The sequence below is a fragment of the Heliomicrobium gestii genome (assembly GCF_009877435.1).
GTDB classification, from domain to species: domain Bacteria; phylum Bacillota; class Desulfitobacteriia; order Heliobacteriales; family Heliobacteriaceae; genus Heliomicrobium; species Heliomicrobium gestii.
Genome location: NZ_WXEX01000012.1, coordinates 57,672 through 115,342, shown reverse-complemented (window position 1 = coordinate 115,342; position 57,671 = coordinate 57,672). Strand labels below are relative to the sequence as shown.

Here is a 57,671-nt window from a genome sequence, read left to right as displayed (position 1 = left end):
AGGGAGCCGAAGCGGCCCGCTGTGTCATCGACCAGGTCGACCGATCCTTTGGCGAGCATTTTGGGCGCCCCTATGGCGGGCTGATGGAGGCCTACCGCTGTGACGACGCCGAGTTGATCTTGATCACCCTGGGCTCTGTCAGCGGCACCGCTCGCCGAGTTGTCGACGCGCTGCGGGAACAAGGAGAAAAGGTGGGGTTGGTAAAGATCCGCTTCATGCGGCCCTTTCCACGGGAAGAGATCGCGGCTGTGGCCCGCAACGCTCGCGCCGTGGGCATCCTGGATCGGGACATCTCCTTCGGCTATGAAGGCGCTGTCTACACCAATGTCAACTCCGCCCTCGCCGGCAATGGCCAAGTGCCGCCCACCTTGAACTTCATCGCCGGCTTAGGCGGGCGGGACATTCGCAAAGAAGACATTGAGACTATGTTCCTCCGCTTGGCTTCGGCTGCCGATGGTCGACCCTTTCAGCGGGTTGAGTTTATCCATCTGGGGGTGATGACCGATGACTGAACCAGTGAGCAAAGCAGCGGCGAAACCTGTCAATGCGCGCACATTGACGGAACAGGAGTTTTTCTTCGGCCACAAGGCCTGCGCCGGTTGCGGCGGCGCGCTGGCCGTCCGGCTCGCCCTTAAGGTGCTGGGGGAACGAACCTATGCCGTGCTGCCGGCGGGATGCATGTCTGCCGTCGGCTTTATCTACCCGCAAATGGCCTTCGGCATCAACGCCATGATCTCCACCTTTGCGGGAACTGCCTCGATGCTCTCCGGGATGGCTGCCGCCGCCCGCGCGCAGGGGCTGAACGATGTTCACCTGATCGGATTCGCCGGCGATGGGGGAACGGCCGATATCGGCATTCAGGCCCTATCGGGCGCCATTGACCGCAACGAAAAGATCATCTATGTCTGTTACGACAATGAAGCCTACATGAACACGGGAACCCAGAAGAGCGGCTTGACGCCCTTTGGCGCCCATACGACAACCACGCCCGCTGGCGCAATGTCCCGCGGCGCCGGCAATCGCAAGAAAAACATGTTCGATATCGTGACCGCCCATGGCATCACCTACGCGGCAACGACCAGCATCGGACACATCCAGGACTTTCTGAACAAGATCCAGCGCGCTGCTGCCGTAGAGGGAACCGCCTACATTCATGTCTTGGCCCCCTGCCCGACAGGATGGGGAATCGCCACGGATCAGACGCTGGCCATCGCTCGGGAAGCTGTCGACTGTGGTTTATGGGTCCTGGCAGAGTATGAAAAGGGGAGGTATGCCCTGACCAAAACGCCGCAACAGTTCACGCCTATCTCGGACTACCTCAAGAAACAGGGGCGATTTAGACATCTGCTGGAAAAGGAAGTCGAGGAAGTGGAGCGAGAGCGGGATGAACGGTGGTCCTACATACGACGGCACTGGAACTGTCTCTAACAGCAGGATCACGAAGAAAAAAGCGTCTCCCCCGCATGCCGCATTTGCGGTCTATCCCCAATGAATCTCAATGAATCATCTAAGGAGGTAATCGGGATGAAAAAATGGTTGCGTTTGGTTTCCGCATTGCTTATCTTTGCGCTGGCAGGCACGCTGGCTGGTTGCTCTTCCTCGGCGCCCTCGTCCTCTTCGTCCGGAAACACTGCCGCCGACCCTCAGAAGAAGCTCGTCTTCGGCGTCGCGCCGGGCCCCTATGGCGATATGATCAAAAAGGCCATCCAGCCCAGCCTGGAGAAGAAAGGGTACACCGTCGAAGTCAAAGAGTTCAGCGACTATGTGCAGCCCAACCTCGCCCTCGCCAATAAAGAGTTGGACGCGAACCTCTATCAGCACCGGCCATACCTGGAGAAATTCTCGGCCGACAAGGGCCTGAAGCTGTCGCCCCTTGTCTCCGTCCCCACGGCCGGACTAGGCATCTATTCCCATAAAATCAAAGCCGCCAATGACCAGGAACTGAAAGCGGCGCTGAAACCGGGCGATGAAGTCACCTTGGCCAACGATCCGACCAACCTGGCGCGGGCCTTGCGGCTGCTCGACAAACACGGGCTGCTCACCATCAAAAAGGACATCGACCCGGCCAAAGCCTCTGAAAAAGACATCGATCAAAACCCCTACGGGCTGAAGATTTCTCCCGTCGAAGCGGCGCAGCTTCCCCGCACGCTCGACAGCGTCGCATTGTCTGTTGTCAATGGCAACTACGCCATCGCCGCAGGGCTCTCCCTTTCTTCAGCCGTCATCAAAGAGGAACTGGCTGATGATCTGAAAAATCTGGTGGCGGTTCGAACAGAGGATCTCGATAAACCCTTTGTCAAAGACATCAAAGAGGCCGTAGAGTCGGATGCTTTCAGAAAGGTGATTGAAGACCCTGCGGGCATCTTCAATGCCTTCCAAAAACCGGACTGGTATCGAACGAAGTGGAATGTTACGTGACCATGATTGATATTCAACAGGTGAGCGTCACCTTTGCCGGGGCTGGATCGGAGGTGCATGCCGTCAAGGATGTATCCCTTCAGATTCGCAAGGGAGAGATTTTTGGCATCGTCGGCGCCAGCGGAGCAGGGAAAAGCACCCTGCTCCGCACCATCAATCTGCTGCAGCGCCCGACACAAGGTCAGATCCGCATCGACGGTGTCGATATCACCGGTTTTGCCGGCGAGGAACTGCGCCGGATCCGCCTGCAGATGGGAATGATATTTCAGCAATTCAACCTGATCCAGACCAAGACGATCTATGACAACATCGCTTTCGCCATGCGGGTTGCCGGAGCGCCGAAAGCGGAGATCCAAAAACGAGTCTCCGAATTGCTCGAACTGGTAGGGCTTAGGGGCAAGGCGGACGCCTATCCGGCCCAACTGAGCGGTGGTCAAAAACAACGGGTGGGGATCGCCCGGGCGCTGGCCAACCATCCCAAAGTCCTCTTGTGCGATGAACCGACATCAGCGCTCGACTTGGAAACGACGAACGCCATCCTCGAACTGTTGAAGGAGATCAACCGCCGGTTGGGCATCACCATCGTCTTGATCACCCATGAGATGGCTGTCGTGAAAAAAATCTGTGACCGCGTGGCAGTGATGAGCGGCGGCGTGGTTGTAGAAATGGAGAGTGTTCTCGAGATCTTCGCCAATCCCCGGCATCCGTTTACGCGGCAATTGGTCCATCACTCCTACGATTTCGGACTCCCTGAACGGTTGTTGCAGCAGGCGCCAGGCCCGATTTGGAAGATCGTCTACTGCGGCGATCATGCGGAGCATCCCGTCATATCCGATACAGCCCAGAACTTTCAAGTGGATATCAATATCCTGCATGGAAAGATCGAATATATCGGAGACCAGCCGTTAGGCGTTCTCCTCGTGACGGTTCGAGGCGCGGCAGCAGATATTTCGAGGGCGATCGCCCATATTCGCACCAAAGCGCACCGGGTGGAGGTGGCCTATGGGAAACCTTAATTGGCAAGGGATTTCGGCCGATCTGATCAAAGCGCTGGCCGAAACGTCGTACATGGTGGGGATTTCCATGGCCCTATCCGTCGTTGTCGGCATACCGCTGGGACTGTTGCTGTATATCACCGAAAAGGGATTGTTTGCTGAAAACCGGCTCGTGAATCTCCTGGGCGGTTTTGCTGTCAATGTCATCCGTTCGACACCCTTTGTGATCTTGCTGGTCTTGCTGCTCCCGATCACACAGCGTTTGATTGGAACCACCATCGGTCCCATCGCCGCCTCGGTGCCCCTTTCGGTGGCGGCCATCGCCTTCTACGCCCGGTTGGTGCAATCGTCGCTGTGGGAAGTGGATCGCGGCGTGCTGGAAGCGGCAGACGCCATGGGAGCGCCGCCCTGGATGATCATCAAAGACGTCCTGCTCTCGGAGAGCTTTCCCGGACTGGTGCGTGGGCTCACCGTGACAGCCGTCAGTCTGATCGGCTATTCGGCCATGGCCGGCATTGTTGGCGGCGGTGGCGTCGGTGATTTGGCCATCCGGTTCGGTTATTACCGCTATGAAACAGATATCATGCTGATCACCGTCGTCGCGTTGATCGTGCTGGTGCAGCTGGTGCAAAGCGCCGGCGACTATTTTGCCAAAAGGGGAACCAAATGATCAGAGTGGGAGACCGACGAGAGCCGTGGCAATGCCATGGCTTTTTTCGTTTAAAATATTGGGAGTCTCTGCTTGACAATGAGCGAAAAATCGATATGCTAATACATAGTAATGCGATGTATAGCAATAAGATGCATCGGACAAAAACATATTGAACACAGCATCATCGCGCGACGCAAGGTGATCTGAAAGGAGCGTGAAACCCATGCAAGTCAACAAAGAACTGCTCAAGGGAAGCACCGTCACCCTGGTCCTGTCGTTGCTCGATCGACAGCCCATGTACGGCTATGAGATGATCAAGGAGATGGAGAAGCTCTCTGACGGTATCTTCGCCTTCAAAGAAGGCACACTCTACCCGATCCTGCACGCCCTTGAATCGGAAGGATTGGTCGAGGCCTTCTGGATGGGGGAAGAGGGGGCGCGGCGGAGGAAGTACTACCGGATCACCGGAGCGGGCAAGAGGCGGCTGAGAGAAAAGCGCGCCGAGTGGAACCTGTTCAGTTCCTCTGTCAACCGGATCATTGGGGAGGGGATCCTATGAACTTGGAGAAACAAGCCGAAGTGACTGCCTATCTGGACGCGGTCTGCGCCCATGTCCGCTACCGGGAAGTCCATGAACAGATCCAGTTGGAATTACTCAGCCATATTGAATCTCTTGTGGAGGAACAAGTCGCCGAGGGAGAAAGCGAGCAAGCGGCCATTCAGAAGGCGCTCCGACAGATGGGCGACGCCGTCGTCGTGGGCAAGCAGCTACATAAGACCCATCAACCGAGAACAGAGTGGGGACTCTTTGGGCTCGTCGCCTTGATTGTGAGCATCGGTATGCTCACGATTTATTCAATCCAAGCCCAGGGGTTGTTAGGCCATTTTGCCGCCCTCTTTCAAAAATCCCTGCTCTGGCTCTTTATCGGAACGGCATTGGCGACCTGCTTGTACTACTACGATTATCGAAAGCTCAAGAAGCATGCAGGTCGGATTTACGGCATCGTTATCCTGGTGTTGGTGCTGTCGCATTTCACTGGCGTCCAAGTGAACGGGAAGACCTTCGTCAGCCTGGGGATGGTCCAGATCGACTTCATCGGAATCAGCCCCTATTTGCTGACCGTCGCCTTGGCCGGGTTGTTTTGCAAGTGGACCTGGGACACTGTCGGCGTTGCCAAGGCTTTTGGTCTGCTGATGCTTCCTTTAGTGATCTACTACATGAATTTCGATAAGGGCGCTTTCCTACTTTATCTGGTTGCCTTTTTCCTATTGATGACACTGTCAGGGGCAAAACGATACCAGTGGCTGGGTATGGCATCAGCCTTTGGCGGCTTCTTTGCTCTATTCCTCTTGTCAGAACCCTACCGGATGAAGCGAATGTTCACCTTCCTAAATCCATATGCCGATCCGAAAGGCGCAGGGTGGTTGCATGTGCAGATCCATGAAACCATCGCTTCCGCCGGATGGTGGGGGCAAGGATTTACCTTTCCGGCTCACTGGCTTCCTGAAGTTCATACTGACATGATCTTTCCCTATATGGTCTACACCTTTGGCTGGGTCTTTGGCGCAATATTCCTGGTTACGGTTTTGATGCTGCTCTATCGGATGGCGGCCACTGCTCGAGTCATCAAGGAACCCTTCGGGCGCAATCTCATCCATGGCTTCACAGGCATCATCGGTTTTGGCCTGCTCTGGAATATGCTCAACGGAAGCGGCCTTGCGCCAGGCTATTATGTTGCGCTGCCCTTCATCAGTTACGGCGGTTCTCAACTGCTGATCAACCTGGTCGCCACCGGTCTGGTGCTCGGCGTCTTTCGCCGGAAAGATCTGATTCCCTCAGATGGCCGACCGTCGCTCAGCCCGGAAAAAACGTGATCAAGGTGATCGTGGAACAGAGACGAGAGGAACCCGCAGGGGAATAGAGGCCCTGCGGGTTCCTCTCGTCTCTGGGAAATATAAGATATGGGAATATTCAGAATAGTATTGACATTAATGCGCCTTTTCCCTGATAATTTAGCCAACCCAGACCCAGCGAGGGCTGGAGAACAGAGCGAAAGGCGGTATCCAAGTGATTTACGCTTTCCCGGGACAGCCGGACAGCAAGGTGACCTTCAAGGCGCAGTATGAGAACTATATCGGCGGGCAGTGGGTGCCGCCTGTCAATGGGGAGTATTTTAACAACATCTCGCCCGTCACCGGAGAAGTCTACTGCCGTGTTCCTCGCTCCAATGCCGAGGATATAGAATTGGCCCTTGACGCCGCCCACAATGCGGCAGAAAAATGGGGGCGCGCCTCGGTGACGGAACGGGCCAACCTGCTGTTGAGGATCGCCGACCGGATGGAACAAAACCTGGAAAAGCTCGCCATCGTCGAGACCTGGGAGAACGGCAAGCCCGTTAGGGAAACGCTTGCCGCCGATATCCCCCTGGCCATCGATCATTTCCGTTATTTCGCCGGTTGCATTCGCGCCCAGGAAGGCACGATCTCCGAGATTGACGATCACACGATCGCCTATCATTTTCATGAGCCCCTGGGGGTGGTCGGACAGATCATCCCCTGGAACTTTCCTATCCTGATGGCAGCATGGAAACTGGCCCCTGCCCTAGCCGCCGGCAATTGTGTCGTCTTGAAACCGGCTGAACACACGCCGACATCGATCCTGTGCCTGGTGGAACTCATTCAGGACCTGCTGCCGCCCGGCGTTCTGAACGTCGTCAACGGTTTTGGACTGGAAGCCGGAAAACCCCTGGCGTCGAGCCCTCGCATCGCCAAGATCGCCTTTACGGGAGAGACGACGACAGGCCGCTTGATCATGCAGTATGCCGCCGAAAACATCGTCCCGGTCACCCTGGAACTGGGCGGCAAGTCGCCCAACATCTTCTTCGAGGATGTCTGCGCCGACGATGACACCTTTTTGGATAAAGCGGTGGAAGGGCTCGTCATGTTTGCCCTGAATCAGGGCGAGGTGTGCACCTGCCCCTCACGGGCGTTGATCCAGGAGTCCATCTATGAACGGTTTATGGAGCGGGCGATGGCGCGACTTCAGGCGATCAAACAGGGCAACCCTCTTGACACGGATACGATGATCGGCGCGCAAGCGTCGGCTGAACAGTTGGAAAAAATCTTATCTTACATTCATCTGGGCAAAGCAGAAGGCGCTGCCTTGCTCTGTGGCGGTGACCGCAACCACCTCACTGGCGATCTGGCGCGAGGCTATTACATCCAGCCGACGGTTTTTCAGGGTCATAACAAAATGCGCATCTTCCAGGAAGAGATCTTCGGGCCGGTTCTCTCGGTCACGACTTTCAAAGACAAGGCGGAGGCGTTGGAAATCGCCAATGACACCCCCTATGGTCTCGGCGCCGGCATCTGGACGAGAGACGCCAGCACCGCCTACCGGATCGGGCGCGGCATCAAGGCCGGCCGAGTCTGGGTGAACTGCTATCACATTTATCCCGCCCATGCGGCCTTTGGCGGTTATAAACAGTCCGGCATCGGCCGGGAGACCCACAAGATGATGCTGAACCACTATCAACAGACGAAAAACCTGCTCGTCAGCTACAGCGAAAACCCGCTCGGTTTCTTCTAGAAGATCTCCGGAAGTTGATCCGCTGTGGACGCCGTTTGAACAAATCAACGGGAGTGGTTGAACAAAATCGAATTTCCGTTCCGGCCGCAGTGGCAAGAGCCAACTGCGGCTTTTTCCTTTGACAACGAGAATGTGTCATCGGCGCAACTCACGAAATTTCCATCAAGAAAATAAAAGTATGACTTCGATCACATAAATAACTTACTAAGTAACTTATAATTAAATCAAAGAACAGGCTTGGATTTTGGGAAGGAGGGGATCCATGTGATCCCAACAGGCGCTAATCTGCAGAAAATCCGCAACGGGAAGCGGACCTATGCCATAACCCCTCACCTGCCGGGGGGATTCGTCAAACCGGAGATCCTGCGCAAATATGCCGACGTGGCCGAAAAGTACGGCGGCGTGCTGAAGCTGACCTCGGCCCAACGGATCATGATCACCGGGCTGAAGGCGGAAGAGGTGGAACATGTCTGGGCAGACTTAGGGATGCAACCAGCCATGGGATTTGCCAACTGTGTGCGCAGCATCAAGATCTGCCCGGGCATCGCTTTTTGCAAGCGGGGGAAACAAGACAGCATCAAGTTAGGTCTCGAACTGGATCGTCTGTACCACAAAAAAGAGATGCCCTCGCGCATGAAGATCGGCGTGGCCGGCTGCCAAAACTCCTGTGCCGAAGTCCATATCAAAGACATCGGCCTTCTCGGCACGGACAGCGGTTGGGACGTCTACGTGGGCGGCAGCTGCGGCGCCCATCCCCGGTTGGCGCAGAAGTTGCGCGCCGACCTGACCTACGAAGAGGTGCTGTCCCTGGTCGCCGTTATCGTCCGCTACTACCAGCAGCACGGGGAGATCGAGCGGCTTGGCGCCTTCATCGACCGCATCGGCTGGGAGCGTTTTTCGACAGAAGTGCTGGCGCTTTATGAAGCAGAGAGTCAACAAAAAACAGCGAATGAATGCGAAGCAGAGAGTGGCTTCAATAGAGAGACTGTCCGCGAAGCGGGGCATGGTTCCCAAGGGGTAAGTGAAAGCGAAAGCGCTATCCCGCAAGGGTCGCTGGCGCCAGGCCAACCGATCGAAAGGGAGAGCGTTGTCAACGACATCATCCAACTGTATCCGGAAACCATTCCCTTGCTCCGCTCCTTCGGCATGGGCTGTCTCGGATGCCCCTCGGCCAAGGGAGAGCCGATCGCGAAAGCAGCGGAGATTCACGGCATCGATCTTGAAACACTGCTGCAAGCCCTCAACAATTGCATTACAAATCAAGGAAAATAAGGGAGAAACAAAAAAGAGGAGGCGCAACGATGAGCGCATTTTTGGGACCGATTCATTACTGGCTGTACAACAAGATCCGCCGAGTGGTGGAGCGTGAACAATGGGTCTATGAGAAAGCGGCGGCTCTGTGCAGTGATACGGCGGAAGAGCTGCGCGCCCAGGCCTGGCAGACCTACGGGGAACCCCTGCCCGATGTGGCCTTGGAAACGCTGATCGACCAAGGAAACATTCATGGCTGGCTCCAGCGGCAGATCACCATCGCCGAGACGCGGGAAGCGGCGCTGATCAAGGCGCTCATCGAGACCTGCGGCGAAGGTGGACGGGAAGCCGTGGAGAGCGCCTTTCGCGAACATGGCGCAGCCTGCGGTCAAAAGGCGGCAGAAGAAAGCGTCACCCCTGTCAACGGCGCCGATCAGGTCTACAAGCTGCTGAACAACTACCTGCTCAACGGCATGCCCTGCGACCAGGCTGACATGGTCACTGAAAACGGCAGCGACAAGGTCTGTTGGGAGACGACGATCTGCCTGCAAGAGGGGAACTGGCGGAAAGCAGGCGTGGATGAGGCGTTTATGAAGCGATTGTATCAGTTTTGGATCGGCGCCTTCGTCGAAGCGGTGAATCCGGATTTTACGTACCGGCAGACAGCAGACACCGTGCGCGGCGATCGGCAGAATCGTCATGAGATTGCAGGCGGAGGAAGTCAGTGAAGACGTATTTGGATGTCCTAATCCCTCAGTAGACAGTTTATTCTAACCTTGGTCGAGGATCTTCAAAAATGAATAGAAAAACGTCATTCCGGGTTGTGATCAGAACCCCGGAATGACGTTTTTCTATCTATGTTATTATTTCGGTCGTTTAATGCCGCCTCTTCGTTTTAACTGAAATCCATAGAGATAGATCTCGGGAACGTTGCCCCTGCCATCAGAACGATTTTAAACTATGCCAAGCTGGCATAGCTGAGCACTAAACGATCCAATTGATCATAGGAGATGAACAACCACCGAGCCATTTCGATGAGTTGATCATCCAGTTGATCCAACAGTCGATATGACGATTCCAAATGCTTCTTAACTGGTTGCGTCCCAGTAGTTGGTCCGATCATAGCGGCGCTGTGGATGATCTAGTTTCAGAACCGTAACGATTGTCCGAATGCGTGGTACCAAACATAAAGAAAACACCGCTTTCAGGTCTAATGAAGCCCGAAAGCGGTGTACTTGTATATCACCTATTTTACAGCCAAGACAGCGATGTTAAATCTGTGGGGGCCTTGCTTTTCGCCGTCACGGCGTTTTCTTCAGTGCAGGTTCCATCGCGGCTTCGGCGCTGCTGCAACCGCAATTTCCGCTGCAGCCTCCACAACCCCCGGTGCCTCCACAACCTCCTGAGGCGCAGTCGCAGGTGCCTTTTTTCAGGTTTTGCGCTTCCCGGTAAAAACCACGGACTGTCAGCCATCCGATGGCGAGGGCAAGGATCGCTGTTGTCAGAAAAGCGGTGATGATCTCCATGCTACTCCCTCCTTACCGAACCCCAAGATCACACTAACCCACGAACCTCTAGCCAACTAACCTCCAATCCACTAAACATAAAACATTAACCTCCAAATCCGAGCAACAGACCGACCTGATAGACGACAAGCGACACCAGCCAGGCCAGGACCAGGGGATAAACGGCGCCCAGCAGGGTCCATTTCCAGGAACCGAGCTCTTTTTTCAGTGTGGCCATGGCGGCCATGCAGGGCGTATAGATGAGGGTAAAGACCATGAAGGCATAGGCGGACAGGGCGGTGAAGTGGACCTGGGCCACCGGCATCAATTGAGTTGCCGCATCGACGGCGTCTCCCGACAGTTCGCCGATACCGTAGACAATGCCGAGGGTGGAAACGACTGCTTCCTTGGCCAGGATCCCCGTGAGTACGGCCACGCCGGCTTCCCAGGAGCCGAAACCGTGGAAGGTGAAGAGCGGTGCGATGAAGCCGCCGATGGCGGCGAGGAAGCTGTCCTGCATTTCTGCCGGTCCGTCAAAATTGTAGTTGCTCAAGAACCAGAGCACGACGGACATGCTGAAGATGATCGTGCCGGCTTTGATCAGGAAGCCCTTGCCCTTTTCCCAGGTCTGGATCAAAACCGTGTGCAAGGCAGGGAGGCGATAGGGGGGGAGTTCCATGACAAAGGGTTCCGATTCCCCTTTTAAGATGGTTTTCTTGAAGAGTATACCCATCAAAATCGCCAGTGCGATGCCCAGCACATAGAGGGAGAAGATGATCAGTGTCTCGTTTTCCGTAAAAAACAGAGCTGTGAACAAGGCGTAGATGGGCAACCGGGCGCTGCAAGACATGAGCGGCGCGATCAGGGCGGCAACGCGGCGGTCACGCTCTGAATCGAGGACGCGGGCGCCCATGATGGCGGGGACGGAGCAACCGAAACCGATCAGCATGGGCATGAAGGCCTTGCCGGAGAGACCGATTTTGCGCATGGCCTGATCCATGATGAAGGCGACGCGAGCCATATAGCCGGAACCGTCGAGGATAGAGATAAACAAAAAGAGCGTGAAGATCAGGGGGACGAAGGCAAGGACGCTGCCCACACCGGCGATGATCCCGTCGACGACGAGGGACTGCAGCCAGTCGGCGACGCCGAGAGAGACGAGGGATTCAGAGACAAAATCGCTGACGGGACCGCTGATCCAATCATCAAGTAAGTCTTGCAACGGTTTGCCGATCCAGGAAAAGGCGATTTCAAACATGAGATACATAATGCCCAAAAAGATGGGGATGCCGAGCACGCGATGGGTCAAGATGTTGTCGAGGGTGTTGCTGAAGGACTCCTCCTGGGGGCCATCGATGCGCACCGATTGCTCCAATACCTGAGAGATGAAGTGGTACCGCCCTTCAATCAGGCTGTCTTCATCGTTGGCTGTCCGCAGGGATTCGGCAAGGGCCAGGTAATCGGACAGGGCAGGAGCCTGCTGTGCTTTGGCGGTGGCGATGGCCGGGCTGAAGCGTTCCACCAGGTCTTTTAACCCTTCTTTGCGCGACGCCACGGTGGGCACGATGGGGACGCCAAGGCATCGACTGAGGGATTCGATATCGATCTGCATGCCTTTTTGTTTGGCGTCATCGACCATGTTCAAGGCGATCATCAGAGGTGCGCCTGCTTCGATCAACTGCATCGTCAGATAGAGGTTTCGCTCCAGGTTGGAGGCGTCGACCACATTGACGACCACATCCGGTTTTTCTTTTTGCAGATAATCGGCGACAATTTTTTCTTCCAGGGAATAAGCGCTGATGCTGTATGTACCAGGCAAGTCGACAATGGTAAAGGTTTTATCCTCTTTTTTCAGCTGGCCGATGGCTTTTTCCACGGTGACGCCGGGCCAGTTGCCGATATGCTGGTGGGCGCCGGTGAGGGCGTTAAACAAGGTGGTTTTTCCGGTGTTCGGGTTGCCGGCGAGGGCAATGGTGATGGCAGACATAACGTTGCATCCCTCCTATATGACCATGATTTGCTCGGCTTCCGCTTTGCGGAAGGAGAGGTTGTATCCCCGGATTTGCACTTCGATGGGATCACCCAGCGGGGCGACTTTCACCACTCGGATCGTGGCGCCTTTCAAGACGCCCATGGCCATCAGACGACCCTTGGCGGTTCCTGTGACCATCACTTTGTCGACGACTGCCGATTGACCCGGCTTGATATCTTTGAGGGTTTTCACCGGTCGACCTCCCTTTCCGCGCAATGTATCACATTGATGTTATCTGCCAGGCCTTTTCCCAGCATGATCTTGCTGCCCCGCACTTCCACCACCACCGGGCCGTTGCTGGTCTGGCAGACGGAGATCGCCGTCCCGGGAATGAGGCCCATCTCTTCGAGATGGCGTTTGGTTTTGGGACACCCCTCAATCTGACAAACGATCACCCGCCGACCCTGGTTGACGCTGCTAAGCGGAGAGCGCATTTTGTTCATCCCCTTTGGTATGAATCGGACAATGCTGGCAGCGCGATTGGACATCAAGCAGCATTTGCAGGAGTTGTTCCATCACCTGACCCTGAAGTTGGGAGACGTTTATCGAATCTCCCAGCGTGTGGGCGCAGCGAGCGATCACCTCGGCCACCTCCTGGGCGATCTGCTGCACAGCGCCGATGCCCAAATCGAGAGACTGCACGTTTTCGTGGGAACGCTCCAATCGGCCGACGGAACTGGCGACTTGTTCGACGACAGAATGCAGCGTCGCTTGCACCTGGTTGACAGATGTGAGCCCCTGGTGAATACCTTGGGAGCCCTCGAACATGACCTGAGCGGCATGGAAGGAGTTCTGCTGGATCTGTCGCAACGCCGCCGACACCTGTTGCGCCGTCTCGCGGCTCTTGGACGCCAGTTTGCCCACCTCTTCGGCGACAACAGAGAAGCCCCGTCCGGCTTCGCCGGCGCGGGCTGCCTCGATGGTGGCGTTTAATGCGAGCAGTTTCGTCTGACCGGCGATGATGTCGATGGCCGAGATCATGCCGTTCAGTTGAAGGGCATGATCTTGAAGATCGGTTGTAATCGCCGCCGCTTCTTGAACACGGCTATGAATAGTTGTAAGTTCTTGCCCGGCTTTATGCAGCCTATCCGCACCGTCGACAGCGAGATGCCTCGATTGATTGAGGGAATTGCGCGCCTCGCTCACCTCGGAAAGGGCAGTTTGGACATGGCGATTTAATTCGTCCACCATTCCTTGGCTGCATAAGGCCGTTTCGTTCGCCTCAGCAACCTGCTGTTGCGCTTCCTCGCCTGCGGTAATCAAATCGCCGCTGCTGCGCAACGCTTCCTGAACCTGAGCCGTCAATCGTTCCATCTCTTCATTCAGCCATGCCGGGGGGCGATCCCGGTAAATGGTCACTGGTTCAACTGGCTCCGAATCAGGCCCTGTTTTTGGAGTAAACCAGCCCTGGAATAAGCCCAAACGTGTCATCTCCCTTCGTCCGAAGCCCCGAAGCGGATCGCTGTGCCGCTTCACTACGTTGAAATTTAACAGAGAATGAAAATCATTGTCAATTGAAATGACAGCCATTCTCCGGCGTTTATTTCCAAATAGCTCGCTCAGACGGAAGCATAGGCGAGCTTAAATAAATGAGAAACATTTTCATTTGCGTCGGGATGCACTTTAATGGGAAACGGAAAAGCCCTCCTGTCGCGCAAGGCGAAAGGAGGGCGAATAGGGACGTATGAGAGGCCGGTCAGACCTGTTCCTTGAGGATTTCCACCATCTTGGCCAACTCGCTGATGGCGCCGGTGAGCGCTTCCAGTCTCCCTTCCATGCGAACCAGTAAGTAGGCGGCAAGGGCTACAGGAAAACCCACGTTGGCGACGGATTGGAGAAGGGCCTCCACGTGCACACCTCCGTTATGTCAGGCGTGGACGGCGAGTGTAACGGGGTCATTTTGAAACAGCGTCGAAAGGAGGGGGCTACTGCTTAGGGGTTCCACAGGTCTTGCACATTGGATGAGACGAGTCGGACGTCTTTTTTGTTGATCAGGTCGCCGCCCGTGGTAGTGAAGATGTTCGTGGCGATGATTCGGTCCATCGCTGCCGTCACCTGGGCCGAGGTAAGATCCGATTTTGGATCCTTGACCCGCAGGACTACTTCCCGGCCCAGTTGGTTGGTGAAGACCAGTTCCAGCGTCTCTTTGGAAGCCATCTTTCATCACCTCCTTTCTTCTCGAACAGGGCTTATCGAACCATCGAGCGCTGCGGGAGATTAGGCCTCCACCAATTGGTTCATGTCGACGCGGGCGATCCGGCTGACGGGGAGACTCATCAGACCAGACAGGGCTTCGGCGGCGGCGAAGACGTTTTCGTCTGTCGCCGACGGTTTCAAGCCTTTGAAGTCCCGGTTTTGAAACTTAGGTTCGCCTTTGGCAGTGGTACCCGTCTGTGTCACCAAACGCAGGCTGGCGTTGACAGGGTTTTTGCTGACGGCCATTCTTGACCACCTCCTTTCGAACATGTGTTCGCAGCTGCTACGGTTACAGCTTACCAAGAAGGTGGGAATTGGACAAACCTGGATAGCGGTCAGGAGAGGAAAACAATGCGAACATACGTTCGAATGCGCCGTCTAGCTTTTCCGTTCGAAGGATTCCATGGGAACCCAATGTCCGAAAAACAAAAAAGCTGCCGACCATTGTCAGCAGCGAGAAATCCGCGAGGGGCCTATGTAGGGCTGTTTTGGATCCGACTTAGGCGAAAGTCACCCATGTGTCGGCTGGTTTGCGGTGGCGAGGCGCCGCGTCCTTGGCTTTGGTTTCGGGATCGAGCAAATCTTCCGTCCCGGGAAAACCGAGAAAGACGACACAGACGACCCGCTCCTCTTCGCCGATGCCAAAGGCTGCGCGGATCGCCGGTTCACTCCAACCGGCTGTGGGATGGCTGCGCAGGCCCAGTTCTGTCGCCTGGAGCAGGAGGTTCTGCACCGCCAAGCCGCAGTCGAAGAGGTAATAGGGTTTTTCATCGATGGTGGCGTCGTCTTTCGGGTTCGCATAGACGATCATGGCGAGGGGCGCGGCAGCGGCCCACTCGTTCCCCTTGGCCAGACAAGGCGCCAGCTTGTCTACGCCTTCGCGGGACTGGACGGCAATCAACCGCCAGGGTTGGTAGTTGCGGCAAGACGGCGCCCAGCGAAAAGCGTTGATCAGTTCAGCCACCATTTCGGCAGGCACGGGCGTCGGCAGATAGGCGCGTTTGCTTTCCCGTTGGACGATGGCAGGCAGTATGGACAAGAGAACCCCTCCTATAGTCGTTTTTTCGGCGTGATTCATTGATGGGTTGGTGCTTTTCCATACATGATTCGGTGTTCATCGGGCCAGTCCTGCCTACCTTGTTTCTCGGGAAATGTTCTTTTCCACCGCGCTCCCGTCGCCATCGATAATTCGTCGCAAAAAGTGTATCTGCGCCTTCCGGATATGCTATCATAAAGTGATATGACTGAAACGGAACCGGCACGCGGGGAAAGGGGGGATGTGGGATGGGTCCATCGTCTCCGTCTCTGTCGGCGACGTCCCGGGCGCGACGGCCTGTGGGACGGCTGAAACCGACGGGACCGATCGAAGACTGGCAGGCTTTTTTTCAACAGGAATTTGACCGGGCCTTTCGGAGAGGCGGCCATCACGCACTCGCCTTTGGGTCGACAGAGGCCTGGTCGCGTTACGACCGGTTTATCGAGGCCGTGGTGGCCCGCAGCGCCCATTGGCCCCCGGCGTCTGTCGCCTGGCTCCGCCTGCATGGGCACCTGTATCTCCTCAGTCGGATGGAAGAATCCAACCGCCTGGAAGGGCGCTTTTATTCCACAGACTTTATTCAGGGGATTGCGGAAGAACTGGCGGCTTCTCTCGTGGAGATCGGCAACAAGGGATGGGTGGCGCCGGACGTTCCGATCATCGACGCCGCTGCCGAGACGCTTCGCTGGCAGTACCTATCCTCGTCATCGACATGGGGCGTCGATTGGCTGTATATCTTCCGTCTGCTCTGGATGCGCCTCTTTGACACAGAACGGGCGGAGGCAGAGGCGGAGCGGCTGGACGTGATCCTGGAAAAGGCGTCTACGCCGGCCGCTGTGCGGGATCGAGCGATTTTGGCGCGCGCCCATTTCGCCATTGCCGCTGATGACGATGAAGGGGCGCGGATGCGGCTCAATCGGCTGAGCGAAAAGGCGCGCTTCACCATTGTTCGGGATTTGCGCTTTTACCTGGAAGGGCTGAGTCGCTTTCGACTCTGGGAACGGCTGATTGCCTGGCTGCGCTGGCTCGTGCCCTATGCGGCCACAGCGGACACGGCCAGCTATGAGTCCCTTTGCCTCTATTGGAATGAAGTGGCCCACACCTGTGGCGTTCAGGAGGAGTTTATCGAGGTTCTCCGGCGGTGGCTTCCCCGGAGCCGCCGTCTTTACAGCCACTACCTGGTGGAGCGCAAGCTCTACCGCGATTGGGCGCAGTTATGGATCCAGCACGGGACCGACTTTCACGAGATCGACGGCAACGTGTTGCGCCTCGTCGAAGCCCATGATCCGGCGCTGCTCCTGCCGCTCTATCACCAGCAGGCCATGCGCTGCATCGGCCGGAAAAACCGCGTCGCCTACCGGGAAGCGGTGGAACTGCTGAAAGGGCTGAACCGGATTTACCTGCGCCTGAGCCGCGGCGGCGAGTGGGAACGCTTTATGGCAGAACTGACGGGCCGCTTCGGCCGTCTCCGAGCCTTGATGGAAGAGTTGCGGAAAGGAACGCTGATCTCGCGATGATCCGGTGCAAGCGATGAACCTATCTATCCGATGGATCCCTGGCAAGGGATTTTTTCTATGGGGAGACCGCCCTTTTGACTATGGCAACGATCCCTTTGACCGGGCGCAGGAGTGGAAATTCCGCCTCTTTGCAGACCATAGACCTTCATTTTACGGCTCTTTCGTCGATGTGGAGGAATGGGAGGGGGTCATAGGGCTGGTCTTGCCGCCGCAGAGGGCCTTGGATTTTTTGCTGAATCCGCCGGCCAGCGACTTTTTTCACTGGGACTGGTCTCCCGAGATTCGGGCGCTCCAGCGTCTGGCCCCCGCAGTCGATCAAGCGTTGACGGAAAAGCGGTGGCAACCAGACTACCGGTCATGGCGACAGGGAAAAAAAGGCCTCTGCCTTGATCTGGCTGCCGGTGATTCCGGTGGCGGGACGGGAATCGCCCTCGCCGATCTGAGTGAATGGACGAGTCTGCTCGTGGAAGCGCAGATTTCCGACGACTTGACCGCCCGCCTGCGGTGGGAGCAACTGGTGAGCGATTGTCCGATGCTGCATCCCGATTATCCACGGGAGGGCCCTTTTCTCGATGAAGCCGACTGGTTGGAAGCGATCGGCTGGAGGGCGGACCGGACGCCTTTTGTCGTCAGTCTGCGTCTTCGTGAGCCGGAGATGGATGAGGCCTGGCGCCTCCAGGTCGTCCTCTTTGACCGTGACGATCCGACCGGGGTGATCGAGATCCCCGTAGCGCTGGCAGAGGCCAACGCTGCCCCTGTCCTGCCGGCGCCGTGGCAGCCCTACGCCGAACGGATCGGGCGATCGGTGCGCAAATGGCTGTCTGTCGCGCCCCGGTTGGGCCGTGATGACGAATCTTCGCGCGAGGGAGACGGACAGGCGCCGAAAGCGCCGAGGCTGAAGGCGGAACTGACCGAAGGGGAAGCCTGGAACTTTCTCGCCGAGGACAGCCTCCGCCTGGCTCAGGCCGGTGAGCGGATCCTTCTGCCCCGCTGGTGGGAGGATCTGAAGAAAAAAGGGTTGCGCCTGAAAGCGGTTTCGCGATCGATGCCGGGCGAGACGGAAGCCTCTTTTGTGGGCATGGACAGCCTCGTTCATTTCGATTGGAAACTGGCCGTAGGGGAGACGGAACTGACCGAGGCCGAGTTTCGCGAGGCGGCCCGCCAAAACCGGCGTCTGCTGCGCATCCGTGGTCGTTGGGTGCAACTGGATCCGGCTCTGGTTCGCCAGGCGCTCAAAGTGATGAACCGCAAAGGCGGGGAAATGGATCTCGCTGAAGTCTTGCGGCTGCATTATTCTCATCCTGCTGCCGGGGATGGGCTTTCGGACGATGATTCATTCGACAAAACCGCTGTTGCTGACGGCAGCGCTGCGTTCAGCCCCTTCGATCCGGCCAAAGCGGAAACAGACTCGGTTCAGCGGCTGTCTCTTGAAGTGGAACTGAACGAACAGCTGGCCCAAATGGCGCGACAACTCACCCAACAGGCGGCGGGGCCGCTGTTGGGAGAACCGCCCGGTTTTTGCGGTCACCTGCGGTCGTACCAACGCGCCGGCCTGTCCTGGCTGTGGTTTTTGCGCCCCTTTGGCTTTGGCGGCTGCCTGGCCGATGATATGGGCCTCGGCAAGACGATCCAGTGGATCGCCTATCTGCTGCAGATCAAGGCGGCGGAATCGCAGCAAGCGTCACAATCCCGAAGGCCGACCCCGTCGTTGCTGATCTGCCCCACCTCGGTGCTGGGCAACTGGCAGAAGGAACTGGCCGCCTTTGCGCCGTCCCTGCGCGTCTACCTGCACTATGGCCCTCAGCGGGCCAAGGGAGAAGCGCTCACCCATGCCGTGGCGGCGGCGGATCTGACGCTCACCACGTATGGATTGGCGCACCTCGATGAATCGGATCTGGGCGCCCTGCGATGGGACTGTCTCTGCCTCGATGAAGCCCAGAATATCAAGAACGTGTATACGAAACAATCGATGGCTGTCCGGCAGTTCACCGCCCGTCACCGTGTCGCCCTGACGGGAACACCGATGGAGAACCGGTTGTCCGAACTCTGGTCGATTATGGATTTTCTCAACCCCGGCTATCTCGGCGGCGCCAGTGAGTTTTTGCGCCAATTCGCCCATACGGCCGGGCTGGACGGGGAGGCGGCGGCGGCCGAACAGGTGCGCCGGCTGGTCCGCCCCTTTCTCCTGCGCCGGGTGAAGAGCGATCCTGCCATTGAACCGGATCTGCCCGATAAACAGGAGTCGAAGGAATTCTTGCCCCTCACGCTGGAGCAGGCGGCCCTCTATGAAAATGTGATCGGCGAGTTGTTTGAGCGAATCGACGAAGAGACGGGGATAACCCGGCGGGGGTTGATCCTGAAGACGTTGACTCGCCTGAAACAGGTCTGCGACCATCCCGCCCTGCTGCTCAAGGAGAAAACGCCCGGCGATTTTCGCCGGCGTTCAGCCAAAGTGGATCGCCTGCTGGAGATGATCGAGGAACTGCGGCAGGAAGGCGATGGATGCCTCATCTTCACCCAGTACGTTGAGATGGGCCGGCTGCTTCAGGTGTGCATGAGGCAGGAACTGGGCGAGCGGGCGGAGTTTCTTCATGGCGGCGTCCCGAAAGCCCGCCGCGATGATATGATCGAGCGGTTCCAGTCCCGCGATGACTTTGCCATCCTCATCCTCTCCCTGCGGGCCGGCGGCTTCGGCTTGAACCTGACGGCGGCCAACCATGTCTTCCATTTCGATCGCTGGTGGAATCCGGCCGTCGAAAACCAGGCGACCGATCGCGCGTACCGGATCGGTCAGCTCCGTCATGTGCAGGTTCACAAGTTCATCACCTTGGGCACCCTGGAGGAACGCATCGACGAACTGCTCGAACGCAAACAGGGCCTCAACGACAGCATCGTCGGCAACGGCGAGGCCTGGGTGACCGAACTGTCGACGCGGGAGCTTCGCGAGATCTTCGCCCTGCGCCGTGAGTGGGTAGGGCGGGAGTAACGGAAAAGTGATCGCCGAGCTAATCGCAAAGTAAAAAGCTGCCCTCCCCCTCGTCCGATGATCATCAACAGGGCGTTGCGGGAGGGCATTTTTGTGGGCTTTTTGGGTAAATGCCGATCGGATCCACCGGTTGATGAGAAGCTAAGGAGAGTTTAATGAAAAATTAAGGAAGAATTAAGTTAAGGTGGGGCAATCGTTAAGTCAAGTTTGATGAAATAAAGGATGGAGGAGGCGCTTTTTTGTAACTTTATTGCTCGCTCAAGCGTCTAAAGATTAGGGCGCTTTTGGCTGGAGCGTTCTGGTGGTGAATAGCTGAGAAAGGGAGGCGCATCGGTTGAACCAAATCCTGATCAAAAACGCGCGGATTTTGACGATGGCGACAGAGACGCCGCAGATCCTGGAGGGGGATATCTGCATTGAAGGCTCCTTGATCCAGGCGATCCGCCCGAGCGATAGCATGGTTGCCGAGAATCAAGCCCTTGACTGCTCTGACGCCGTCACCGTCATCGACGCGACGGGAATGATCGTCATGCCTGGATTGATTAACTGCCACAACCATGCGGCGATGGCGCTCTTTCGCGGCTATTCCGACGACCTCCGCCTGATGGAGTGGCTGAGCGAGAAGATCTGGCCCGCCGAGGAGCGACTGGATGGCGACGCCGTGTACGCCGGCGCTATGCTGGCGGCGGCGGAGATGATCAAATCAGGCACGACGACCTTTGCCGACATGTACTTTTACATGGACGATGTGGCCCGAGCCGTCTGCGATTCGGGCATGCGGGCCTCCCTCTGCCAGGGGCTGCTTTTCATCGACAACCAAGCTGAGCGGCGCATGGAGGCCACCCGCCGGCTCTTCGACAACTGGCATGGCCAAGCGGACGGGCGGATCACCGCCATGGTCGGTCCCCATGCCCCCTACACCTGCCCGCCCGACAAGTTGCAGGCCGTCATGGCCCTGGCGAAGGAATTGCAGGCGGCCGTCCATATCCACCTCTCGGAGACGGTGGAGGAAGTGGATCAGATGTTTGATCGCTATGGCAAATCGCCTGTCCGCTACCTGGCTGATCTGGGATTGTTCGCCGAACACCATGTCCTGCTGGCCCACGCCGTCAACCTGTCCCGCGACGACATCCACCTCCTGAAAGGGCTGCGTGGCGGCATTTCCCATAACCCGGTCAGCAACCTAAAGCTTGGCTGTGGCGTCGCGCCCGTCCTCGAACTGGGCGACAAAGGCGTCACGGTCGCCCTGGGCACCGACGGGGCGGGCAGCGCCACGACACTCGATCTTTTTGAAACGATCAAGGCGGCCGCCTGGCTCCAAAAAAACCGCACCGGCGATCCGACGGCGCTGACAGCGTACCAGGTATTGCGCATGGCCACCATCGAAGGCGCCCGGGCGCTGGGGCTGGACCATCAAATCGGGACGATTGAGCCGGGCAAGCGGGCTGACCTCATCCTGATCGACATGAACAAACCGCACCTGTTCCCGCAAAACGACCTTTGCGCCCTGCTGGCTTATGGCGCCAACGGCGCTGACGTGGACACCGTGCTGATCGACGGCAAGGTCGTCATGGGCAACCGACGGCTGTTGACCATGGACGAAAAAGACGTGCTCGACGAGGCGGCGGCAGCGGCGCGTCGGGTGATTCCGCTGTGATCGATCGACCCCAAGGGAGGAGAAGGGGCGGCTCTTCCAACGGAGCGGCTCCTACATGTTCGAGTCGCTGATCAAGCCCAGAAAGAAATCAATAGAGAGAGGAATCGGCATCTTGTTGCAGTCACTGAAAACCCGTTGGCAAGGAATCGGAAAGACACGCAAACGCTTGATCGCAGGGATCCTGGTCGTCGCTGTGGCAGGCGGTGGCTGGGCGGCCCTGCGACCGGCTCAAAAACTCTCCGGTGTTCCCGTGAGCGCACGGGAGGTTTCCGCAGGCGATTTGGAGGTATCTGTCGTCGTCTCCGGCAAAATCGAACCCTATGCGAAGGAGAACATCACCGCTCGGGTGAAAGGTAAGTTGGTCAAGGTCTTTGTGGAAGCCGGACAGACGGTCAAGGCCGGCGATGTGCTGGCACTGATCGACAAAGAGGACATGAGCCGCAAAGAATCGGACGCCCGCGTCAACCTGCAAGTGGAACAACTCAACCTGGACAAAAGCCGCCAGGCTGCCCTGTACGAGCGGGATAAAGCCCGAGAGACAGCCGAGCAAAGCCGCAAGAAGATGGAACTGAACAAGAGGAACCTCGACCGCACCCAGGCGCTCTTCGACAGCGGCGCGGCCGCGAAAAAGGATCTCGATGAGGCTGTACATACCTATGAGGACTCGGCGTCCCAATACCGGAACGATCAACTGCACCTTGAGTCGATTGAGACGAATGACTTGGGGACCGATATCAAACTGAAAGAAGCCCAGATCCAGCTGAAACGCCAGGATTGGGAGACGGCGGCCCGCGACCTTGATGAGTGCGCCGTCAAAGCGCCCATGGATGGCATGGTCCTAGAGGTCCCTGTCGATCCCGGCGATTATATCGCGCCGGAGACGAAGATCGCCGTCCTCGGTCGCACCGACCGGCTGAAGATCAAGGCCGATGTCAGTGAGGCTGACCTCCCGCAGATCGGGATCGGCATGGCCGCTCAGGTAACCGGGCCGGCCCTGGGCGACAAGCAACTGAACGGCAATGTGACGGTCATCGCGCCTCAGGCGGTGACAAAGGAAAAAGAACAGACCGAAAAAACGACCGTTCCCGTCACCGTTGAAGTGGACAACCCGGAGGGCGTCGGCCGGCCGGGGACCAATGTGGATCTGCGCATCAAAGCGGCTCATCTGACCCAGGTGCTCACGGCGCCCCATGAAGCGATTCGCGAATCACGGAACGGAAAAGAAGCCCTCGTTGTTCGCGATGGCAAGGTCGTCATCTGTCCTGTCGTGACCGGCAAGGCCAACGACATAATGGTGGAAGTGAAATCGGGCATTCAGGCCGGTGATCAATTGATTCTGAACCCGCCCGAGGACTTGCTCGAGGGGACGCCCGTCACGATCCTGCCGCCCAATGTGCGCCCGCCCGGCCAGGGGGTGAAGGGATGATCCCCTCCGTGTGCCTGGAAGGGGTCGGCAAGACCTACCAGACCGGCGCCGTCGCCGTGGAAGCTCTTAAAGACGTGAACATATCCGTCTATGCCGGCGACTACCTGGCCATCATGGGACCTTCCGGCTCCGGCAAATCGACGCTGATGAACATCCTCGGCTGCCTGGACCGCCCCACGGTGGGACGCTACCTCCTGGATGGCCTGGATGTGGCGACCCTTGACGACCGTCAGTTGGCCCGGATCCGCAACGGAAAACTCGGCTTTGTCTTTCAAAACTTTCAATTGCTGCCTCGCATCGACGCGCTGTCCAATGTGGAACTGCCCATGATCTACGCCGGTCTCGGCGCCAGGGAGCGTCGCCGCCGGGCGGAAGAAGCGCTGACTCGTGTCGGCTTGGCCGAGCGGATGCGTCACAAACCCAACGAAATGTCAGGGGGACAGAAACAGCGCGTTGCCATCGCCAGAGCGCTCGTCAACCGGCCCTTGCTCCTCCTGGCCGATGAGCCCACAGGCAACCTGGATTCCAAGACCAGCATCGAAATCATGGACATCTTCCAGGCACTCAACGCCGAGGGGACGACGATCATCATCATCACCCACGAACCGGACATCGCCGCCTACGCCAAAAGGGTGGTCACCTGCCGCGACGGCCGCGTCACCCAGCGAAAGGGGGAGGCGGAATGAATCTCCTCGAACTGTTCAAGGTCGCTTTGCAGGGGATCCGTGTCAACAAACTCCGCTCCGGCCTGACGATCCTGGGGCTTGTCATCGGCATTGCGGCGGTGGTCACCGTCATCACCGTCAGCGAGGCGGGACAGAGTTACTTAAAGCAGCAGATCCAGAAGTTCGGTTCCACTTCCTTCACCATCTATCCGAATTGGAACGATGAGACCACCGACATCGACATTGATGACATCACCATGGAAGATGTGACCGCCCTGAAGGAACTGATTCCCGAACTCAGCCATGTCAGCCCGATGAACCAGTTTCAGACCATCATTGAGGGGAAAAAAGCGAAAAAGCGGGCTTCTGTTTACGGTGTCAACGAGTCCTACTTTTCCATCCAGCGAAACCTGAAGCTCGTCCAGGGGCGTTCCCTCAACGCCTCTGATGCCTCGGGCACACGGGCTGTCGCCGTTGTCAGCAAGGAACTGGCGAAAGAACTCTTTGGCCACACCGATGTGGTGGGCCTGCCCGTCAAGTTAGAAGCCAGCACGGTCACGATTATCGGCGTCTATCAGCAGGATAAGTTCGCCCTCGATCAAAGCCGGGATCTGACAGCCTACGTGCCGATCACCTTTGCTCAGTTCGCCTTTGACCGGTCTCGCATTTTTTCCATCGAGGCGGCGACCCGCGATGAGGGCGACGTCACGGCCGCCACGGAGAAGGCGAAAAGCCTGCTCAACCGGCGCCACCACACGAAAGACCATTACCGTGTCAACAGCATCCAGGAAACGATGGGGGATATGAACAAGGTGACCGGCGTCATCGCCGGCATCCTCTCCGGTGTGGCCGCCATCTCCCTCTTGGTGGGCGGGATCGGCGTCATGAACATCATGCTCGTCTCGGTGACAGAGCGGACGAGGGAGATCGGCCTGCGCAAGGCGCTCGGCGCCGAGCGGCGGCACATCCTCATTCAGTTCTTGATGGAAGGCGTCGTCCTCTGTCTCTTCGGCGGCAGTCTCGGCGCCCTTGTGGGCATCGGCGGCAGTTGGGCGCTGGCCCACTTTGTCGGTGTCGACGCCCCCTTTTCCTGGACAGGGCTGCTCGTGGCCTTCACTGTCTCCAGCCTGATCGGGATCTTCTTCAGCCTCTACCCGGCCAACCGGGCGGCCAAACTGGATCCGATCGAGGCGCTTCGTTACGAGTAGCGGGCGGCTCTACCCCTGTAAATCAAGCAGACAGAGTCCATGAAAGGAATCTATACCGAATAAGGAATCTAAGTCCTTCGGCGCCGGTGTTGAAACTTCGGCGCTTTTTTTTGCGTCTCAGCAGGGATATCCGGATTTTAATGGAAATAAACAATATTGTGAAAAATCTCTTGATTGTTTAAATTGGAAAAGACGCTATTTCTGCCCTAAGCATAAAATGGAAAAACGGTGACAGAACGAGAGATCGGAAACAGGGTAGGATGATCGATCGACACGTTCTGGGGGGATTCGTTGAGATGTTATCAAAACAGTACCGCGTTGGCGACGTGCTGCGCCAGGATGTCTACTCCCTGCAGGGACACCTCTTGATTCCTCGGGGAACCCAGGTCAGCGAGCGGCTTTTTGCGCAAATTCGCAAATGGGAAGAAATTGGTCTTCTCGTCGACAAAGCATCTGCTCCCAGACCTCGGAGTTCCCCTGAAGCGAAAGGGGACGGCGAGGAGACCGCCCAACTGCTCCAGGAAAAAAATCAGGAAGCCGCTCATCTCTATCACGCCGCGATCGAGACGGTGCGCGATGTTTTCCTGGACATCCGGGAAGGCCATGTCTTCAATCAGAAGGCGGTCCAGGAACAGGCGGCCGATATCGTTTCATCGGTCATTCACGACGAGAAGGTCGGCTTTCGGTTGAACCGGTTGTGGGAGGCTGACGATTATACCCTGCACCACTCTGTCGATGTCTGCCTGCTGTCCATCCTGATCGGCCTTAACCTCGGCATGGAAAGGCAGGAGCTGGAAGAACTGGCCGTCGGAGCGATCCTCCACGATGTGGGGAAGATCTATATCCCGCGCAGCGTCCTCAACAAAAAGAGCGCGCTCAATGGCAAAGAGTTTGAGATGATCAAAAAGCACCCCGTCTTCGGTGTGAAATATTTTCAAGAGACCGGCATGGATCTGACGGACGCCCAGTTGTACTGCGTCCTTCAGCATCACGAGCACTGCGACGGGACCGGCTATCCCCAGGGGTTGCGCTATCCCCGGATTCATCTCTATGCTCGCGTCGTCGCCGTCGCCGACGTGTTTTCGGCGCTCACGGCCGAACGGCCCCACCGCGCCTCCATGGACCAGTTGCACGCCGTCGACATCCTTTGCCGGCAATCGAGGAGTCACCTTGACTTGCATATCGTCAGCGTGTTGATCGAACGGTTGCGGGAGTTGCTGCTGCACATGCGGGTTCGCCTCAGCACCGGTGACGAAGGGTATGTGGTGGACTTCTTGGAAAGCTCGCCCCTCCAACCGACTGTGCTGGTCACCCAAGACGCCTTCGGGCGCAAAGTGGTCAGCCCTTACCTGGTGCATTTGCGCCACGAAAAGGAACTCTCCCTTCAGGAGATCCTTCCCGGAAGCTAAAAATGAGCCGATCGCCGATCCGCCATCAGTGTCGCTCTTTCCTTTTTGGTGGCAGGAAGGAGCGCGCCAAGCCGCCTCTAAACAGAGGTGGTTTTTTTATCCGGCAGGGAAAGCCCGGCCCCATGTGGAAAAGACAAGGAAGCAGATGGGGCTGAAGGAGCGAAAGATCGCAGGGAAAGCCCGAGTAAAACCGCGAGGCGCAACAGCAGACATAGCGCCTTGATCAGGGAAACCGGCAGAAAGGTGAGCGAAAACAGGTGAAGCGTTTTACGGCCCGCGCCTTTTTTGACGGCTTGAATCATACCTTGGGGAAAGAAGCCAAAGAAGCCCTGGCCGGACTGGAGTTTCGGGTCAAAGCCGAGTTGCTGACCGAACGGATGCCCATCGGCCAGGCATGCCTCTGGTCGGTTCTGGACGAGGAAGGCCGCACCATGTATTGGATGGTGCCGGAGAACCTGGCGTCGCGCCTCCGGCCGGGCATGGTCGTCACCGCCGTGGGCCATCCCGTCGTCTGGCCTTCGAGCAAGCGAGGGAAGCGGCTCGAATGGCTGCAGGTGAAAAACCTTGAACCGATCGCCGCCGGAGATATGCCGCGGCGCTTGCGGGCGAAAGGCATGGCAGCTGAAGGGCTGCTGGGGCGCCGGCCCCGGCGAGAGTGGCCCGTTGACGCGGCGCGCGGGTCGGTGCGGGTTCACATGGTGATCGGCGAAAAAGATGCGGCCCTGCTGGGACTCCGCCACCAACTGCAGCAAGGTCGCCGTTTCCAACTGCGGTTGCATACGGCTGACATGAACAAGGCCGATGAGGTGGCCTCAGCCATTACAAAGGCCGCTCGCGCCGGCGGACAGTTCCTTTTGCTCGTCCAGCAGGAGGCCGATGACTTTCTGCTCTTTGACGACCAGGCCGTCCTGCGGGCGCTCGCTCAGAACGGCCTGTACACCATTCTCGTCCAGCCCGACTGCAAGGTGAAGCCCTTCGGCTATTGGCGGGTCGACGAGTGGCTGGACAACCCGCATCTGGCCGTGCAGCGCATCGTCAGCCGCTGCTGGTCCATCTGGAAGGGACCCCGTGAGACGACGCGGCTGAAAGAGGCCGTCCTGGATCAGACCCAGAAGGATCGTTCCCGTTTCGCCTCCGAGTTGAGCCGCTTGCGCAGGGAAAACAGCGACTTGACGGCGCAGCTGGCCGCTGCCAGTCCGCAGCGCGTCGAAGAATTGGAACAGCGCCTCGACCAGATCGAGGGGGAACTGAAGCGCTCTGAAGAGCGCCGGCGGGTTGCCCTCAACCAGTTGTTTGACCTGGAAAAAGAAAGAGACGACCTGCAACGCAAGGCATCCCTGCTGGAGGGCGGCGGCATCGTGCCGGAGGCGCCGCCCGATGTGGCCGCCGAGGTGGAGAAGGTCCGCCGGAAAGAGGAGTTCCGCCGCATGCTCGTCGAGGAGGAGCGGGACCGCCTGGAGGCTGAAAACAAGCGACTGCTCGCCCGCCTAGAGGAGACAGAACCGCTGGTGCTGGAGGAACTGCGCCAGAAGGCGTCTACATCAGAGATGGAACTGGGACGCTCGGAGGAGCGGCGCGAACAGTTGTCGGAGTTTCTCTTCCTGCTCGAGCAGGAGAACCGCGAGTTGAAGGGGCGCCTGGGTTTTCGGGAGGAACTCGACGCGCCGCCGGAAGGACGCCCCCGGTCGCCGGAGGAAGCGTTGATTGTCGGCAAGGCCCGCCTCTACGAGGAGATTCACGATCTGCTCATCAAAGAGGAGTTGGAGCGCCTTCAGCGGGAAGTCAAAGGGCTTCACGACCTCATCGATTCCTGCTCGCCAGCGCTGCTCACATCCCTGCGTGATGAGTTGGAGATCACCCGGGCCCAGTTGGAGCACTCGGAAGCCCTGCGGGAAGAGCTGCAAAAGGGACAGGAGAGCATGCGCCAGGAGTTGCGGCAGGTGCGGCAGTCGCCCATGGCAGGCGGCGGAGGAGAGCCTAATGTGGACGAACGGCCATCTCGCCGCGATGTATCTGACTTTGTCGCCGGACTGCCCGATGCTTCGATGGCGAGACTGAGAGGGGATGCCGGTGACGGCTCACGGCCCTATCCCGTTGACGAGTCGGGTAAGTTGCAAACAGGGCAGCCTGGTGAATCGAGCGAGCAGGAACAGACCGATGATCTGCTGGGCAAGGCCGTCGAGTTTTTACGGCATGGATTCCGGTTGGGGAGGCGGCGATGAATCCTTTTCCGCTACGGAATAAAGCAGGGTTGACAGAAGCGGAGTTCTTGGATCGCTACAATCCCGATCAGTATAAGAATCCCTCTGTCACCGTCGATGTGCTGGTCTTTACGGTTACTTCAGAAGCAGAACAGAATGAACGAAAAGTCCCCGGAAAAGAACTGAAACTCCTCATGATCAAGCGGGCCGATCACCCTTATATCGGCCACGTGGCCTTTCCCGGCGGCTTTGTCGGGGAACAGGAGAGTCTTGATGACGCGGCGAGACGCGAATTGGAGGAAGAAACGAAGGTAGCAGGCCTATACCTGGAACAACTCTACACCTGGGGCGATCCGAAACGGGATCCGCGCAAACGCATCATCAGCACATCCTATGTGAGTCTTGTCGACTCATCGAACCTCGGCGTCGAGGCTGGAGACGACGCTTCCGATGCGCGGTGGTATGTCGTCAAAACCAAAGAAGAACTGGCAAAAAGGGTAGAACAGGACAAGGGATACGTCATGGAGAGCCTTCAACGGGTGAGCCTGGAAAGCGATGTCGATCAGGTCTCGGCCCTGGTGAAGGTGACAAAGTCCGTACAGGGACGATATGTCAGCGTTGAGAGAGAAGTGATCGAGCGCGACGGGATCGCCTTTGATCACGCCGCCGTCATCCTCTACGCCATCGACCATTTGAAGAAAAAAATCGAGTGGACAGATGTCGCTTTTCAGCTTGTGCCCGAACGGTTTACTTTAGAGGAACTCCAGCAGGTCTACGAACTGATTTTAGGCAAGGAAATTGGCATAGCTGACTTACGCCGGAAGATTGCGCCGATGGTGATCGAGACGAATCAAAAAAAGACCGATGCGGCACATCGACCAGCCCAGTTTTTTCGTTTCAACCCCAATTGGAACGCCGATGAGCAGTAAGAAAGACGGCATACCCCATCGCTGAAAGCGAGGGGTATGCCGTCTTCTACATCGTTTTCGTTCGACTAAAATAATTCGGTCAGTGTACTCTTCAACTCTTTCAGCATGGCTTGACGAGCGGAGTCGTCGACAGTCGGCACGGCGCCAAAGAAGAGATGACCGACCGACTCGAGCCCGCAAAAGGCGAGAATGCCCGTGTCGGAAGTTTTTTTCAACGCCTCGGTCATGCCTGTCGAGTCGTACAATTCACAAGGCGTTCCTTGGGTGTTTATGATAAATCCTTTTTTTCCTGTCAGGAGACCGACGGGGAACCCTTCTTCGCTATACTGGTAGGCAAATCCATAGCAGAAAACCCGCTCAATGTACCCTTTTAAGATAGCCGGCATTCCGGTCCACCAAATGGGATAGATCAGCGTGATGACGTCGGCGCTCCCGATGTAACCATGCTCTTGCTCAACATCAGCCGGTTTCTTGCCCGACTGGAACAACTCGAAATCAGAACCCTGCAGCAGGGGATTAAAATTCATTTTGTAGAGGTCTCGCACCACCACGGTATGGCCTTTGCTTTCCAGTTTTGACACCGTGGTGTCGAGAATAGCGGCGTTGAAGCTTTTGGGGTTCGGGTGGGCATAGAGAATAAGGTGATTCATCGTTTTTCCTCCTCGTCTTTGTCATCGCCCAGGATAGGTTTCAGCACACCTCGCCTGTATGACCCAAATCGTACCTCTTTCTTGTGCTTATGAACACAAGAAAGAGGTGAAACATGCCAACGAAGAGGTAAACGCCTTAGAAGGAATCGAGTTAAAAACTGTCGAATAACTATCGAAATGAAAATATTGAAATATATAGAATTAAATTCAAGGGAGTAGATGTGGTGAGAATTACAGGTGGTTTAAAAATTGTCACGTTCCTGTTGGCGGCCAACCTCCTCATTAGCCCTGCCGCTTTTGCGATGGAATATGTCTACATGCCTGAGAAGAACCAAGAAGCGACCGAACTGACCGACTATCCCCTTACGAAGGAAGTTGAACGGTCGGCCGAAAGAGCGCTGCAGGAGATTAAAGAATTCATCCCCGAGATTAAAGCCTTGCATCTCTCCTATAAAGGAGTAGTCTCGCTGCCTCCGGAATTTCGGACAAAGCAGAAAAAAACGGCCCTCTGCTACGCCTTTAGCAAACGGTCGTCGCTCTCCCTCGCTCAAGCCAACGATGCCGGAGATGAAATCGGTATCGGAGTCATCTTCGATGCGCGAACCGGTTCGTTGTTGTCCATTCGGGTGTTGAATCCTGACTGGAAGGCCGAGAAGGAACCATCCCAAACCATGGTGAAAGAAAGGGCGGCAGCATTTCTAAGTCATGTCATGGACGGTTGGAAAGCTCACTACCGGATGGACGAACAGGTCAGCACGATGGGTGATCAGACGGGTGTGAAACAAATGGCTGTTTCCTTTGTCTCTTTGTATAGGGGCGTACCTGTACAATCCAAAGGGATAGCGATCACCATCGACGGAGAAGGGCATATCTGGGGCTACAACAGCGAACCGCTTCCCGACGTCAGCCTTTTTCCCGACCGAGCCAAAGCGATCCCTCTTGTGAAAGCGCGGGAGATTTATGACCGTGCGCAGTCGATGCGATTGGTTTATCGCCTGCAAGGAGGAGGCGCTCCGCAGGACGTGACCCGTCCCGCGTCAGACAAAGGGCAGCTTGTCTACTTTCCCGAGCATTACTTAATGACGATCGACGCGGTAACGGGAGAACCGGTTCGTATGTACGAAACCGAAGAACGCCAGTACCAGCAGGTCACCATAGAGAACAGTGGGAACCCTGTGCTGGTGAAAAATCAGGAAGATGCCCGTCGATTGCTTCAGAGTTGGGGTGTAGACCTGTCAGATCTCGTCGCCGATGGGCAAAGTCGTTATAGAGATGAGCAGCAGATGCTGAGTTTTACCTGGAGCGCGAAGAAGAATCATCAAGAAATCGCCTCGTCGCGCCGGGTGCATCTCAGCGTATTCGCCAAAACCGGTCAAGTTACCCAATTTGGCCTTCAACAAGACCGAGATCGAGATAGGACCAAGGCAATCCCGGAAGAGCAGGCGAGACAGAAGGCAATAGAGTTCTTCAAGAGGGTGAGTCCGGAACGGGGGGTGTACCAGCTATCGGGAACCATCCAAACACCGCGTCCGGACTGGGCCGGTACGCAGCGGCTCGAACACCAGCCGAACGGCGACTATCAGTATTGTTTTACGCAGTTGCATGACGGCATCCCTATCGACTATTACTACTATAGGGTGACAGTGGACGCTGTCACCGGAAATATATGTGAGTATGTAATGCCCGGCCAAAAGGGAGAGACATTGCCGCAGGCGAAGGGGATTGTCACAGCGGAAAAGGCAAAGAGGGAGTTCCTCAAACAGGTTACGCTGCAAAAACGCTATGTCTGGCCCAGCTATTATGACAAGGTGGCGCCGGCGCCTATGCTGGTCTATCAGCCGATCTGGAAAGATGTCGCCATTGATGCCTTTACGGGAGAGCCCTGCAAATAACGGTGAGGCATGTAAGCGCGCCGCTGTTTGGGCATCCTAACGCCGGAGGTGATGGGCTTTCTTTGAAGAACGTCATCAGGCTCCCGGTCTGAGTGAAGCGGAGGATCTGGCGTTGCTGCTGGAAATCCAGCGCAGCTACGAGCAATCGGCCTGGGATACGCGGCTGTTTATGAAACGGGTGCAACGCTCCGGCATCACCATTCCGGCTGATATCCAAGAACTGCTCGAAGAGCGGATCGAAACAGCGATTGCTGTCTCCGAATCTTCCCAGAACGAGATCCTGCGACGAAGAAGCCATCAACTCTGGTAGGCGATCTTACCATCCGGTGAGGTCGCCTTTTTCGTAACTTATGAAGGGGTGGCCGTCTTTGAATGGTGATTTCGTTTAAATTGACGCAATTGAACCATATGTCTATTAATTCTGAAAAAATAGCTTGCCGCCTCATTGGCTCCCTTTGTACAATGATTCCGTGGTTATTCTACATCATCCCATGAGCCGAAGCCCTGTTTCACAGGAGGAGAGGAGAGACGAGCGTGAGCGAACCGATTCGCAAAATCCTGCTGGACGAGAAATCCATCCCCACCGCCTGGTACAATGTGCAGGCTGACATGCCGAACCCCGTCGAGCCGGCCCTTCATCCCGGCACCCTGCAACCTCTGGGACCCGCTGATCTGACGTCGATTTTCCCGATGGAACTGATCAAACAGGAGGTCAGCGCCGACCGGTGGATCGAGATCCCCGACGAGGTCCGCGAACTGTACAAGCAGTGGCGGCCCACGCCGGTCTACCGCGCCACAGCGCTGGAGAAGCTTCTCGACACGCCGGCGAAGATCTACTACAAGTACGAGGGGACAAGCCCCGCCGGCAGCCACAAGCTGAACACGGCCCTTCCGCAAGCCTACTACAACAAAGCGGCCGGCATCAAGCGGCTGGCGACGGAGACCGGCGCCGGCCAGTGGGGGAGCGCCCTGTCGCTGGCCTGCACCTTCTTCGGCCTGGAATGTGTCGTCTATATGGTGAAGGTCTCCTATAATCAAAAGCCTTATCGCAAATCCTTCATGGAGGTTTACGGCGCCGAAGTCATCCCGTCGCCGTCCATGCGCACCTCCTCGGGTCGCCAGGTTCTGGAGATGAATCCTGATTCGCCCGGCAGCCTCGGTATCGCCATCTCGGAGGCCGTCGAGGACGCCGTATCCCGGGAGGACACCAACTACGCCCTTGGCAGCGTGCTCAACCATGTCATCCTGCACCAGACCGTCATCGGTCAAGAGGCGAAGGCCCAACTGGCCATGGTCGACGAATACCCCGATGTGGTCCTGGGCTGCTGTGGCGGCGGCAGCAACTTTGCCGGCATCGCCTTTCCCTTCCTAGCCGATCGCTCCCAGGGCAAACCGGTGCGCCTCGTCGCTGTCGAGCCCGACGCCTGCCCGACACTGACCAAGGGGGTCTTCGCCTACGACTTCGGCGATCTGGCCAAGCTGACGCCGGTGACGAAGATGTACACCCTCGGTCATGACTTCGTGCCGCCAGGGTTCCACGCTGGCGGCCTTCGCTACCACGGCGATTCGCCGCTCGTCAGCCAACTCTACCATGACGGCTTGATCGAAGCGCAGGCCTATGGACAGACAGCCATCTTTGAAGCAGCCCTTGCCTTTGCCCGCAGCGAAGGGATCATCCCGGCCCCCGAATCGGCTCACGCCATTGCCGGCGCCATCGCCGAGGCGAAGGCGGCCAAAGAGGCCGGCGAGGCTCGCACGATCCTCTTCTGCCTCTCCGGACACGGCATCTTTGACTTGGGCGCTTACGAGGCCTACCTGGCCGGCGGGCTCAAGGATGTGCCCCACTCAAAAGAGGCGCTGGCAAAAAGCTTGAACAACCTGCCGAAACTGTGATAAATCGCCAAATCGAAGCGTCGTAGGTTCGGCCAAATCTACGACGCGAGAGAAAAAAGGGACCCATAAAAAAGTGTTAAAAGAACGGGGGGAGACCCCCGTTCTTTTTATGTTCCCATCGAATGATTATGCTATTCAAATACATATCAATTAGTGATATTTAAATAGGGTTATTCTGATTTCGCAGTGTGTCCGTTCACGTTATCTGATGTCAGTTGAATTGGCGGGGATTACCTGAAAAAATTTAATCAAGGCAAAGGTGGTTGTTCAACGTGGCAGTGACGCAAGGGATCCGTAAATGGTTGCTTATCGGCGGACTCACGGTCGGAGCGCTCTTCAATGGTAGCCTTATGTCCCCCGTCCAGGCGGCTGTTCCACAGGTCTACATCAATAACACGGTCCTCACCATCAACGTGGCCCCTGTAAACCAGCAAGGCGTCCTGCAAGTGCCGGCGAAGGAACTGGCGGTTGCCCTGGGCGGCAGTTTTTCCTTCGACGCGGCCACAAACCAGGGAACGCTCAAAACCGGCGACGATGAAACCGTCTTTTTGCTCAACTCCCCGACGGTCACGTTCAATGGGAAGTACATCACCGCGCCGGCGCCCATGGTCATGGCCAACAACCGCTTCATGATCCCCGCTGACTTCCTCTGTGACACCCTGGGACTCGTTAGCGTGGCCAATGGAGATCTGCTGCAGGTGTACAAGCCGGTCAACGGCCGGATCACCTATGCGGTCATGAGCGGAGACACGCTCTGGCGGATTTCCCAAAAGTTCGGCACGACCATCGCCTCCATTCAGACCTTGAACGGATTGACATCAGACTCCCTCTATGTAGGGCAGAACCTGTCGATCCAGCCCCAACTCTCGCCGGCGGTGTCCGTGACGGCCTTCATGTCCAGTTCCGGCACCTGCTTTAGCAGCCCCAGCTTCAGCGCCTCCGCACTCGGCTACCTCCAGCCGGGCACGACGCTCCCTGTCCTCGGCAAAACGGGCGACTGGTACAAGGTGCAGTCCGGCTTTGGTGTCGGCTATGTGTACCGCTCTGTCCTCCGTATCAACCAAACCATCACCCCGGCGCCGACGCCGGCCAATGTCTTTGACGCCAATATCCCTGTCGATACCTCCGGGGATAGGCTGACCTACAAGTCCTACACCGTCGTCAGCGGCGATACGGTGTGGACGATCGCTGAGAAAAGCGGGATCCTAAAGGATGAACTCTGCGCCGTCAACGGCCTGGGCGATGGGTCCAACCTCAAGGTCGGCCAGGTATTGAAAATCCCGGTTCACACTATCGCCCCGCAGCCGGTGCTGGGCCCGCAGTATGGCGAGGTGCTCGACTGGTTCAGCCAGGGGCAGTATGTCTTCAGCATCGGCAAGGTGGGCAAACTCGTCGACCTGGACACCGGACGCAGCTTTATGATCCAGCGCACCATGGGGGCCAACCATGCCGATGTGGAAACGCTGACTGCTGCCGATACGCAAGCGATGAAAGAGATCTTCGGCGGCTTTACCTGGAACCGCCGGGCCTTCGTCCTCTATGTGGACGGCCGCAAGTTTGCTGTCTCTGTCGCCGGCATGCCTCACGCCGGCGTGGACAGCGCCCCCTATCTGGCCAACGTATCCTGGCGCAGCGGCAACTACGGCGCCGGCCCCAACTATGACCGGATCAAAGGCAACGGTATGGATGGCCACTTTGATGTCTATACCCTTAACAGCATCGGCCACGCCGAGCCGACAGTCAGCGCCGCCCACCAGGTGACGGTGCTGATGGCCGGCGGATTGGAGTAAGGAAGGTTTACAAGAGTTGAGGGGCGGCTGGGGCAATCCAGCCGCCCCTTTGGCATGGGTTCACCTTGGCTGTGGGTGATCTGTGGGGCGACAACTGTCAACCCCAATGGGAACGGTGAGAAAGCCGTCAATACAAAAGCAGGCGCTGGCTGCAATGCCGACGCCTGCTTTTTACGTTGAAAGTGTACTCCAATGCCCTGTAACCTTAACACAGTAACCTCAGTTTCGCCTCTCGGGCTACTCTTTTTTCTCGCTGTCGACAACATGGGCGTCGACCGGCTTGGCTTTGTCGCCAGGCGTTTTTTCCGGGGTGACTTCCTCTTTAAACTCACGGATGCTCTGTCCGAGGCCTTTGCCGATCTCCGGCAACCGCTTGGCGCCGAAGAAGAGCAACACGATCGCCAAAACAACCAGCCACTGCCAGATGCTCGCAAACATTCCAAAGACGTACACGTCAAATGCCTCCTGCCGTCAGGCTGTTATCTGAGCCGTATTGATGCATTTTTCAGATCATTGTCACTAGTATACCAGAAGGGGGATCCCGTCTCAAGTTTCCTGTCACTCCGGTGTCGAAAAATGCGATGCTAATTCAGCATAAAAAAGGAAAAGCGCGCCGATAACAAGAATTAGTCTACGTGGGATTCGGTTCAATGAAAAGGAAAGAGCAAGCAGCGTTGAGGGAAGAGCGGAGAGGCACTGTTCGCTCAAGGGATGTTTGCCGGAAAGAATAGTACCGAGAGAGCAGGGGTGTTCTGCTTTGACGACATCGAAATTGAAGGATCCGGCACTGGACAGGCTCTTCGAGGCCATCCTGCAGTTGAAGGACGAAGATGAGTGCTACTGCTTTTTTGAAGACATCTGCACCGTGGCAGAAATGAAAGCGCTCGCCCAGCGACTGGAAGTGGCCAAGATGCTGGAACAAGATGCGACCTACACCCACATCGCCGAAAAGACCGGCGCCAGCCCGGCCACCATCTCCCGGGTCAAGCGCTGCCTGATCTACGGCGCCGACGGCTACCGTCTGATTCTCCAGCGGTTGCGTGAGAAAAAAAGCGTTGACAGCCCCCAGGCCCCGTGATACGCTAGTACCGTCACTTTTTCACTTCATCTAGTTAAAGCGATAAAGTAATTAAGCGATAGAGATAGGGAGAAAAGGGGATGGGAACCATGGCCAAAGAGGGAAACCTCCTGCAGATCCCGCCGGGGATGCGGGACCTCTTACCGGGCAACGCCCGGGAAAAACGCTTGTTGGAAAATGAATGGGTGAGGCTGTTCTCCTCCTGGGGCTACCAGGAGGTGGCGACGCCCACCGTGGAATACCTGGACACGCTGGCCCTCGACACGGGGGAGGAGATACGGGATCGGCTCTTCCAGTTTTTTGACCGCCAGGGGCGCATCCTGGCCTTGCGTCCCGAGATGACGACGCCCATCGCCCGGCTGGTGGCGACGCGGCTGCGCCAGTGCCCCTTTCCGCAGCGCCTCTTTTACGCCGCCAATGTCTTTCGCTATGAAGAGCCCCAGGCAGGACGGCAGCGGGAGATCTCGCAGGCCGGCGTCGAACTGGTCGGCGCGCCGGGCCCCCTCGCCGACGCCGAGGTGATCGCCATGGCCGTCGAGGCCTTGCGCGCCTCTGGGCTCGAGGATTTTCAGATCTCCCTCGGCCAGATCGAGGTCTTCAACGGCGTCATGGAGGACCTGCCCCTCAACGCCGCTCAGAAAGCGCGAGTGCGCACGCTGGTGGCGAAGAAGGATTTCGTCAGTTTAGAGGAACTCCTGGCTACGTCAGGCATCGATAAGGAGAAGTCCGATCTGCTGCTCAAGCTGCCGACGCTGCACGGCGGCCGTGAGGTGCTGATCCAAGCGCTGCCCTTGGCCGTCAATGAGCGCGCCCGCCGCGGCCTGGAAAACCTGCGGGCCGTCTACGAAGGATTGCGGAACTTCGGTGTCGAGGACTATGTGGCCATCGACCTGGGCGTCCTGCGCGGCTTTGATTACTACACGGGCGTCGTCTTTGAAGGCTACACGGTGGGCCTCGGCTTTCCCATCTGCGGCGGCGGCCGCTACGACAGCCTGCTCGGCCAGTTCGGCTTTGACTGCCCTGCCACCGGGTTTGCCCTGGGCTTGGATCGGGTGCTCCTGGCATTGCACCGTTCCCGCGAGCCGAAAGCGGCGCCGGTGTCTGACGTGGTCGTTGGCGGCAACAACGCCGGCAAGATTCAGGCGGAGGCCGCGCGGATGCGCAAGAACGGTCTCAGCGTGGAGATCGACCTGATGAACCGCTGCGAGGCGGAACTGGAACAATATGCGGCCGCTCGGGGCATCGCCCAGTCCTTTTACTTCCCAGCCTGCGCCTGTGGCCAGGCTGAAGGGGAGGACGGGGAAGGCGAGAACGGTCCGATCTTATCGGAGATCGGAAACCTGATGGCCCCATCGGCAGAGACGCCGGAAGCGGCGACACCGATGGAGCCGCCCGCAGCGGCCCAGGACGGGCAGGGGGCTGGCGATGCGGGGGCGCAACCGGCCGCGACGAATGGGCCGACCTGTCCGCCGGCACAGGAACAATAGGGGGGTAGGGACGATGAAAGATATGCTCACGGTGGCGCTGCCGAAAGGCAAGCTCTTTGACGACGCCATCGAACTGCTCCAGGAGGCCGGTCTCAACACCAAGGGCCTGTCGGAAAACAGCCGGAAGCTGGTCATCCACAATGAAAAAGACCGGGTCAAGTACATCATCTGCCGCCCCACCGACATTCCCACCTTTGTCGAGTACGGCGCCGCCGACTTTGGCATCGTCGGCAAAGACACCATCGTCGAGCAGGACAAGGACATCATGGAACTGGTCGACCTGCGCTTCGGTTTCTGCCGTTTTGTTGTGGCGCTGCCGGACGCATCGGCCAAAGGGCGCGACCTGACCCAGTTCAACTACCGCCGCGTGGCCACCAAGTTTCCCAAAGTGGCGGAAACCTTTTTCGCTGAAAAAGGGATGCAGGTGGAGATCATCAAGCTCCACGGCAACATCGAACTGGCGCCTGCCGTCGGCCTGGCCGACATGATCGTCGACATCGTCTCGACGGGACGCACTTTAAAAGAGAATAACCTGACGGCAGTGGAAGATATCTTTACGGCGACGGCCCGCCTGATCGCCAACCGGGTGGCCTACCGCCTGAAACATAAGCGCATCCAGCCCCTCGTCGAGCGGGTGCGCAGCCTCGTGAAGGACAAAGAGGTGACCTATTAAGATGGTGCGCCGGATCAGTTATCCGTCGGCCGAGGCCGACGCCTACCTTCAGAAAAAAAGCTTTGACGATGCCCAGGTGGCTGAGCGGGTGGCCGAGGTTGTCGCCAACGTCCGCAGCCGGGGAACATCAGCCCTCTTCGAATACACGAAGCGCTTTGACGGCGCTGAGGTGAACGAGGCGAACTTCCGCGTCGGCGACGACGAGATCGAGGCGGCCTACGGCCAGGTCGATCCCGATGTACTCACCGCCCTTCGCCGCGCCTGTGAAAACATCCGTCGCTTCCACCAAAAACAGCTCCGGCCCTCCTGGATCGAGCCGGAGACGGACGGGACCATGCTCGGCCAGTTGATCCGACCCCTCGAGCGGGTCGGCGTCTACGTTCCCGGCGGTCTCGCTTCCTATCCCTCGTCGGTGTTGATGAACGCCGTGACCGCCAAGGTGGCCGGCGTGCCCCAGGTGGTGATGGCGACGCCGCCCGGCAAGGACGGGTCGATCAACCCCTACTCGCTGGTGGCGGCCAGAGAGGCTGGCGTCGACGAGATCTACCGCATGGGCGGCGCCCAGGCTGTGGCCGCCATGGCCTTCGGCGTCGGCTTGAAGGCTGTCGACAAGATCACCGGCCCCGGCAACATCTATGTCACCCTGGCGAAGAAACAGGTCTACGGGACTGTGGACATCGATATGCTCGCCGGCCCCTCGGAGGTTCTCGTCATCGCCGACGAGAGCGCGTCGCCGGCTTATGTGGCCGCCGACTTCCTCTCCCAGGCGGAGCATGATGTGCGGGCGGCGACCGTCCTCGTCACCCCCTCGGCTGCCCTGGCCGAGGCGGTCGAGGCGGAGATCGAGCGCCAGTTGGCTCCCCTGCCGCGGCGGGCGATCATGGAACAGGCCTTGCGCGACAACGGCGCCATCTTCATCGTCGATGATCTGGCACAGGCCTGCCAGGTCTCCAACCGCTTCGCGCCGGAGCACCTGGAGGTGCTGACGGAGACGCCCTTCGCCCTCCTGGGCCAATTGACCCAGGCCGGCGCCATCTTCCTCGGCCCCTACTCGCCGGAGCCTGTCGGCGATTACTTCGCCGGCCCCAACCACGTCCTGCCCACGGGTGGCACCGCCCGGTTCTACTCGCCCCTGAACGTGGACACCTTCCAGAAAAAGACGAGTGTCATCGCCTACTCGAAGGCGCGCTTTGACCTCGACGCCCGGGACATCATCGCCCTGGCGAAAGCGGAGGGGCTTGACGCCCATGCCAACGCCATCGCCGTCCGGCTGGAGAAATAGGCGAGAACGAGACGAGGCGAAACCGTCGGCTTAAAAGCGGCAGCAAGCAACCGGCTGCCGAGCGCCGGCATCTGACCGGAAAATATACGAGAAAGGACGTCCGCCCATGAATGATCCGTTGCGCTGGGTGCGGCAAGACATCCGCGACATCGTGCCCTACCAAGCCAAGGTTTATCCGGAAGGGGTCAAGGTGGACGCCAACGAAAACCCCTTCCCCTGGCCGGCGTCCTATGTGGAAAAGCTGCAACAGGACATCGCCGCCTATTCCTATTCCCGTTACCCTGACGGGGAGGCGAAAGACCTGCGCCAAGCCCTGAGCGCCTACACGGGACGGGAGCCTGCCGAGATCCTCGTCAGCAACGGTTCTGACGAGGCCATCCAACTCATCCTGCTGACCTTCGGCGGCCCCGGCTTGGCGACAGTCATCTCCAACCCCACTTTTGTCATGTACGCCATGGCCACCCGCTACATGGGCGGTCAGGTGATCGATGTGCCCCTGACCGAAGAGAAGGGAACCTTCCGCCTTGACGTGGACGGCCTGATCGCCGCCGCCAACCGGGAGGAGTCGCGGGTGATCATCATCTGCAACCCCAACAACCCGACAGGCAACTGCTTCGCTGAAGAGGACATTGTGGCGGTCCTGCGCGGCACCGACAAAATCGTCATCGTCGACGAGGCCTACTACGAGTTTTACGGCAAATCGATGGCCGGGCGTATCGGCGAATTCCCCAACCTGATCGTCATGCGCACCTTTTCCAAAGCCTTCGCCCTGGCCGGCTTGCGTGTCGGCTACACGATGGCCTCCCAAGCGCTGATCAGGGAGATCCACAAGGTTCGCCAGCCCTTCAACGTCAACGCCTTCTCCCAGCGCGCCGCTGCGACGGCAATCGAAGAAAAGGCGGCCTTCCTGGCGCAGGTGGAAACCATCCTGGCCGAGCGGGAGACGCTGCTGTCGCAACTGAAGCGCTTTGACTGGGATGTCTTTCCTACTGACGCCAACTACATCTTCCTGCGCCTGCGCGGTGAAACAGCGGAATCCCGCCTAGCGCTGGCGGCGTCGATCCACAAAGGCTTGATGGACCGGGGCGTGCTGATCCGCAAGCTCGGCGGCGGTCCGGGCCTGGATGGGACTTTGCGCATCACCGTAGGACAACCGGAGGAAAACCGGCGGTTGTTGGCGGCCCTCGAGGCGATGAGCGAGGCGGCGACAGAATCGGTGTCGACGGCGACTGCCGCCTCCCTGTCAGCGGGCGCTGTGGCGGCTGACGGGCCAAGACGAGGATGGAGGGTGGGACAGCGATGACGGCGATGAGAGGCGCATCGGTTGTCCGCAACACAGCCGAAACGCGGATCTCCATTGACCTCTTTCTCGACGGAAACGGGGTCTTTGAGGGGACGACAGGCATCGGCTTTCTTGATCACATGTTCACCCTCTTGGCTCGCCACGGCCAGTTGGACCTGACCATCGGCTGCCAGGGCGACTTGGAGGTGGACACCCACCACACCGTGGAGGATCTCGGGATCTGTCTGGGCAATGCGCTGGCTCAGGCCCTGGGCGATAAAAAAGGCATCTGCCGCTATGGCCACGCCTATGTGCCCATGGATGAGACACTCATCCGCGTCTGCCTCGATCTGAGCGGCCGGCCGTACCTCGTCTTCAAGGCCAAGATCCCCGTCGAGCGGGTCGGTCAACTGGAGACGGAGATGGTCGAGGAGTTCTTCCGCGCTCTTTCCAATACGGCGGCCATGAACCTGCACATTCACCTGCTTGAAGGCGGCAACGGTCACCACATCATCGAGGCGATCTTCAAGGCCTTTGGCCGCGCCCTGCGCCAAGCCATCGCCATCGACCCAGACAATGCGGGACGGGTGCTGTCGACGAAAGGTGTTTTATAAGCGAGCCTTGCCTCCTTCTTCAACCCAAATCACCGTTCAGATGAGCGTCAACGAAGGCAACGGGCCTGCAAGACGTGAACGACAAGAATCTTGAGATCGCGAAAATAAAGGGGGGCGAAGGGCATGATCGCCATCATCGACTATGGCATGGGCAACCTGCGCAGCGTCCAAAAGGGCCTGGAGAAGGCCGGCTACGCTGGTTTTGTCACGAGCGATCCCGAGGCGGTGCGCAGCGCCCCCGGCGTCATCCTGCCCGGTGTGGGCGCCTTTGCCGACGCCATGGAGAACCTGCGCCAATCGGGCATGATCGCGCCCATCATGGAGACCGTCGCCGCCGGCAAGCCCTTTTTGGGCATCTGCCTTGGCTTTCAATTGATGTTCGACGCCAGCGAAGAGGGCGGCCTATTTAATGGCCTCGGCATCTTCCCCGGCATGGTGCGCCGCCTGCCGCCCGGCCTCAAAGTTCCCCATATGGGCTGGAATGAGCTGACTGTGCGCCGTGAAAGCGCCATCCTGGCAGGGATCCCCTCGGGCGCCGAGTATTACTTCGTCCACTCCTACTATGTCGATCCGGCTGAGCCGGATCTGGTGATCGCCACCGCTGACTATGGCTTCGATTTTTGCGCCGTTGCCGGCCGGGGCAGCGTCTCCGGCGCCCAGTTCCACCCGGAAAAATCGAGCGATCTGGGTCTGCGCATCCTTCAGAACTTCGGAAAGCAGGTGGAAGGGGCATGCTGATTTTTCCGGCCATCGATTTAAAAGGCGGCCGCTGTGTCCGCCTCTATCAAGGACGGATGGAAGACGCCACCGTCTACAACGACGACCCTGTCAGCCAGGCCCTCGCCTGGCAGGCCAAGGGCGCCCAGATGATCCACCTCGTCGATCTGGACGGCGCTTTTGAGGGGGAACCGAAAAACCTCCCCGTCATCCAGTCCATCCTGGAGGCCGTTACGGTCGCCGTCCAACTGGGCGGCGGCATTCGCGACCTGAACATCATCGATCGCTACCTGCGCCTCGGCGTTTCCCGGGTCATCCTGGGCACGGCGGCGATCAAAAACCCTGACCTGCTTTCCGCCGCCTGCAAGGAGTACGGCCAGCGCATCGTTCTCGGCCTCGACGCCCGCGACGGCAAGGTGGCCACCGACGGCTGGGCCGGCACATCCCAAGTGACGGCGCTCGAACTGGCCCGTGAGATGAAAGAGCGGGGCCTGCGCCGCGTCGTCTACACGGACATCTCCAAAGACGGCACCCTGGCCGGCCCGAACCTGGCGGCGACGGCGGAACTGGCCCGCGCCACCGGCTTGAAGGTCATCGCCTCGGGCGGCTTCGCCACCATGGACGATGTGAAAGCCGCCGCCGCCCTGGAGGGTGACGGCATCGAAGGGGCCATCCTGGGCAAATCGATCTACACCGGTTCCATCGATGTGGCGGAAGCGATCGCCGTCGCCAGGGAGGGAAGGGCATGTTAGCGAAACGGATCATCCCTTGCCTCGACGTCCATGGCGGACGCGTCGTCAAAGGGACCAACTTCGTCAACCTGCGCGACGCCGGCGACCCGGTGGAACTGGCCGCCGCCTATGACAAGGAAGGCGCCGACGAGGTGGTCTTTTTGGACATCACCGCCTCATCGGACGGCCGGGCGATCATGCTCGATGTGGTTCGTCGCACTGCTGAAGAGGTCTTCATCCCCTTCACCGTCGGCGGCGGCCTCCGCTCTGTCGAGGACATCCGGGAGATGCTCAAGGCCGGCGCCGACAAGATCTCCCTAAATACCTCGGCCGTCCAGACGCCGAAGCTGATCGGCGATGGGGCCTGGAAGTTCGGCTCCCAGTGCATCGTCGTCGCCATCGACGCCCGCCGTCGCCGCGACGACGCAGGCCATCCCGTCGAGGGTTGGGAGGTCTACACCCATGGCGGCCGCAAGCCCACCGGCATGGATGTGCTCGAATGGGCGCGCCGCGTCGAGGAACTGGGCGCCGGCGAGATCCTGCTCACCAGCATGGACAAAGACGGCACCAAAGACGGCTATGACATCCCCTTGACGAAGGCCGTCAGCGAAGCCGTCACCATCCCCGTCATCGCCTCCGGCGGCGTTGGGAATCTGGAACATATCGCAGAGGGATTGACAGCAGGCAAGGCTGACGCCGCCCTGGCTGCCTCGATCTTTCACTACAAGGAATACACGATCCGCGAGACGAAGGAATACTTGCGGGAGAGGGGAGTGCATGTGCGGCAATGGCGAGATTAAACGTTGCCCCTTCCTTTATTGATGAATTGAAGTTTGACGCCCACGGCCTGATCCCATCGGTCATTCAGGACGCCGCCTCGGGCCGCGTGCTGATGGTGGCCTACATGAACCGGGAGTCGATCGCAAAGACCCTGGAAACAGGCCAGACCCACTTCTATAGCCGCAGCCGCAAGGAACTGTGGCACAAAGGGGCCACGTCGGGCCACTTCCAGCAGGTGACTGCCGTTGAGTACGACTGTGACCGCGACTGCCTGCTCTGGCAGGTGGAGCAGACCGGGGCGGCCTGCCATGAAGGCTCTTTCTCCTGCTTCCGGGGGATTGGGGAAGCGGCAGGGAAATCGGGTGCCGATAAGGCTGAAGGCATCGTCGAAAAAGCGGCCGAAAGCGGCAGCGGCATCGGCGCCATCTTGGAAGAGTTGGCTTCCGTCATCGCCAACCGCCAGAAGGAGATGCCTGAAGGCTCTTACACGACCTATCTCTTCACCAAGGGGCAGGACAAGATCCTGAAGAAGGTCGGGGAAGAGACGGCCGAGGTGATCATCGCTTCGAAGAACAATGACCGGGGCGAGATTGTCTATGAGGCTTCCGATTTGATCTATCACCTGTTGGTGTTGTTGCGGAATCATGGGATTGAGTTGGATGAAATCGCTGAGGAATTACAGCGCCGGAGATAGTTAGTTGGACCAATCGGCTTAAAAATCCCTAATATTGGATTTGAAACGACGCGAGAGCTAATAGCGTCGTTTTTTTTATGGCGCTTACTGATTGGCAATGATTGATTCTGATATTTACATGATTAAAGCGAAAAACCATTTCACTACTGTTGTAATCAAGTTAACGTAACTAAACAAGTCGAGTCGAATAACAGCAAAAAATGCATTGACTAAATTTTACAGATCAAATAAAATGATAATATACAACTATACTTGTATAAACATCACTGCTGTTATACCGGTTTCTTTTGAAAGATTCGGTACATTAGCGAACCAAAGTAAACCCTGTCCGCATGAGGGGTTGCATCACTATCTCATGGGGTGTACATTTATCCGAGGGGGTGGATTGATTGAATCCGACAGAAATGGATGCATCCCGTCCTTCAGTAATCGAGCAACCAGGTGTGTCCAAAGACACCTTTGTTCGCGGCTGTTCGAAAGGGTTGAAAACCGTTTGGCTGATGTCCAAGTTCATGGTTCCACTGATCGTCCTCGTGACTGTTTTGGGCAAAACGCCGTGGCTAGCGATGCTCGGGAACGCCTTTGCGCCCATCCTTGGATTCATCGGTTTGCCAGGAGAGGCATCAGTGGGCATCTTACTTGGATTGGCGGTAAACCTCTATGCGGCCATCGGCGCGGCAGCACCGCTGGATCTGACAGTCAAGCAGGCGACCATCTTTGCCTTCTTCCTCTTAATTTCCCACAGCCTGTTGATCGAGGGGGCCATCACCAAGAACTTCGGCGCGCCGGCCTGGAAGCTGACGGGCTTACGCTTGTTGACATCGTTTCTGTTCGCCTTTTTGCTGAATGTCCTTTGGCCGAACTGAAAACTTTGGCAACAGGGACCCAGGAAAGACAGTGGCATCTCAACAACCTCTCGTCAACCACTGGCATCCCCCGACAGGCTCGAAGGGAGTAATGATCCATGGACATCGGCGCTGCATTGCTGATGGGGGCGCAGAACGCTTTCTATCAGGTCGGAAAAATGGCACTGATCCTCATCCCGATCATTGTTTTTCTGGAAATCCTTCGGGATTTACATATCGTCCAGCGAGGCTCGCGCCTCTTTGCGCCCGTCATGGGGATCTTCCGCCTGCCAGGCGAGGCGGCCGTTCCGATGGTCGTCGGCTTGGTCTTCGGCATCCTCTACGGCGCCGGCGTCCTCATCCAGGCGGGGAAGGACGGGTCGCTCAACGCCAAGGAGATGACGGTCATCGGTCTTTTTCTTTCCTTAAATCATGCCATCATCGAAGATCCGCTGCTCTTCACCATGCTCGGCGCCAACTACCTGCTCATGCAGGCGCTGCGCTTGGTCGCGTCGGTTCTGATCACAGCGCTCTTCGCCATGTGGCTGCTGCCGCCCCTTCCCGGTCCGGCCCATGAAGCGGCTCAATCAAACTCGTAAAAACTGCCCATACTAGTTTCATCACAACACATCGTTGGGATGAGGCGAGGAGGGAAGTCTTGTGGCCAGAGCCAGAGTCGTTACGATCGATCAAGCGGTCAAGGAATTGTCCGGCGTCATCAAACAGTTGGAAAACGGCGCTTTTCGGGTTGGCGATGGGGACATCGAGGTTCCCAAGCAAATTCTGTTGCAGACCAAGTTCGACCGTGGCGATCACCAGGGGATGAGCATCCGCCTGTCTTGGGATATCATCGAGGAAGAGGAAGCCATTGAGGAGGATCCCGAAGATACCGAATGGCACGGGGAAATCCGGCACTGACAGGCGCCTTCAGGCGAGCCTTTTGATAATGCCGATACAGGCCCATGCAAAGGAAAGGATAACCTCAGCGAAATAGGCTCCATAAAAAATCCCTGACGTTTCGCGCGTCAGGGATTTTACGGATATTTTTTGAGTTATCGGCCGAAACCTTGACCGTTTCCGAAACCTTGACCAGCGCCGAAGGCGGAACCTTGCCCGGCGCCCCGGCCTGCGCCTTTTCCAACGCCCATTCCAGCGCCTGCGCCGTTCCCGAATTGACCCCGTCCTCCTGTTGTGGCGGAACCATCTACGAGACGGCAGTTTTGGCCGGGTACCCGGTCAGCAAAGCCTCCCTGCAGGCGCGTTACGAAGCGCCCATCCATCTGGTCAGTGATGACTTTCGCCTGATCCGGCGTGATCTCGCCATAGTCGGCGTACTTTTGGACCATCTGCTTGCGCAACCCGTGGATCTGGGTGCGAAGCGCCGTGATTTCATTTGTCTGCTCTGTCGTTAACGCTGCCGAGGCCACACCAGCGGTGCTGATGAGGAGCGTGCCGGCGACACCGGCGATGATCCACTTTTTCTTGAGGTTTACCCATAGTTTTTCCATAACGGATCGACTCCTTTCATTTCGCCTTCGCAATATGCGGGAGACATTGTGGGGACGCTCCCGGAGGCGAGGGCTGCCCGTTCAGGGGGCGAACATCTTGGCTGACTTGTTTTTGATGTTTCTCTCTGGTTTTAGTTTACCTCTCCGGCGTGTCGTTTCTGCGACAGCGCGGTGACAGCATGGTCACAGCATGGTGACAGTTTTGTTACGAAGGCCATGAAAGGCGGGAGCCCATTTGACGTCCCAAAATGAAAAAACCCCCCAATTCTGGGGGGACAAGCGCTATCACTCCTGGAACCATCACCTGCGCGCCCGCTTCGGCGAAAAGGTGATGAAGGTATCCCTCAACGCCGGTCTGACCTGTCCGAACCGTGACGGGAAGGTGGGGTCGGGGGGCTGTGTCTTCTGCTGCCCCCAGGGTTCGGGCGCTTGCGCCGGCGATCCTTCGGAGGCGATCCGCGATCAGTTCCGGCAGGTCCGGGAGCGGCTGAAGAGCAAGTGGGCACAGGGCAAGTACATCGCCTATTTTCAAGCCTTCTCCAATACATACGGCGATCCCTCGTTGTTGCGCCTGCTCTACGAGGAGGCGCTGGCTCAGGAGGGCGTTGTCGGGCTCTCCCTGTCGACCCGGCCCGACTGCCTGCCTGACGATGTGCTCGACCTGTTGGCGGAATTGAACGGCCGCACCTACCTCTGGGTCGAGTTGGGATTGCAGAGCATCCATGACGACACCCTGCGGCGAATCAACCGGGGGCATGATGCGGCAACCTTCTATCGGGCCCTGGAAAAGCTGCGCGCTCGCGGCATCCGCGTCTGTGTCCACATCATCTATGGACTCCCTGGTGAGGGGGAAGCGGCCATGGCGGAGACTGGCCGGGCCGTCGCCGCCATGGATGTGCAGGGCGTCAAGTTTCACTCCCTCCATGTGATGAAAGGCACCCGCCTCGCCGATTGGCATGCGGCCGGGGAGGCGCCGTTGCTCGACCGGGACAGTTATGTCCGCCTCGTTGTGGACACCTTGGAGATCCTGCCGCCGGAGATGGTGATTCAACGGCTCACCGGCGACGCCCCCCAAGAGTTGCTCGTGGCGCCCCAGTGGATCACCCGCAAATGGGGAACGCTACAAGGGATCGACCGACTGTTGGAGGAGCGCAACTCCTGGCAGGGGAAGAAGTGTATCGATTATGTTCCTGTCCCCTGATCCGCCTGTTCCACCCTAATCCACCTGTTCCGCCTAATCCATCTGTTCCATCTGTTCCATCCGATCAAGCCGCTTCAACGCCAAACGAATGTAATCCTCGTTCGTCTCAAAGCCGATGAACCGCCTGCCGAGCCGGCGGGCGACGGCGGCGGTTGTGCCGGAGCCCATGAAGGGATCGAGCACGAGCGCGCCGGGGTGGCTGCTGGCGAGGATGCACCGCTCAACGAGTTTTTCTGGTTTCTGGGTGGGGTGGGGTGTGTTTTCGGGCATGGACCAGAAAGGCACCGTCAGATCGGTCCAGATGTTGGGCGGGCAGGTCATGCGAAAGCGCTCGCCCGTATCGGTTTCCACCCAGTCCTTCGGTTTCCCGTCGGCGGTGGTGTAAGGGGCGATGATCTCCTTGCGAAACTTTACCTCTTCCAAATTGAAGATGTATTGGGCGCTGTCAACGACGGCGAACCAGATATCTTCCATGTTGTTTTTCCAGTTCTTCGCGGCGCCGCGGCCCTTCTCGCGCCGCCAGGTGATCCGGTTCAGGACCTTGAAGGGTTCAGAGAGCAGTTCCTGAAGGCGCCCGGAATACTCCCAGTCGCAACAGACGTAGATGGCGCCATGGGGCTTTAACAGGCGAGCCGCCTCGGCCAGCCAGGCGCGGTTCCATTCGATGTATTCGTCGAGCCGTTTCCAGGGGTTGGAACGTTTGCCCGACCCATAATCTTTTTTCAATCCAAAATAGGGCGGGTCGGCGAAAATCAGATCGACCGACTGGTCCGGCAGTCGTGACAACCCTGCTAGCGCGTCGCCGCAGTAAATCCGGTCTGCTTGCCAGCGCTCATGGTGCTCTTCAGCAGCTCGATGATCGTCAGGTCGCCCTTCGTCGAGTCGTTCATCATCGAGACGTCCATCGTCGAACTGTTCGTTGCCGATCGGTCGATGAACGGTCACATTGTCACAGCCCAGTTCGTCAATCGAGGGGATCTCGCTGTAGCGCTGCCAATCGTCGGCTTCGAGAAAAAGGGTGCGGTTCTGCGGCGCGTTGGAATTGCGCATCAAGGGATGGGGCAGTTCCGTGGCGCCCTTTTTGCTGTGTTCTCGTGTCATTCGAATCCTCCCAGCAGGTTTACCCAGGTGATCTTCCCTGTGGTTTTTTTCTGCATTCTTTATTCGTCTTCTTTCTCGGTTGTCTTTCCTATGTCGTATGTCGTCTGCCCGATGGAATCGTGCTGTTGCTATTTCGCCGGAGGTCGAGACCGATCCTTCCACGCAGGATATTCCGTCTTTTTGACGAAAATAAATTAAATATGCCATGATTGTACGAAAAAACAGGAATGAAAACGCTTTTGCTATCGACTTCAATAACAAAAAACTACGAGTGACTATCAACGGAAAGAAGGATTCTCCTTGACCGTCCAGCAGATTCGCATCCTTGTCACCTTTTTGTCGGGCGTGTTTTTAGGCGCCCTCGATCAGGGCATCATCGGACCGGCGCTGACGACGATCGTTCGTGATTTTGACATATCGCCCAAATGGGGCGTCTGGGCGGTCACCGTCTATACGCTCGTCTACGCCGTGTCCATGCCGATCACGGCCAAGCTGGCCGATCGTCATGGCCGGCGGCGCATCTTCATGACCGGCATGGCTCTCTTTGCCGCCGGTTCGCTGATTTGCAGTTTCTCTGGAAATCTGTATCAGCTGCTGGCCGGCCGGGCCGTGCAGGCTTTGGGCGGCGGCGGCATCCTGCCGGTGGCCGTGGCGGAGATCGGCCTCGCTTTTCCCAAGGAACAGCGGGGGAGAGCGCTGGGCCTTTATGGGGCCACCTGGGGGATGGCTTCGATCGTGGCGCCGATCCTGGGCGGGGTCGTCATCCAGTATCTGTCCTGGCCCTGGCTGTTCCTGATCAACATCCCGGCGGCGGCGCTGATCATCCTCTTGGCCGCCGGCGTGCCCGAAGATCTGGATCCTCAGGTCAAGGCCATGGATTGGCGCGGCGCACTGCTCGTCGGGGCGGTCATCTTTTGCTTCATGCTGGGACTCACCCACATTCAGGGGCAAAAGGGCTGGTCCGGCGTGTGGATGCCCAACGTCTATCTCTTTCTGCTGGCCGGCCTGCTCCTCATCCCGCTGCTCATCCGGGTGGAGGGGAAGGCTGAAGATCCGGTCGTCAACCCCGCCTTTTTTCAAAACCCCCGGCTCGTGACGGTCTTCGCCTTGGCGGCGCTGTCCGGCATGGTGATGCTGACGGTTCTGTTCCTGCCCGCCTATGTGGAGTATGTCCTGCACTTTCCGGCCGGGAAGGCCTCCTACATGGTTGTGCCCCTGGCCCTGGCCAGTGTGGTCACAGCGCCCCTCGGCGGTTTTATCGTCGATCGCTTCGGCGCTTCCCGGACCCTTTCCCTTGGTTTTGGCGCCACCGCCGCCGGGTCTGTCGTCCTGGCTATGCTGGTCGAGCGGATCGGTTCGCCTGCCGATGTGACGACCGTCCACATCCTGAGCGTCACCTCTGGCTTCATCCTGCTCGGAGGCGGCTTGGGGCTGATCGTCGGCTCGCCGTTGAACACGCTGGTCATGAGTGAGGTCGAGAAGCGGGAGGTGTCAAGCGGCCTGGCGGTGATGACCGTCATTCGATCCTTCGGCAATACGCTCGGTCCCGTCGTCATGGGCGGGTTGCTGGCGGCGGCGACGGGCGTGGGCCGTCCGCGAGACGGCTTTGTCGATATCTTCACCGCCCTGGTGGTCATCGCGCTGGTTGGGTTGCTCCTTACGACAAGGTTGCGGGAAAACGGGTAAAAGAAAAGCGGTCCCTGGCGGGGACCGCTTTTTATTATGCCGTAACGATGATGCCTAGGGCTTTACAGGCGCCGGACGATCCCATTGGGAACGGATCCGGTCGTATTCGCGCGTCACTTCGTCGGCCAGCGCCGGGTCTGTTTTGCGCAGGTTGAGGAGAAAGAGGACCGGATTTCCCTGGTAGGCGAACAAGTCGCCATGGCTCGTCAGGGCGTACTCAAGGCCGAGCCGGGCGAGGTTGAGTTCGCACTCCTCCTTGTGTTCGTTGCCGCAGTGAGAGCAACGAGCCAGGAAGAGGGCCAGCAGTCCGACGGCGTCGCGGCGGCTGACCGATTGCGTTCCCCCCTGTGATGCCTGTTTCACCCGGTTGTGGCAACGGTCAAACTTCGCCTGCTCCGAAAGCCTGCGAATCAAGCCGCTGACGCATTGCCGAGGATCACAATGATCACATGCCTCCAGAGAAAGGCAATGGGACGAGAGACGGGGATGGATGGGGCAAAGGTCGTTCACGGGGGTGGAGGTCGTTTCAAGGGCCATAACGATCACCTCCCAGATACGCTCACGCGTGAATCCTTTCCATTACCATAGCATAAATAGGAGCATGTTACAATCTCCCAACGAATTATTTATCAATTGGTTTTTTCATAGGCAATTCAAGGAACCGTTTCCAGCTCTCCAAAATAATCTGGGTGAAGCGGATCATAGGTGGAACAAAAGCAACGGTACAGCCGTCTCAAGGGTGCAGACCAATCGATGGGAAAGGTGGAGAGTCCCTTGACGGGCCTATTCAAAAAACAGAAGCATTGGGTGAGCCAGGCATTGGTCGTCGCCCTGTTCAGCGGCGTCCTCATGAGCGGCTGTCAAGCCCTCGCGGCGGGCGAGTCTTCGGTGCAGGAGGACCTGCCTGTCGTCGGCTCTTACGAGAATCTCAAACAATGGATTCAACGGGCGTCGGAGCGTGATGACGGCTATGGGATGAAGGCAAACAGCGCCCCGGCGCAAACGACGGGCGCCATGGCGGATACCGGTTTGGTCGAACGGCAGGCGGCTATGGCGGCGCCCGCTTCGGCGGCGCCACAGGCGAAGAACGCCGCATCATCCAGTTTCGCATCGGCCAAGGCGGCCCAAGACCACTCGACGACGAACGTGCAGGTGGAAGGCGTCGATGAGGCGGATATCGTCAAGACCGATGGCGAGTACATCTACCAGGTCAATAATCGGCGCGTCATCATCGCGAAAGCCCAACCGGCCGGCGAGATGGCGATCGCCTCGGTCATTCGATTCGATGACGCCTTCTTTGCGCCCCGTGAGATCTATGTGGACGGGAAAGACCTGGTCGTCATCGGCAGCGGCCGCGATGAGGTGTTGCTGGCGAGCGATCAAGGTCAGATAGCGGAAAAACGGGCCATGATCGCGCCGCCTCATTATTTCCCTTATGCGGGCGTGGTCAAGGCGATCGTCTATGACATCGCCGACAAAGCCAATCCACAGAAATCGCGGGAGACGGCGATCCAAGGCGCCTATGTGTCTTCGCGCAAGATCGGTTCGGCCCTTTATTTGATTGCCAACCGTCGCCTCGGTGTCCATCTTCCCGAAAATGAGACGCCCGACATCCTCCCCTGGTATAAAGACACAGCCACAGGGGAGGACAAACTACGCGTCGGTTACGATCAGATCCGCTGTTTCCCTGACTTTTCCGATCCCAACTATCTGATCGTGGCCGGTGTGAATGTGGAGCAGCCCAAAGAGCCGCTCCATCTGTCCACCTATCTCGGCGCCGGCAATATCGTCTATGCCTCGACGGAGAACCTGTACGTGGCCTTGCGCAACGTCCATGGGCCGGTTTTCTGGCGTTCGGCAATGGATGGCGTCTCGCCGGCGGAGAAGACGAGCATTTTCAAATTCGCCCTGGATGGCGCCAAGGCGCGGTACACCGGCAAAGGCGAGGTGACGGGACGACCGCTCAATCAGTTTTCCCTGGATGAGAAGGACGGCTTCTTCCGCATCGCAACGACAGCAGGGAACGCCTGGGCCGAGGGGGATGGCACATCGAAAAACAACCTCTATGTGCTGGATGCGTCGATGAAGACCGTTGGCAAGCTCGAAGGCGTCGCGCCGGGGGAACTGATTTATTCCGTCCGCTTTATGGGCGACCGTGCGTACATGGTCACTTTCCGCACCGTCGATCCGCTCTTTGTCATCGATTTAAAGGAACCCACAGCGCCCCGCATCCTGGGCAAACTGAAAATCCCCGGCTACAGCAACTACCTGCACCCTTACGATGAAAACCACATCATCGGCTTCGGCAAGGATGCCGTCGAACAGTCGATCGCCGATGACGCGGGCCGCGTCGTAGGCGTAAACGCCTATTACCAGGGTATGAAAATGGCGATTTTCGATGTCTCCGACGTGTCCCATCCGGTTGAACAGCATGTGGCCCATATCGGCGACCGGGGCACTGACTCGGAACTGCTTCACAATCACCGGGCGCTTTTGTTCAGCAAGGAGAAGAACCTGCTCGCCTTCCCGGTTCAGGTGATGGAAGTCGACAAGAGCAACAGCGCCGCCTCGGGTGAAAAGCCGTCGCCCGTTCCCGCCTATGGCTCCTTCGCCTTCCAGGGCGCCTACGTGTACACGATCAGCCTGGAAAAGGGCTTTGAACTGCGGGGGCGGATCACCCATATCAGTGATGAGGAATACCAGAAGGCTGGCCAGTACTACTATGACAACGATAAATTCGTGAGCCGCATCGTCTACATCGGCGATTCCCTCTACACCCTGTCCAACCGCATGATCAAGGCCCATGGCATGGAGACGCTGGAGGAGCGGGGCGCTCTGGCGATTCCCGGCGAATAAGGCCGCGATCGACCCCGGATACTAGCTCCGGGAGGTGTTCGTCTTTGCGTAGAGACGCAGATCGCTACGACCTGCCGAAAGGCAAAATCGACGCGTTGCCCAACCCGAACAAGGGGGAGACGCCGGGTGTCATATCGGCGGGCACGGTCGGTTTCAGCGGGGAAGGCAACTTCGGCTTCGGCATCCCTCACATGAAGGCGCGAGCCATTCCTGGAGAGGATGGGGAAGGGCCGGCGACCGGCAACGCCATGAACGACGCCGAGGCGCGGGCCGCAGAGGAACGGAAAGCCGACTTCATGCCCCGCGCCCGGAACAACCTGGAGACCATCCCGGCCCAGAAGGCTGATCTGGAAACCTTCGACGCCGTCGTCAAGGAAGATGAGACGGAGGAAGGCCTTCACAACAAGATCACCGTTGACGGGATGGGGGATAAGGACCGGTATAAATAGCGTCAGGAAAAGGCAGCGCAACAAGGCAAGGAAAAAAACCAACGAGAAGCTGTGACGACAAAGGGCTGACCAGACAGCGCATGACTGGTCAGCCCCTGTTTTTCTCATCCCATAAAGGCCCTTCAGAACGCTTGTACGTTATCACTTTCCTATGCTATTATACGTTTGTTCGCAAAATCATCCCAAAAACCACCATCTATAAAAGGCAATGGAGAGGATCTGATCCAAATTGGTTTTGGTTTTTTATGAGGTGAATCAATGAGCGTAAAAAAGATGTTTTGGATAGATCCCTATCGAAGTGAGCTTTCCGCGAAGATAACCAGTGTAGAAGGGAATATAATAACGCTTGATAGGACGATCGTTTATGCCTTTTCAGGAGGGCAAGCGTCAGATTCCGGAACAATAAACGGTTATCAAATCATCGAAGCTCGAAAGACAGGGAAAGAAGTATTATATACGATTGAGCCAAATCATAATTTGCAGCCTGATTGCGAAGTAGAGTTGAAAATTGACTGGAATAAACGATACAAAATAATGAAGCTGCATTTCGCGGCAGAAATTATACTGGAATTAGTCTACCAGAATTTCAATCATCCAAAAAAAATTGGAGCAAATATTACTGAAGAGAAAGCCCGATTGGATTTTGAGTGGAAAGGAAATATCTCTGAAGCGTTTCCCATTCTTGAGGAAAAAGCAAGAGTTATTATTCGCTCTAATTACGACATCATCAGCGATTTTAGTGATGAGGAGAATGAAGAGCGTTATTGGGAAATTGAGGGTTTTGCGAAGGTGCCTTGTGGTGGCACACATATAAAGAAAACCGGGGAAATCGGAGATATATTGCTTAAGAGAGGAAAAAGATTGGGAAGTAACAAGGAAAGAATAGAGATTTATTTACAATCTTGAAAAATTGGTTTTCAGCCGGACCACTTATATGATTTTTGCTACATCCAATAGATAAAAGAAGGGAGTCGCTGTCTCGCCGAGGCGTGCAGCCACTCCCTTTTGTATGTTCATTTCGTCTATCTGTTACCCCCGCCCCCCCAGGATCTGCCGGCAGCGGCTGAGGCGGGAGCGGTAATACTTAATCACTTCCAGGTTCGGATCCGATTTGCGGATCTCTTCGTCCAGCAGGCGTTGATAGTTTTTCAGGCTGTTCATGGCCTGAATCTTTTCAAAAGCCGAATAGACCGGATTGTACCGCATGCCTTGTCTCTCCTCCTGTCACCTTCACTGCGCCTAGTTTTCCCTAGGGGTCCAGCTTTTTAAACGGCTGCCATGCGAGCCTTTTCTCACAGCCGCGCTTTTTGTGGTACAATAAAAGCCATGTTGGAGGGCATCCAGAAGGGGGAAAACAATTGTCAACCGATTTCTTAAATTCCCTGAATCGGGTTCAACGCGAGGCCGTCCTGCACCAGGAGGGGCCTCTTTTGATCCTGGCCGGGGCAGGTTCCGGAAAAACCCGGGTATTGACTCACCGCATCGGCCAATTGATCGAGCAGTGCGGCGTGAGTCCCTTTCATATACTGGCCATCACCTTTACGAACAAGGCCGCCGCAGAGATGCGGGAGCGGCTCGGCCGCCTCATCGGCCCGCGCGCCCACGATGTCTGGGTGTCCACCTTCCACTCCACCTGCATGCGCATCCTGCGCAAAGATGCGGAAAAGCTCGGCTATGATCGGAGTTTTGTCATCTATGACAGCACCGATCAGCAGCGACTGCTCAAGGAATGCCTGAAAGAACTCAACATCGACGAGAAGCGCTTCAAGCCGCAGGCGGTGGCCGCTGCAATCAGCTCCGCCAAGAACATTCTCATGGGTCCGGCCGCTTATGAAAGGCAGGCTTATGATTATTTTGCGCAAATTGCTGCTAAAACGTACCATATTTACCAAAAGAAATTACAGGCCAACAACGCCATGGACTTTGACGATCTGCTCGTCAACGCCGTTCGCCTCTTCCAGGAGTTTCCCCATGTCCTTGATTATTACCAGGACCGCTTTCAGTACATCCATGTAGACGAGTACCAGGATACGAACCATGCACAGTATGTGCTGGTGAAGCTGCTGGCGGAGAAATATCGAAACCTTTGCGTTGTCGGTGACGACGATCAGAGCATCTACGGCTGGCGGGGCGCCGATATCCAGAACATCCTTGATTTCGAACGCGATTATGCCGAGGCGGTCGTGCTCAAGCTGGAGCAGAACTACCGCTCCACCGGCAAGATCCTCGAAGCGGCCAATGCCGTCGTGGGCAACAACCGCGGGCGCAAGGTAAAAAAACTCTGGACCGAGAACGACTCGGGCGAGCCCATCGTGTCCTATCAAGGGGAGACGGAGCATGATGAGGCGCGGTATATCGTCCAAGCCATCAGCCGCCTGTCCGAGGCGGAAGGGCGACCCTACCGGGACTTCGCCATCTTGTACCGGACCAACGCCCAGTCGCGGGTGCTGGAAGAACACTTCATGTACGCCGGCATCCCCTACCGCATCTTCGGCGGTTTGCGCTTCTATGAACGAGCGGAGATCAAGGACATCGTGGCCTACCTGCGCTTCATCTCCAATCCCGCTGACGCCATCAGCTTTCGTCGTGTCGTCAATGTGCCCAAGCGGGGCATTGGCGACGCGACGGTGCAGAAGCTGCTCGATCAGGCCGATCAGGCCGGTTGGAACGCCGGGGAAGCGCTGGCGCGGGCCGGTGAAGTGCCCGGTCTCTCCCGCGCCGCCAAGGCCCTCGCCGCCTTCGGTCAATTGATCGACGCTCTGCGCCGGGAATCGCCGTCACTGCTGGTCA

At 57.7% G+C, this 57,671-nt stretch carries 57 protein-coding genes (2 of these 57 cut by a window edge); 42 read left to right on the top strand and 15 right to left on the bottom strand.

The features are described from left to right. The 10 genes from GTO89_RS13675 to GTO89_RS13630 all read left to right on the top strand — a co-directional run. Positions 1 to 512, top strand: partial view of a transketolase C-terminal domain-containing protein gene (locus GTO89_RS13675; RefSeq protein ID WP_161262652.1) — the final stretch only. The gene continues 679 nt to the left of window position 1, outside the view; 512 of the gene's 1,191 nt are visible here — the last part of the coding sequence; the start codon falls outside the window, past its left edge; its stop codon occupies positions 510 to 512. After that, complete coding sequence (locus tag GTO89_RS13670) at positions 505 to 1,428, top strand: thiamine pyrophosphate-dependent enzyme (protein ID WP_161262651.1); 924 nt, start codon at positions 505 to 507, stop codon at positions 1,426 to 1,428. Before GTO89_RS13675 ends, GTO89_RS13670 begins: the two co-directional genes overlap by 8 nt. Positions 1,429 to 1,524: 96 nt before the next feature. Beyond that, the gene (locus tag GTO89_RS13665) at positions 1,525 to 2,418 is read left to right on the top strand and encodes a MetQ/NlpA family ABC transporter substrate-binding protein (protein ID WP_161262650.1); all 894 of its coding nucleotides are present in this window, start codon (positions 1,525 to 1,527) and stop codon (positions 2,416 to 2,418) included. A gap of 2 nt (positions 2,419 to 2,420) precedes the next feature. Then, entirely contained in the window at positions 2,421 to 3,434 is a 1,014-nt protein-coding gene (locus GTO89_RS13660) for a methionine ABC transporter ATP-binding protein (protein ID WP_161262675.1), read from the top strand. Then, a complete protein-coding gene (locus tag GTO89_RS13655; RefSeq protein WP_161262649.1) occupies positions 3,421 to 4,083 on the top strand; it encodes a methionine ABC transporter permease in 663 nt (220 codons plus the stop codon). The genes GTO89_RS13660 and GTO89_RS13655 overlap by 14 nt, the downstream gene beginning before the upstream one ends. Before the next feature lie 205 nt (positions 4,084 to 4,288). After that, a complete protein-coding gene (locus GTO89_RS13650; protein WP_161262648.1) occupies positions 4,289 to 4,624 on the top strand; it encodes a PadR family transcriptional regulator in 336 nt (111 codons plus the stop codon). Further along, positions 4,621 to 5,940, top strand: a complete 1,320-nt coding sequence (locus tag GTO89_RS13645; RefSeq protein WP_161262647.1) for an FtsW/RodA/SpoVE family cell cycle protein — start codon at positions 4,621 to 4,623, stop codon at positions 5,938 to 5,940. The genes GTO89_RS13650 and GTO89_RS13645 overlap by 4 nt, the downstream gene beginning before the upstream one ends. 193 nt (positions 5,941 to 6,133) lie before the next feature. Beyond that, the gene (gene adh, locus GTO89_RS13640; protein ID WP_161262646.1) at positions 6,134 to 7,654 is read left to right on the top strand and encodes an aldehyde dehydrogenase; all 1,521 of its coding nucleotides are present in this window, start codon (positions 6,134 to 6,136) and stop codon (positions 7,652 to 7,654) included. A 264-nt stretch (positions 7,655 to 7,918) separates the two neighbouring features. Further along, complete coding sequence (locus tag GTO89_RS13635; protein WP_161262645.1) at positions 7,919 to 8,926, top strand: DUF1858 domain-containing protein; 1,008 nt, start codon at positions 7,919 to 7,921, stop codon at positions 8,924 to 8,926. A gap of 29 nt (positions 8,927 to 8,955) precedes the next feature. Continuing rightward, positions 8,956 to 9,633, top strand: coding sequence for a hypothetical protein (locus GTO89_RS13630; RefSeq protein WP_161262644.1), 678 nt, complete (start codon positions 8,956 to 8,958; stop codon positions 9,631 to 9,633). A gap of 573 nt (positions 9,634 to 10,206) precedes the next feature. Here the strand turns inward: GTO89_RS13630 and GTO89_RS13625 are convergent. From GTO89_RS13625 to GTO89_RS13585, 9 genes are all read right to left on the bottom strand, one after another. Then, positions 10,207 to 10,431, bottom strand: coding sequence for a hypothetical protein (locus tag GTO89_RS13625; protein ID WP_161262643.1), 225 nt, complete (start codon positions 10,429 to 10,431; stop codon positions 10,207 to 10,209). 85 nt (positions 10,432 to 10,516) lie between these two features. Then, on the bottom strand, positions 10,517 to 12,397 hold the full coding sequence (gene feoB, locus GTO89_RS13620; RefSeq protein WP_161262642.1) for a ferrous iron transport protein B: 1,881 nt from the start codon (positions 12,395 to 12,397) through the stop codon (positions 10,517 to 10,519). A gap of 15 nt (positions 12,398 to 12,412) precedes the next feature. Then, complete coding sequence (locus GTO89_RS13615) at positions 12,413 to 12,634, bottom strand: FeoA family protein (protein WP_161262641.1); 222 nt, start codon at positions 12,632 to 12,634, stop codon at positions 12,413 to 12,415. Further along, a complete protein-coding gene (locus GTO89_RS13610) occupies positions 12,631 to 12,876 on the bottom strand; it encodes a FeoA family protein (protein WP_161262640.1) in 246 nt (81 codons plus the stop codon). Before GTO89_RS13610 ends, GTO89_RS13615 begins: the two co-directional genes overlap by 4 nt. After that, entirely contained in the window at positions 12,860 to 13,801 is a 942-nt protein-coding gene (locus GTO89_RS13605) for a methyl-accepting chemotaxis protein (RefSeq protein ID WP_161262639.1), read from the bottom strand. Before GTO89_RS13605 ends, GTO89_RS13610 begins: the two co-directional genes overlap by 17 nt. A 337-nt stretch (positions 13,802 to 14,138) precedes the next feature. Beyond that, the gene (locus GTO89_RS13600; RefSeq protein ID WP_161262638.1) at positions 14,139 to 14,291 is read right to left on the bottom strand and encodes a YvrJ family protein; all 153 of its coding nucleotides are present in this window, start codon (positions 14,289 to 14,291) and stop codon (positions 14,139 to 14,141) included. 83 nt (positions 14,292 to 14,374) lie between these two features. Continuing rightward, positions 14,375 to 14,599, bottom strand: a complete 225-nt coding sequence (locus tag GTO89_RS13595; RefSeq protein ID WP_161262637.1) for a DUF2922 domain-containing protein — start codon at positions 14,597 to 14,599, stop codon at positions 14,375 to 14,377. Between the two features lie 60 nt (positions 14,600 to 14,659). Next, positions 14,660 to 14,884: a DUF1659 domain-containing protein gene (locus GTO89_RS13590; RefSeq protein ID WP_161262636.1), complete on the bottom strand. Its 225-nt coding sequence runs from the start codon at positions 14,882 to 14,884 to the stop codon at positions 14,660 to 14,662. 253 nt (positions 14,885 to 15,137) lie between these two features. Then, positions 15,138 to 15,677 carry a nitroreductase family protein gene (locus GTO89_RS13585; protein WP_161262635.1) on the bottom strand — a complete coding sequence of 180 codons (540 nt, stop codon included), beginning with the start codon at positions 15,675 to 15,677 and terminating at the stop codon, positions 15,138 to 15,140. Between the two features lie 245 nt (positions 15,678 to 15,922). Between GTO89_RS13585 and GTO89_RS13580 the strand changes: the two genes are divergently transcribed. The 9 genes from GTO89_RS13580 (at position 15,923) to GTO89_RS13540 (ending at position 29,672) form a co-directional block, all read left to right on the top strand. Continuing rightward, positions 15,923 to 17,191, top strand: a complete 1,269-nt coding sequence (locus GTO89_RS13580) for a hypothetical protein (RefSeq protein ID WP_161262634.1) — start codon at positions 15,923 to 15,925, stop codon at positions 17,189 to 17,191. A 13-nt stretch (positions 17,192 to 17,204) separates the two neighbouring features. Continuing rightward, positions 17,205 to 20,177, top strand: coding sequence for a DEAD/DEAH box helicase (locus tag GTO89_RS13575; protein WP_161262633.1), 2,973 nt, complete (start codon positions 17,205 to 17,207; stop codon positions 20,175 to 20,177). A 334-nt stretch (positions 20,178 to 20,511) separates the two neighbouring features. Beyond that, positions 20,512 to 21,834 (top strand): amidohydrolase, encoded by a 1,323-nt coding sequence (locus tag GTO89_RS13570; RefSeq protein WP_161262632.1) that lies wholly within the window; start codon positions 20,512 to 20,514, stop codon positions 21,832 to 21,834. 112 nt (positions 21,835 to 21,946) lie between these two features. After that, positions 21,947 to 23,260, top strand: a complete 1,314-nt coding sequence (locus GTO89_RS13565) for an efflux RND transporter periplasmic adaptor subunit (protein ID WP_207708932.1) — start codon at positions 21,947 to 21,949, stop codon at positions 23,258 to 23,260. After that, positions 23,257 to 23,946: an ABC transporter ATP-binding protein gene (locus GTO89_RS13560; RefSeq protein ID WP_161262630.1), complete on the top strand. Its 690-nt coding sequence runs from the start codon at positions 23,257 to 23,259 to the stop codon at positions 23,944 to 23,946. Before GTO89_RS13565 ends, GTO89_RS13560 begins: the two co-directional genes overlap by 4 nt. Beyond that, on the top strand, positions 23,943 to 25,133 hold the full coding sequence (locus GTO89_RS13555) for an ABC transporter permease (protein WP_161262629.1): 1,191 nt from the start codon (positions 23,943 to 23,945) through the stop codon (positions 25,131 to 25,133). Before GTO89_RS13560 ends, GTO89_RS13555 begins: the two co-directional genes overlap by 4 nt. A gap of 296 nt (positions 25,134 to 25,429) precedes the next feature. Beyond that, positions 25,430 to 26,542 (top strand): HD-GYP domain-containing protein, encoded by a 1,113-nt coding sequence (locus tag GTO89_RS13550; RefSeq protein ID WP_161262628.1) that lies wholly within the window; start codon positions 25,430 to 25,432, stop codon positions 26,540 to 26,542. A 257-nt stretch (positions 26,543 to 26,799) separates the two neighbouring features. Beyond that, the gene (locus GTO89_RS13545; protein WP_161262627.1) at positions 26,800 to 28,764 is read left to right on the top strand and encodes a coiled-coil domain-containing protein; all 1,965 of its coding nucleotides are present in this window, start codon (positions 26,800 to 26,802) and stop codon (positions 28,762 to 28,764) included. Further along, positions 28,761 to 29,672 carry an NUDIX hydrolase gene (locus GTO89_RS13540; RefSeq protein ID WP_161262626.1) on the top strand — a complete coding sequence of 304 codons (912 nt, stop codon included), beginning with the start codon at positions 28,761 to 28,763 and terminating at the stop codon, positions 29,670 to 29,672. Before GTO89_RS13545 ends, GTO89_RS13540 begins: the two co-directional genes overlap by 4 nt. A 65-nt stretch (positions 29,673 to 29,737) precedes the next feature. Here the strand turns inward: GTO89_RS13540 and GTO89_RS13535 are convergent, their stop codons facing one another. Continuing rightward, positions 29,738 to 30,322, bottom strand: coding sequence for an NAD(P)H-dependent oxidoreductase (locus GTO89_RS13535; protein WP_161262625.1), 585 nt, complete (start codon positions 30,320 to 30,322; stop codon positions 29,738 to 29,740). A gap of 224 nt (positions 30,323 to 30,546) precedes the next feature. Here GTO89_RS13535 and GTO89_RS13530 point away from each other — a divergent pair, with 224 nt between their 5' ends. The 4 genes from GTO89_RS13530 (at position 30,547) to GTO89_RS13515 (ending at position 35,897) form a co-directional block, all read left to right on the top strand. Next, positions 30,547 to 32,214, top strand: a complete 1,668-nt coding sequence (locus GTO89_RS13530) for a YcdB/YcdC domain-containing protein (protein WP_161262624.1) — start codon at positions 30,547 to 30,549, stop codon at positions 32,212 to 32,214. A gap of 112 nt (positions 32,215 to 32,326) precedes the next feature. Continuing rightward, positions 32,327 to 32,524, top strand: a complete 198-nt coding sequence (locus GTO89_RS13525) for a hypothetical protein (RefSeq protein ID WP_161262623.1) — start codon at positions 32,327 to 32,329, stop codon at positions 32,522 to 32,524. A 224-nt stretch (positions 32,525 to 32,748) separates the two neighbouring features. Beyond that, the gene (locus tag GTO89_RS13520) at positions 32,749 to 34,107 is read left to right on the top strand and encodes a TrpB-like pyridoxal phosphate-dependent enzyme (RefSeq protein ID WP_161262622.1); all 1,359 of its coding nucleotides are present in this window, start codon (positions 32,749 to 32,751) and stop codon (positions 34,105 to 34,107) included. 272 nt (positions 34,108 to 34,379) lie between these two features. After that, positions 34,380 to 35,897, top strand: a complete 1,518-nt coding sequence (locus GTO89_RS13515; protein ID WP_161262621.1) for a LysM peptidoglycan-binding domain-containing protein — start codon at positions 34,380 to 34,382, stop codon at positions 35,895 to 35,897. Between the two features lie 237 nt (positions 35,898 to 36,134). On the opposite strand, the gene tatA is transcribed toward GTO89_RS13515, so the two are convergent. Continuing rightward, complete coding sequence (gene tatA, locus GTO89_RS13510; protein ID WP_328793921.1) at positions 36,135 to 36,350, bottom strand: twin-arginine translocase TatA/TatE family subunit; 216 nt, start codon at positions 36,348 to 36,350, stop codon at positions 36,135 to 36,137. A 304-nt stretch (positions 36,351 to 36,654) separates the two neighbouring features. Between tatA and GTO89_RS13505 the strand changes: the two genes are divergently transcribed. The 13 genes from GTO89_RS13505 to GTO89_RS13445 all read left to right on the top strand — a co-directional run bounded on the left by GTO89_RS13505 (position 36,655) and on the right by GTO89_RS13445 (position 46,998). Continuing rightward, positions 36,655 to 36,975 carry a YerC/YecD family TrpR-related protein gene (locus GTO89_RS13505; protein WP_161262620.1) on the top strand — a complete coding sequence of 107 codons (321 nt, stop codon included), beginning with the start codon at positions 36,655 to 36,657 and terminating at the stop codon, positions 36,973 to 36,975. 80 nt (positions 36,976 to 37,055) lie between these two features. Further along, positions 37,056 to 38,462: an ATP phosphoribosyltransferase regulatory subunit gene (gene hisZ, locus GTO89_RS13500; RefSeq protein WP_235920471.1), complete on the top strand. Its 1,407-nt coding sequence runs from the start codon at positions 37,056 to 37,058 to the stop codon at positions 38,460 to 38,462. 13 nt (positions 38,463 to 38,475) lie between these two features. After that, entirely contained in the window at positions 38,476 to 39,135 is a 660-nt protein-coding gene (gene hisG, locus GTO89_RS13495) for an ATP phosphoribosyltransferase (RefSeq protein ID WP_161262619.1), read from the top strand. A gap of 1 nt (position 39,136) precedes the next feature. After that, a complete protein-coding gene (gene hisD / locus GTO89_RS13490; protein ID WP_161262618.1) occupies positions 39,137 to 40,417 on the top strand; it encodes a histidinol dehydrogenase in 1,281 nt (426 codons plus the stop codon). A gap of 106 nt (positions 40,418 to 40,523) precedes the next feature. Next, positions 40,524 to 41,720, top strand: coding sequence for a histidinol-phosphate transaminase (gene hisC, locus GTO89_RS13485; RefSeq protein WP_161262617.1), 1,197 nt, complete (start codon positions 40,524 to 40,526; stop codon positions 41,718 to 41,720). Positions 41,721 to 41,725: 5 nt separating this feature from the next. Further along, entirely contained in the window at positions 41,726 to 42,313 is a 588-nt protein-coding gene (hisB, locus tag GTO89_RS13480; RefSeq protein ID WP_161262673.1) for an imidazoleglycerol-phosphate dehydratase HisB, read from the top strand. 123 nt (positions 42,314 to 42,436) lie between these two features. Further along, positions 42,437 to 43,051 (top strand): imidazole glycerol phosphate synthase subunit HisH, encoded by a 615-nt coding sequence (hisH, locus tag GTO89_RS13475; protein ID WP_161262616.1) that lies wholly within the window; start codon positions 42,437 to 42,439, stop codon positions 43,049 to 43,051. Further along, positions 43,045 to 43,782 carry a 1-(5-phosphoribosyl)-5-[(5-phosphoribosylamino)methylideneamino]imidazole-4-carboxamide isomerase gene (gene hisA / locus GTO89_RS13470; protein ID WP_161262615.1) on the top strand — a complete coding sequence of 246 codons (738 nt, stop codon included), beginning with the start codon at positions 43,045 to 43,047 and terminating at the stop codon, positions 43,780 to 43,782. Before hisH ends, hisA begins: the two co-directional genes overlap by 7 nt. Further along, positions 43,776 to 44,561, top strand: a complete 786-nt coding sequence (gene hisF / locus GTO89_RS13465) for an imidazole glycerol phosphate synthase subunit HisF (RefSeq protein ID WP_161262614.1) — start codon at positions 43,776 to 43,778, stop codon at positions 44,559 to 44,561. The genes hisA and hisF overlap by 7 nt, the downstream gene beginning before the upstream one ends. Beyond that, positions 44,549 to 45,235, top strand: coding sequence for a bifunctional phosphoribosyl-AMP cyclohydrolase/phosphoribosyl-ATP diphosphatase HisIE (gene hisIE, locus GTO89_RS13460; RefSeq protein WP_161262613.1), 687 nt, complete (start codon positions 44,549 to 44,551; stop codon positions 45,233 to 45,235). Before hisF ends, hisIE begins: the two co-directional genes overlap by 13 nt. 389 nt (positions 45,236 to 45,624) lie before the next feature. After that, positions 45,625 to 46,101 carry a nucleoside recognition domain-containing protein gene (locus GTO89_RS13455; protein WP_161262612.1) on the top strand — a complete coding sequence of 159 codons (477 nt, stop codon included), beginning with the start codon at positions 45,625 to 45,627 and terminating at the stop codon, positions 46,099 to 46,101. Positions 46,102 to 46,199: 98 nt separating this feature from the next. Further along, positions 46,200 to 46,679 (top strand): nucleoside recognition domain-containing protein, encoded by a 480-nt coding sequence (locus GTO89_RS13450; RefSeq protein ID WP_161262611.1) that lies wholly within the window; start codon positions 46,200 to 46,202, stop codon positions 46,677 to 46,679. A gap of 61 nt (positions 46,680 to 46,740) precedes the next feature. Continuing rightward, on the top strand, positions 46,741 to 46,998 hold the full coding sequence (locus GTO89_RS13445) for a hypothetical protein (RefSeq protein WP_161262610.1): 258 nt from the start codon (positions 46,741 to 46,743) through the stop codon (positions 46,996 to 46,998). 134 nt (positions 46,999 to 47,132) lie between these two features. Here GTO89_RS13445 and GTO89_RS13440 read toward each other — a convergent pair whose 3' ends face one another. Beyond that, positions 47,133 to 47,588, bottom strand: a complete 456-nt coding sequence (locus GTO89_RS13440; RefSeq protein WP_161262609.1) for a YckD family protein — start codon at positions 47,586 to 47,588, stop codon at positions 47,133 to 47,135. A 235-nt stretch (positions 47,589 to 47,823) separates the two neighbouring features. Here GTO89_RS13440 and GTO89_RS13435 point away from each other — a divergent pair, with 235 nt between their 5' ends. Further along, positions 47,824 to 48,789 carry a TIGR01212 family radical SAM protein gene (locus GTO89_RS13435; RefSeq protein ID WP_161262608.1) on the top strand — a complete coding sequence of 322 codons (966 nt, stop codon included), beginning with the start codon at positions 47,824 to 47,826 and terminating at the stop codon, positions 48,787 to 48,789. A gap of 33 nt (positions 48,790 to 48,822) precedes the next feature. On the opposite strand, the gene GTO89_RS13430 is transcribed toward GTO89_RS13435, so the two are convergent. Next, entirely contained in the window at positions 48,823 to 49,890 is a 1,068-nt protein-coding gene (locus tag GTO89_RS13430; protein WP_161262607.1) for a DNA-methyltransferase, read from the bottom strand. A 300-nt stretch (positions 49,891 to 50,190) separates the two neighbouring features. Here GTO89_RS13430 and GTO89_RS13425 point away from each other — a divergent pair, with 300 nt between their 5' ends. Beyond that, the gene (locus GTO89_RS13425; protein ID WP_161262606.1) at positions 50,191 to 51,576 is read left to right on the top strand and encodes an MFS transporter; all 1,386 of its coding nucleotides are present in this window, start codon (positions 50,191 to 50,193) and stop codon (positions 51,574 to 51,576) included. A gap of 54 nt (positions 51,577 to 51,630) precedes the next feature. Here GTO89_RS13425 and GTO89_RS13420 read toward each other — a convergent pair whose 3' ends face one another. Further along, complete coding sequence (locus GTO89_RS13420) at positions 51,631 to 52,113, bottom strand: hypothetical protein (protein WP_161262605.1); 483 nt, start codon at positions 52,111 to 52,113, stop codon at positions 51,631 to 51,633. Between the two features lie 168 nt (positions 52,114 to 52,281). Here GTO89_RS13420 and GTO89_RS13415 point away from each other — a divergent pair, with 168 nt between their 5' ends. From GTO89_RS13415 to GTO89_RS13405, 3 genes are all read left to right on the top strand, one after another. Next, positions 52,282 to 54,432, top strand: coding sequence for a beta-propeller domain-containing protein (locus GTO89_RS13415; protein WP_328793920.1), 2,151 nt, complete (start codon positions 52,282 to 52,284; stop codon positions 54,430 to 54,432). 44 nt (positions 54,433 to 54,476) lie between these two features. Then, entirely contained in the window at positions 54,477 to 54,881 is a 405-nt protein-coding gene (locus GTO89_RS13410) for a hypothetical protein (RefSeq protein ID WP_161262604.1), read from the top strand. 258 nt (positions 54,882 to 55,139) lie between these two features. Beyond that, on the top strand, positions 55,140 to 55,787 hold the full coding sequence (locus GTO89_RS13405) for an alanyl-tRNA editing protein (RefSeq protein ID WP_161262603.1): 648 nt from the start codon (positions 55,140 to 55,142) through the stop codon (positions 55,785 to 55,787). A gap of 123 nt (positions 55,788 to 55,910) precedes the next feature. Here GTO89_RS13405 and GTO89_RS13400 read toward each other — a convergent pair whose 3' ends face one another. After that, positions 55,911 to 56,087, bottom strand: a complete 177-nt coding sequence (locus GTO89_RS13400; RefSeq protein ID WP_012284012.1) for a hypothetical protein — start codon at positions 56,085 to 56,087, stop codon at positions 55,911 to 55,913. A gap of 152 nt (positions 56,088 to 56,239) precedes the next feature. Here GTO89_RS13400 and pcrA point away from each other — a divergent pair, with 152 nt between their 5' ends. After that, positions 56,240 to 57,671 carry the 5' portion of a DNA helicase PcrA gene (gene pcrA / locus GTO89_RS13395; RefSeq protein WP_161262602.1) on the top strand. 1,046 nt of this gene lie beyond the right edge of the window, so only the first 1,432 of its 2,478 coding nucleotides appear in the window; its start codon is at positions 56,240 to 56,242; its stop codon lies beyond the right edge, outside the window.

Excerpts from the sequence above, each read along its gene's own strand:
- GTO89_RS13670 (WP_161262651.1), top strand. The coding sequence starts at position 505 with ATGACTGAACCAGTGAGCAAAGCAGCGGCGAAACCTGTCAATGCGCGC.
- GTO89_RS13665 (WP_161262650.1), top strand. The coding sequence starts at position 1,525 with ATGAAAAAATGGTTGCGTTTGGTTTCCGCATTGCTTATCTTTGCGCTG.
- GTO89_RS13660 (WP_161262675.1), top strand. The coding sequence starts at position 2,421 with ATGATTGATATTCAACAGGTGAGCGTCACCTTTGCCGGGGCTGGATCG.
- GTO89_RS13655 (WP_161262649.1), top strand. The coding sequence starts at position 3,421 with ATGGGAAACCTTAATTGGCAAGGGATTTCGGCCGATCTGATCAAAGCG.
- GTO89_RS13650 (WP_161262648.1), top strand. The coding sequence starts at position 4,289 with ATGCAAGTCAACAAAGAACTGCTCAAGGGAAGCACCGTCACCCTGGTC.
- GTO89_RS13645 (WP_161262647.1), top strand. The coding sequence starts at position 4,621 with ATGAACTTGGAGAAACAAGCCGAAGTGACTGCCTATCTGGACGCGGTC.
- GTO89_RS13630 (WP_161262644.1), top strand. The coding sequence starts at position 8,956 with ATGAGCGCATTTTTGGGACCGATTCATTACTGGCTGTACAACAAGATC.
- GTO89_RS13625 (WP_161262643.1), bottom strand. The coding sequence starts at position 10,431 with ATGGAGATCATCACCGCTTTTCTGACAACAGCGATCCTTGCCCTCGCC.
- feoB (WP_161262642.1), bottom strand. The coding sequence starts at position 12,397 with ATGTCTGCCATCACCATTGCCCTCGCCGGCAACCCGAACACCGGAAAA.
- GTO89_RS13610 (WP_161262640.1), bottom strand. The coding sequence starts at position 12,876 with ATGCGCTCTCCGCTTAGCAGCGTCAACCAGGGTCGGCGGGTGATCGTT.
- GTO89_RS13595 (WP_161262637.1), bottom strand. The coding sequence starts at position 14,599 with ATGGCTTCCAAAGAGACGCTGGAACTGGTCTTCACCAACCAACTGGGC.
- GTO89_RS13590 (WP_161262636.1), bottom strand. The coding sequence starts at position 14,884 with ATGGCCGTCAGCAAAAACCCTGTCAACGCCAGCCTGCGTTTGGTGACA.
- GTO89_RS13580 (WP_161262634.1), top strand. The coding sequence starts at position 15,923 with ATGGGTCCATCGTCTCCGTCTCTGTCGGCGACGTCCCGGGCGCGACGG.
- GTO89_RS13575 (WP_161262633.1), top strand. The coding sequence starts at position 17,205 with ATGAACCTATCTATCCGATGGATCCCTGGCAAGGGATTTTTTCTATGG.
- GTO89_RS13560 (WP_161262630.1), top strand. The coding sequence starts at position 23,257 with ATGATCCCCTCCGTGTGCCTGGAAGGGGTCGGCAAGACCTACCAGACC.
- GTO89_RS13555 (WP_161262629.1), top strand. The coding sequence starts at position 23,943 with ATGAATCTCCTCGAACTGTTCAAGGTCGCTTTGCAGGGGATCCGTGTC.
- GTO89_RS13550 (WP_161262628.1), top strand. The coding sequence starts at position 25,430 with ATGTTATCAAAACAGTACCGCGTTGGCGACGTGCTGCGCCAGGATGTC.
- GTO89_RS13540 (WP_161262626.1), top strand. The coding sequence starts at position 28,761 with ATGAATCCTTTTCCGCTACGGAATAAAGCAGGGTTGACAGAAGCGGAG.
- GTO89_RS13535 (WP_161262625.1), bottom strand. The coding sequence starts at position 30,322 with ATGAATCACCTTATTCTCTATGCCCACCCGAACCCCAAAAGCTTCAAC.
- hisZ (WP_235920471.1), top strand. The coding sequence starts at position 37,056 with ATGGGAACCATGGCCAAAGAGGGAAACCTCCTGCAGATCCCGCCGGGG.
- hisG (WP_161262619.1), top strand. The coding sequence starts at position 38,476 with ATGAAAGATATGCTCACGGTGGCGCTGCCGAAAGGCAAGCTCTTTGAC.
- hisD (WP_161262618.1), top strand. The coding sequence starts at position 39,137 with ATGGTGCGCCGGATCAGTTATCCGTCGGCCGAGGCCGACGCCTACCTT.
- hisC (WP_161262617.1), top strand. The coding sequence starts at position 40,524 with ATGAATGATCCGTTGCGCTGGGTGCGGCAAGACATCCGCGACATCGTG.
- hisB (WP_161262673.1), top strand. The coding sequence starts at position 41,726 with ATGAGAGGCGCATCGGTTGTCCGCAACACAGCCGAAACGCGGATCTCC.
- hisH (WP_161262616.1), top strand. The coding sequence starts at position 42,437 with ATGATCGCCATCATCGACTATGGCATGGGCAACCTGCGCAGCGTCCAA.
- hisA (WP_161262615.1), top strand. The coding sequence starts at position 43,045 with ATGCTGATTTTTCCGGCCATCGATTTAAAAGGCGGCCGCTGTGTCCGC.
- hisF (WP_161262614.1), top strand. The coding sequence starts at position 43,776 with ATGTTAGCGAAACGGATCATCCCTTGCCTCGACGTCCATGGCGGACGC.
- hisIE (WP_161262613.1), top strand. The coding sequence starts at position 44,549 with ATGGCGAGATTAAACGTTGCCCCTTCCTTTATTGATGAATTGAAGTTT.
- GTO89_RS13450 (WP_161262611.1), top strand. The coding sequence starts at position 46,200 with ATGGACATCGGCGCTGCATTGCTGATGGGGGCGCAGAACGCTTTCTAT.
- GTO89_RS13440 (WP_161262609.1), bottom strand. The coding sequence starts at position 47,588 with ATGGAAAAACTATGGGTAAACCTCAAGAAAAAGTGGATCATCGCCGGT.
- GTO89_RS13430 (WP_161262607.1), bottom strand. The coding sequence starts at position 49,890 with ATGACACGAGAACACAGCAAAAAGGGCGCCACGGAACTGCCCCATCCC.
- GTO89_RS13420 (WP_161262605.1), bottom strand. The coding sequence starts at position 52,113 with ATGGCCCTTGAAACGACCTCCACCCCCGTGAACGACCTTTGCCCCATC.
- GTO89_RS13405 (WP_161262603.1), top strand. The coding sequence starts at position 55,140 with ATGAGCGTAAAAAAGATGTTTTGGATAGATCCCTATCGAAGTGAGCTT.
- GTO89_RS13400 (WP_012284012.1), bottom strand. The coding sequence starts at position 56,087 with ATGCGGTACAATCCGGTCTATTCGGCTTTTGAAAAGATTCAGGCCATG.